Origin of the sequence: Nocardia wallacei (genome assembly GCF_014466955.1) — a bacterium.
GTDB lineage: Bacteria > Actinomycetota > Actinomycetes > Mycobacteriales > Mycobacteriaceae > Nocardia > Nocardia wallacei.
Map to the genome: position 1 here is coordinate 3168189 of NZ_AP023396.1, position 56076 is coordinate 3224264.

Annotated in this window: 56 protein-coding genes and 1 pseudogene (1 of these 57 cut by a window edge); 43 read left to right on the forward strand and 14 right to left on the reverse strand. The window is 70.6% G+C overall.

Annotation, left to right across the window (positions count from 1 at the left end; translation table 11 throughout):
- On the reverse strand, nt 1–138 hold the start of the coding sequence (locus NWFMUON74_RS14465; RefSeq protein WP_187688309.1) for a nucleoside/nucleotide kinase family protein. Its footprint begins 471 nt before the window's first position; only the first 138 of its 609 coding nucleotides appear in the window; it begins with the start codon at nt 136–138; the stop codon falls past the left edge of the window.
- A 119-nt stretch (nt 139–257) separates the two neighbouring features.
- On the opposite strand from NWFMUON74_RS14465, the gene NWFMUON74_RS14470 reads away from it, so the two are divergent.
- The gene (locus tag NWFMUON74_RS14470) at nt 258–1079 is read left to right on the forward strand and encodes an acyl-CoA thioesterase (protein ID WP_187688310.1); all 822 of its coding nucleotides are present in this window, start codon (nt 258–260) and stop codon (nt 1077–1079) included.
- 99 nt (nt 1080–1178) lie between these two features.
- Nucleotides 1179–1826 carry a response regulator gene (locus NWFMUON74_RS14475; RefSeq protein WP_187688311.1) on the forward strand — a complete coding sequence of 216 codons (648 nt, stop codon included), beginning with the start codon at nt 1179–1181 and terminating at the stop codon, nt 1824–1826.
- Here NWFMUON74_RS14475 and NWFMUON74_RS14480 read toward each other — a convergent pair whose 3' ends face one another.
- Nucleotides 1827–2795, reverse strand: a complete 969-nt coding sequence (locus tag NWFMUON74_RS14480; RefSeq protein ID WP_187688312.1) for an Acg family FMN-binding oxidoreductase — start codon at nt 2793–2795, stop codon at nt 1827–1829.
- A gap of 114 nt (nt 2796–2909) precedes the next feature.
- Nucleotides 2910–3605 (reverse strand): GAP family protein, encoded by a 696-nt coding sequence (locus NWFMUON74_RS14485; RefSeq protein ID WP_232111019.1) that lies wholly within the window; start codon nt 3603–3605, stop codon nt 2910–2912.
- 110 nt (nt 3606–3715) lie between these two features.
- Between NWFMUON74_RS14485 and NWFMUON74_RS14490 the strand changes: the two genes are divergently transcribed.
- On the forward strand, nt 3716–4906 hold the full coding sequence (locus tag NWFMUON74_RS14490) for a sensor histidine kinase (protein ID WP_232111020.1): 1191 nt from the start codon (nt 3716–3718) through the stop codon (nt 4904–4906).
- On the forward strand, nt 4903–5547 hold the full coding sequence (locus NWFMUON74_RS14495) for a response regulator (RefSeq protein WP_187688314.1): 645 nt from the start codon (nt 4903–4905) through the stop codon (nt 5545–5547). Before NWFMUON74_RS14490 ends, NWFMUON74_RS14495 begins: the two co-directional genes overlap by 4 nt.
- On the opposite strand, the gene NWFMUON74_RS14500 is transcribed toward NWFMUON74_RS14495, so the two are convergent.
- Nucleotides 5544–7331 carry an APC family permease gene (locus NWFMUON74_RS14500; protein ID WP_425343086.1) on the reverse strand — a complete coding sequence of 596 codons (1788 nt, stop codon included), beginning with the start codon at nt 7329–7331 and terminating at the stop codon, nt 5544–5546. The two genes, NWFMUON74_RS14495 and NWFMUON74_RS14500, sit on opposite strands and share 4 nt — an antisense overlap.
- 130 nt (nt 7332–7461) lie before the next feature.
- On the opposite strand from NWFMUON74_RS14500, the gene pdxT reads away from it, so the two are divergent.
- Entirely contained in the window at nt 7462–8076 is a 615-nt protein-coding gene (gene pdxT, locus NWFMUON74_RS14505; RefSeq protein ID WP_187688315.1) for a pyridoxal 5'-phosphate synthase glutaminase subunit PdxT, read from the forward strand.
- 112 nt (nt 8077–8188) lie between these two features.
- Nucleotides 8189–8941 (forward strand): YebC/PmpR family DNA-binding transcriptional regulator, encoded by a 753-nt coding sequence (locus NWFMUON74_RS14510; RefSeq protein WP_187688316.1) that lies wholly within the window; start codon nt 8189–8191, stop codon nt 8939–8941.
- Nucleotides 8942–8996: 55 nt separating this feature from the next.
- Here NWFMUON74_RS14510 and NWFMUON74_RS14515 read toward each other — a convergent pair whose 3' ends face one another.
- Nucleotides 8997–9272, reverse strand: a complete 276-nt coding sequence (locus NWFMUON74_RS14515; RefSeq protein ID WP_187688317.1) for a YggT family protein — start codon at nt 9270–9272, stop codon at nt 8997–8999.
- Between the two features lie 224 nt (nt 9273–9496).
- Here NWFMUON74_RS14515 and NWFMUON74_RS14520 point away from each other — a divergent pair, with 224 nt between their 5' ends.
- The gene (locus tag NWFMUON74_RS14520) at nt 9497–9637 is read left to right on the forward strand and encodes a hypothetical protein (protein ID WP_187688318.1); all 141 of its coding nucleotides are present in this window, start codon (nt 9497–9499) and stop codon (nt 9635–9637) included.
- Between the two features lie 21 nt (nt 9638–9658).
- Here NWFMUON74_RS14520 and NWFMUON74_RS14525 read toward each other — a convergent pair whose 3' ends face one another.
- The gene (locus tag NWFMUON74_RS14525; RefSeq protein WP_187688319.1) at nt 9659–9973 is read right to left on the reverse strand and encodes a DMT family transporter; all 315 of its coding nucleotides are present in this window, start codon (nt 9971–9973) and stop codon (nt 9659–9661) included.
- Nucleotides 9974–10066: 93 nt separating this feature from the next.
- Here NWFMUON74_RS14525 and NWFMUON74_RS14530 point away from each other — a divergent pair, with 93 nt between their 5' ends.
- The 4 genes from NWFMUON74_RS14530 (at nt 10067) to ruvB (ending at nt 12948) form a co-directional block, all read left to right on the forward strand.
- Nucleotides 10067–10576, forward strand: a complete 510-nt coding sequence (locus tag NWFMUON74_RS14530) for an O-acetyl-ADP-ribose deacetylase (protein WP_187688320.1) — start codon at nt 10067–10069, stop codon at nt 10574–10576.
- Nucleotides 10577–10682: 106 nt separating this feature from the next.
- Nucleotides 10683–11252, forward strand: a complete 570-nt coding sequence (gene ruvC, locus NWFMUON74_RS14535) for a crossover junction endodeoxyribonuclease RuvC (protein ID WP_187689159.1) — start codon at nt 10683–10685, stop codon at nt 11250–11252.
- The gene (gene ruvA, locus NWFMUON74_RS14540) at nt 11249–11854 is read left to right on the forward strand and encodes a Holliday junction branch migration protein RuvA (RefSeq protein WP_187688321.1); all 606 of its coding nucleotides are present in this window, start codon (nt 11249–11251) and stop codon (nt 11852–11854) included. The genes ruvC and ruvA overlap by 4 nt, the downstream gene beginning before the upstream one ends.
- An 8-nt stretch (nt 11855–11862) precedes the next feature.
- Nucleotides 11863–12948, forward strand: a complete 1086-nt coding sequence (ruvB, locus tag NWFMUON74_RS14545) for a Holliday junction branch migration DNA helicase RuvB (protein ID WP_187688322.1) — start codon at nt 11863–11865, stop codon at nt 12946–12948.
- Nucleotides 12949–12954: 6 nt separating this feature from the next.
- Here the strand turns inward: ruvB and NWFMUON74_RS14550 are convergent, their stop codons facing one another.
- Nucleotides 12955–13917, reverse strand: a complete 963-nt coding sequence (locus NWFMUON74_RS14550; protein WP_187688323.1) for a DUF8017 domain-containing protein — start codon at nt 13915–13917, stop codon at nt 12955–12957.
- Between the two features lie 123 nt (nt 13918–14040).
- Entirely contained in the window at nt 14041–14706 is a 666-nt protein-coding gene (locus NWFMUON74_RS14555) for a TetR/AcrR family transcriptional regulator (protein WP_187688324.1), read from the reverse strand.
- A 38-nt stretch (nt 14707–14744) separates the two neighbouring features.
- Between NWFMUON74_RS14555 and NWFMUON74_RS14560 the strand changes: the two genes are divergently transcribed.
- The 6 genes from NWFMUON74_RS14560 (at nt 14745) to NWFMUON74_RS14585 (ending at nt 22347) form a co-directional block, all read left to right on the forward strand.
- A complete protein-coding gene (locus NWFMUON74_RS14560) occupies nt 14745–16238 on the forward strand; it encodes a flavin-containing monooxygenase (protein ID WP_187688325.1) in 1494 nt (497 codons plus the stop codon).
- Nucleotides 16239–16334: 96 nt separating this feature from the next.
- On the forward strand, nt 16335–16790 hold the full coding sequence (gene yajC / locus NWFMUON74_RS36870; protein ID WP_187688326.1) for a preprotein translocase subunit YajC: 456 nt from the start codon (nt 16335–16337) through the stop codon (nt 16788–16790).
- Between the two features lie 104 nt (nt 16791–16894).
- The gene (gene secD, locus NWFMUON74_RS14570; protein WP_187688327.1) at nt 16895–18688 is read left to right on the forward strand and encodes a protein translocase subunit SecD; all 1794 of its coding nucleotides are present in this window, start codon (nt 16895–16897) and stop codon (nt 18686–18688) included.
- A 2-nt stretch (nt 18689–18690) separates the two neighbouring features.
- Entirely contained in the window at nt 18691–19881 is a 1191-nt protein-coding gene (gene secF, locus NWFMUON74_RS14575; RefSeq protein WP_187688328.1) for a protein translocase subunit SecF, read from the forward strand.
- Between the two features lie 206 nt (nt 19882–20087).
- Nucleotides 20088–21740 carry an ABC transporter substrate-binding protein gene (locus NWFMUON74_RS14580; protein ID WP_187689160.1) on the forward strand — a complete coding sequence of 551 codons (1653 nt, stop codon included), beginning with the start codon at nt 20088–20090 and terminating at the stop codon, nt 21738–21740.
- Between the two features lie 34 nt (nt 21741–21774).
- On the forward strand, nt 21775–22347 hold the full coding sequence (locus NWFMUON74_RS14585) for an adenine phosphoribosyltransferase (RefSeq protein ID WP_187688329.1): 573 nt from the start codon (nt 21775–21777) through the stop codon (nt 22345–22347).
- Between the two features lie 12 nt (nt 22348–22359).
- Here NWFMUON74_RS14585 and NWFMUON74_RS14590 read toward each other — a convergent pair whose 3' ends face one another.
- Nucleotides 22360–22665 carry a hypothetical protein gene (locus NWFMUON74_RS14590; protein WP_187688330.1) on the reverse strand — a complete coding sequence of 102 codons (306 nt, stop codon included), beginning with the start codon at nt 22663–22665 and terminating at the stop codon, nt 22360–22362.
- A gap of 46 nt (nt 22666–22711) precedes the next feature.
- Here NWFMUON74_RS14590 and NWFMUON74_RS14595 point away from each other — a divergent pair, with 46 nt between their 5' ends.
- From NWFMUON74_RS14595 to NWFMUON74_RS14615, 5 genes are all read left to right on the forward strand, one after another.
- Nucleotides 22712–22963 carry a hypothetical protein gene (locus NWFMUON74_RS14595; protein ID WP_187688331.1) on the forward strand — a complete coding sequence of 84 codons (252 nt, stop codon included), beginning with the start codon at nt 22712–22714 and terminating at the stop codon, nt 22961–22963.
- Nucleotides 22964–23161: 198 nt separating this feature from the next.
- On the forward strand, nt 23162–24754 hold the full coding sequence (locus NWFMUON74_RS14600; RefSeq protein ID WP_187688332.1) for an ABC-F family ATP-binding cassette domain-containing protein: 1593 nt from the start codon (nt 23162–23164) through the stop codon (nt 24752–24754).
- A gap of 59 nt (nt 24755–24813) precedes the next feature.
- Entirely contained in the window at nt 24814–25269 is a 456-nt protein-coding gene (gene msrB / locus NWFMUON74_RS14605) for a peptide-methionine (R)-S-oxide reductase MsrB (RefSeq protein ID WP_187688333.1), read from the forward strand.
- The gene (msrA, locus tag NWFMUON74_RS14610) at nt 25266–25781 is read left to right on the forward strand and encodes a peptide-methionine (S)-S-oxide reductase MsrA (RefSeq protein WP_187688334.1); all 516 of its coding nucleotides are present in this window, start codon (nt 25266–25268) and stop codon (nt 25779–25781) included. Before msrB ends, msrA begins: the two co-directional genes overlap by 4 nt.
- A 75-nt stretch (nt 25782–25856) precedes the next feature.
- On the forward strand, nt 25857–26669 hold the full coding sequence (locus NWFMUON74_RS14615) for a DUF1460 domain-containing protein (RefSeq protein WP_187688335.1): 813 nt from the start codon (nt 25857–25859) through the stop codon (nt 26667–26669).
- Between the two features lie 4 nt (nt 26670–26673).
- Here the strand turns inward: NWFMUON74_RS14615 and NWFMUON74_RS14620 are convergent, their stop codons facing one another.
- Together NWFMUON74_RS14620 and NWFMUON74_RS14625 are read right to left on the reverse strand one after the other, a co-directional pair.
- Nucleotides 26674–27027 carry an MmcQ/YjbR family DNA-binding protein gene (locus NWFMUON74_RS14620; RefSeq protein ID WP_187688336.1) on the reverse strand — a complete coding sequence of 118 codons (354 nt, stop codon included), beginning with the start codon at nt 27025–27027 and terminating at the stop codon, nt 26674–26676.
- A gap of 41 nt (nt 27028–27068) precedes the next feature.
- Nucleotides 27069–27830 (reverse strand): metallophosphoesterase family protein, encoded by a 762-nt coding sequence (locus tag NWFMUON74_RS14625; RefSeq protein WP_187688337.1) that lies wholly within the window; start codon nt 27828–27830, stop codon nt 27069–27071.
- A gap of 385 nt (nt 27831–28215) precedes the next feature.
- Between NWFMUON74_RS14625 and NWFMUON74_RS14630 the strand changes: the two are divergent.
- Nucleotides 28216–30507 (forward strand): annotated as a pseudogene (locus NWFMUON74_RS14630) (RelA/SpoT family protein).
- A gap of 71 nt (nt 30508–30578) precedes the next feature.
- Nucleotides 30579–31322 carry an SDR family NAD(P)-dependent oxidoreductase gene (locus NWFMUON74_RS14635; RefSeq protein WP_187688338.1) on the forward strand — a complete coding sequence of 248 codons (744 nt, stop codon included), beginning with the start codon at nt 30579–30581 and terminating at the stop codon, nt 31320–31322.
- A 58-nt stretch (nt 31323–31380) separates the two neighbouring features.
- On the opposite strand, the gene NWFMUON74_RS14640 is transcribed toward NWFMUON74_RS14635, so the two are convergent.
- Entirely contained in the window at nt 31381–32265 is an 885-nt protein-coding gene (locus tag NWFMUON74_RS14640; protein ID WP_232111021.1) for a DMT family transporter, read from the reverse strand.
- Between the two features lie 502 nt (nt 32266–32767).
- Between NWFMUON74_RS14640 and NWFMUON74_RS14645 the strand changes: the two genes are divergently transcribed.
- The 17 genes from NWFMUON74_RS14645 to NWFMUON74_RS14725 all read left to right on the forward strand — a co-directional run bounded on the left by NWFMUON74_RS14645 (nt 32768) and on the right by NWFMUON74_RS14725 (nt 52113).
- Entirely contained in the window at nt 32768–34354 is a 1587-nt protein-coding gene (locus NWFMUON74_RS14645; RefSeq protein ID WP_187688340.1) for a cutinase family protein, read from the forward strand.
- 57 nt (nt 34355–34411) lie between these two features.
- The gene (locus tag NWFMUON74_RS14650; RefSeq protein ID WP_187688341.1) at nt 34412–35392 is read left to right on the forward strand and encodes a DUF8176 domain-containing protein; all 981 of its coding nucleotides are present in this window, start codon (nt 34412–34414) and stop codon (nt 35390–35392) included.
- A 15-nt stretch (nt 35393–35407) separates the two neighbouring features.
- On the forward strand, nt 35408–36286 hold the full coding sequence (locus tag NWFMUON74_RS14655; protein WP_187688342.1) for a MinD/ParA family ATP-binding protein: 879 nt from the start codon (nt 35408–35410) through the stop codon (nt 36284–36286).
- Nucleotides 36283–36969 (forward strand): hypothetical protein, encoded by a 687-nt coding sequence (locus NWFMUON74_RS14660; RefSeq protein WP_232111022.1) that lies wholly within the window; start codon nt 36283–36285, stop codon nt 36967–36969. The genes NWFMUON74_RS14655 and NWFMUON74_RS14660 overlap by 4 nt, the downstream gene beginning before the upstream one ends.
- Nucleotides 36966–37262 (forward strand): hypothetical protein, encoded by a 297-nt coding sequence (locus tag NWFMUON74_RS14665; RefSeq protein ID WP_024805544.1) that lies wholly within the window; start codon nt 36966–36968, stop codon nt 37260–37262. Before NWFMUON74_RS14660 ends, NWFMUON74_RS14665 begins: the two co-directional genes overlap by 4 nt.
- Nucleotides 37262–37522 (forward strand): hypothetical protein, encoded by a 261-nt coding sequence (locus tag NWFMUON74_RS14670; protein WP_187688343.1) that lies wholly within the window; start codon nt 37262–37264, stop codon nt 37520–37522. The genes NWFMUON74_RS14665 and NWFMUON74_RS14670 overlap by 1 nt, the downstream gene beginning before the upstream one ends.
- Before the next feature lie 13 nt (nt 37523–37535).
- Nucleotides 37536–38180, forward strand: coding sequence for a DUF8175 domain-containg protein (locus NWFMUON74_RS14675; RefSeq protein WP_187688344.1), 645 nt, complete (start codon nt 37536–37538; stop codon nt 38178–38180).
- Nucleotides 38181–38229: 49 nt separating this feature from the next.
- Entirely contained in the window at nt 38230–39072 is an 843-nt protein-coding gene (locus NWFMUON74_RS14680; protein WP_187688345.1) for a DUF8175 domain-containg protein, read from the forward strand.
- On the forward strand, nt 39066–39905 hold the full coding sequence (locus NWFMUON74_RS14685) for a DUF8175 domain-containg protein (protein WP_187688346.1): 840 nt from the start codon (nt 39066–39068) through the stop codon (nt 39903–39905). Before NWFMUON74_RS14680 ends, NWFMUON74_RS14685 begins: the two co-directional genes overlap by 7 nt.
- Nucleotides 39899–41368 carry a hypothetical protein gene (locus NWFMUON74_RS14690; RefSeq protein ID WP_187688347.1) on the forward strand — a complete coding sequence of 490 codons (1470 nt, stop codon included), beginning with the start codon at nt 39899–39901 and terminating at the stop codon, nt 41366–41368. Before NWFMUON74_RS14685 ends, NWFMUON74_RS14690 begins: the two co-directional genes overlap by 7 nt.
- Nucleotides 41365–42858, forward strand: coding sequence for an SCO6880 family protein (locus NWFMUON74_RS14695; RefSeq protein ID WP_187688348.1), 1494 nt, complete (start codon nt 41365–41367; stop codon nt 42856–42858). The genes NWFMUON74_RS14690 and NWFMUON74_RS14695 overlap by 4 nt, the downstream gene beginning before the upstream one ends.
- Nucleotides 42859–44391: 1533 nt before the next feature.
- Nucleotides 44392–46581 (forward strand): hypothetical protein, encoded by a 2190-nt coding sequence (locus NWFMUON74_RS14700; protein ID WP_232111023.1) that lies wholly within the window; start codon nt 44392–44394, stop codon nt 46579–46581.
- Between the two features lie 112 nt (nt 46582–46693).
- A complete protein-coding gene (locus NWFMUON74_RS14705) occupies nt 46694–46975 on the forward strand; it encodes a transposase (protein ID WP_232111024.1) in 282 nt (93 codons plus the stop codon).
- 535 nt (nt 46976–47510) lie between these two features.
- On the forward strand, nt 47511–49193 hold the full coding sequence (locus tag NWFMUON74_RS14710; RefSeq protein ID WP_187688350.1) for a peptidoglycan DD-metalloendopeptidase family protein: 1683 nt from the start codon (nt 47511–47513) through the stop codon (nt 49191–49193).
- A gap of 92 nt (nt 49194–49285) precedes the next feature.
- On the forward strand, nt 49286–49822 hold the full coding sequence (locus NWFMUON74_RS14715; protein WP_232111025.1) for a hypothetical protein: 537 nt from the start codon (nt 49286–49288) through the stop codon (nt 49820–49822).
- Nucleotides 49823–49861: 39 nt separating this feature from the next.
- On the forward strand, nt 49862–51721 hold the full coding sequence (locus tag NWFMUON74_RS14720) for a type IV secretory system conjugative DNA transfer family protein (protein WP_187688351.1): 1860 nt from the start codon (nt 49862–49864) through the stop codon (nt 51719–51721).
- A complete protein-coding gene (locus tag NWFMUON74_RS14725) occupies nt 51718–52113 on the forward strand; it encodes a DUF4913 domain-containing protein (RefSeq protein WP_232111026.1) in 396 nt (131 codons plus the stop codon). The genes NWFMUON74_RS14720 and NWFMUON74_RS14725 overlap by 4 nt, the downstream gene beginning before the upstream one ends.
- A gap of 11 nt (nt 52114–52124) precedes the next feature.
- Here the strand turns inward: NWFMUON74_RS14725 and NWFMUON74_RS14730 are convergent, their stop codons facing one another.
- Both NWFMUON74_RS14730 and NWFMUON74_RS14735 read right to left on the reverse strand, forming a co-directional pair.
- Nucleotides 52125–52679: a hypothetical protein gene (locus NWFMUON74_RS14730; protein ID WP_187688352.1), complete on the reverse strand. Its 555-nt coding sequence runs from the start codon at nt 52677–52679 to the stop codon at nt 52125–52127.
- 385 nt (nt 52680–53064) lie between these two features.
- Nucleotides 53065–53937 (reverse strand): peptidylprolyl isomerase, encoded by an 873-nt coding sequence (locus NWFMUON74_RS14735; RefSeq protein ID WP_187688353.1) that lies wholly within the window; start codon nt 53935–53937, stop codon nt 53065–53067.
- A gap of 124 nt (nt 53938–54061) precedes the next feature.
- On the opposite strand from NWFMUON74_RS14735, the gene hisS reads away from it, so the two are divergent.
- Together hisS and NWFMUON74_RS14745 are read left to right on the forward strand one after the other, a co-directional pair.
- A complete protein-coding gene (gene hisS / locus NWFMUON74_RS14740) occupies nt 54062–55339 on the forward strand; it encodes a histidine--tRNA ligase (RefSeq protein WP_187688354.1) in 1278 nt (425 codons plus the stop codon).
- Between the two features lie 46 nt (nt 55340–55385).
- Nucleotides 55386–56036, forward strand: coding sequence for a hypothetical protein (locus tag NWFMUON74_RS14745; protein WP_187688355.1), 651 nt, complete (start codon nt 55386–55388; stop codon nt 56034–56036).
- The last annotated feature ends 40 nt before the right edge of the window (nt 56037–56076 follow it).

Sequence of the window (56076 nt, forward strand, 5' to 3'; positions counted from 1 at the left end):
GACGGTGCGGGCGAAACCCACGGGGTCGGCCGCGTCGGCGCCGTCGACCGCGACCACGGCCGGTCGGGGCAGGGCGAGCGCGCGCTCGGTGACGAGGTCCGCCAGGGCGTCGGTGGTGATCGGGGCGAACGGGGGCACCCGACCATGATGCCCGCGCCGCGCCGCGCGAGACCCGGGTCACGGACCCGGTGAGCCGGGCGCCGGAAGATGTTCGCCATTGTTTAACCTGAGCAGGTTCATTCCCGGAAGGACGGTTGATGGCGACGATCGAAGAGGCCCTCGAGATCGAACGGCTCGAGCGGGACATCTTCCGTGGCGCGTCCACGAAGACCCAGCTGCCACGAACCTTCGGCGGGCAGGTCGCCGGACAGGCGCTGGTGTCGGCCGTGCGAACGGTGGACCCGTCGTACCAGGTGCACTCGCTGCACGGTTACTTCCTGCGGCCGGGCAACCCGCAGGAGCGCACGGTCTACCTCGTCGAGCGCATCCGCGACGGGCGGTCCTTCTGCACCCGCCGGGTGACCGGCGTGCAGAACGGCGAGGCCATCTTCACCATGTCGGCGTCGTTCCACATCGGCGACCAGGGGCCCGAGCATCAGGACGAGATGCCGGAAGTCCCACTGCCGCACGATCTTCCGGACGCCCGCACCTCGATGAGCCCGGAGGCGCTGTGGGCCATGCGGGAATGGGAGCACTGGGACATCCGCACCATCCCGCAGGAACAGGTGACCCGCAAGAACGGCCTGGTCGCGCAGCAGCAGGTGTGGTTCCGCTACCGGCACTCGCTGCCCGACGACCCGCTGTTCCACGTGTGCACGCTCGCCTACATGAGCGATATGACGCTGCTGGGATCGTCGAAGGTGATCCACCCCGACGAGCCGACCCAGAACGCGTCACTGGACCACGCCATGTGGTTCCTGCGCCCGTTCCGCGCCGACGACTGGCTGCTCTACGACCAGGCCTCGCCGTCGGCCGGCTTCGGCCGCGCGCTGACCGGCGGGCGGATCTTCAACCAGGAGGGTCAGCTCGTCGCGGCCGTCGTCCAGGAGGGCCTCATCCGCCACCTGCGCGAGGGCTGACCTCCGTTTGAGGCCCCCCGCCGTCGGGTAGCCGTTCGATAGCTGACGGGCTGGTCACTGCCCGCTGCGCGGTGCCACCGTCGAGGCGAGGAGGCTGCGATGGTCGATGTGTTCGTCGTCGACGACCACGAGGTCGTCCGGCGCGGACTGCGTGACCTCCTCGACGAGACCCCCGATCTGACGTTCGTCGGCGAGGCCGACACCTGCGCCGCGGCGCGCGCCCGCGTCCCGGCCGTCCATCCGGATGTCGTCGTCCTCGACTTCCGGCTGCCCGACGGCAACGGCGACGAGCTGTGCCGGGACCTGCTGACCGCGGTGCCCGGACTGCGCTGCCTGATGCTCACCGCGTTCGCCGACGAACCCTCGATGCTCGGCGCGATAGTCGCGGGCGCCGACGGCTATCTGGTCAAGGACGCGCGCGGCCCCGAACTCGTCGAAGCCATCCGGGAGATCGCCGCCGGACGGTCACTGCTGGATTCGCGCGCCACGGCCGCCGTGGTCGCGGCGCTGCGGACCCAGGCCGAGTGGCAGGACGGGCCCCTCGCCGAGCTGACCGAGCGCGAGCGGGCGGTGCTCGGGCTCCTGGGCCGCGGGCTCACCAACCGGCAGATCGCGCAGCGAATGTTCTTGTCGGAGAAGACGATCAAGAATTACGTGTCGCGGGTGCTGCGCAAGCTCGACGTGCGGGGCCGGACCGAGGCGGCGGTGCTGGCCGCCCGGATGGGGCTGATCCACACCCGGCAGTGATCAGCCGTCGAGCACGTCGCCGACGGTCCGGCGCGGCGTGGTCGGCAGCGGCGGGCTGTTGGCCGGCACCCAGCCGATCCGCACCATCGTCTGCGGGAACGCGCAATCGTGCAGGACGGCCTCGCGGATGTCGCGGCGCAGATCCGGCATGCCGAGCGGCTCGGTCTGGATGCAGGTGGACAACCCGAGGTCGGTCGCGGTGAGGAGCAGTTCGCTGGTCGCCTCCCCGGCGGACAGCTGGAAGCGCCGGTCGTCGCCCGCTGTGCAGACCACCAGCCACTCCGCCGCGTCGGTGCTCGCCGCGGCGTCGGCCAGGGCCGGATCGGCGAACGCCCGGCCCGGGAGTTCGTCGCCCGGGCGCGCCGGAGGCGTGTTGCGGGCCGGGACCCCGTCCGGGCTGCCGTGCCGTCCGCTCCAGGCCACGAGTTCGCGCAGGTATGCCGGATCCTCGGCGTGCCGATCGGCCGCGCACCGCATCGAACCCGCCAGCCGGGCGCGCAGCACGGGCGGCACATGGCGGACGGCGGCGCCGAATCGGTTGGCCCGGCTCGACACCGTCCGGATGTAGCCGTGCGGGACGTCGATCGAGGCGAAGCGCCGCCGGTCGCTCTGGCGCAGCAGGATCGCGGCGGTGAGTTCGATGTCGGCGTCGGTGGGCTGCCGGGGCGTCGTGGTGATCGTCGCGAGCAGGTCGGGGCGGTCCGGATCGGGGGTTCTGGTCACCGTCGCGGCCCAGCCCAGCCCGGCGAGCGCGACCCGCATGTGGTGCAGCGCCGCACCGCAGCTCACCACCAGCGCGCGCTGCACGGGATCGGTACAGGGCAGGTGCCGATCGGTATCGGCGTAGAGCTCCAGGCGATCGGCGGCGACCCGCCAGCGCCAGGGTTGGGTGTTGTGCACCGACGGCGCGCGCACCGCCATGCCGAGGGCGACTTCGAGGGTTTCGTCGTCCGGCAGCGCACTGGCCATGCTGGGCCGTCCTTCCAGATCGGATTGCCGACGTCACCGACCAGGTTGCCCGGATCCGCGGTGACAGGCAGTGGTAGGAAGGTCCCCGAAACCCGGGCCCCGGGTCCTTACCCGCTAGCCCCCGGTGAGGCCGCCGAGCGCGCCGCGGGCCAGCACGATACCCGCGATGGCCAGGGCCCAGCCGGTCGCGCTGTCGGCGTACCGGGACAGGAATCGGTCCAGCGTGGCGAGCATCGGCTCGATCGTGGTGTGCAGCAGGGTGCGCCCCGCGGTGAGCAGCAGCGCGGGGACGATCATGATCGCGCAGTACCCCGCCAGCAGCGCGACCGCGGAACCGGTTGGGACATCGCTGGATACGAGCAGCCCGATCGCGGCCAGGTACGGGACCATCGACACCGCCTCGAGCGCGCCCGCGGCGACCGCCAGCCCGGCCAGCCCGGCGGCCGAGGACTGGCGGCGCAGCGCGCGCGCCCGCCAGACCGCGGTGCGATCGGGTTCGCCGCGCGCCCTGCGTTTCTTGGAATCGAACCGCCACGAGACGGCGAACAGCGCGATGCCCAGCAGCAGTTGCGGCACCAGCAGTACCGGGCTGCGGGTCAGCGTGCCGAGCCGGTCGAGTCCCGCGCCCGCGACCGTCAGCAGGAGCAGGCCCAGCGCGAAGTAGAAGACCGCGATGGCGGCGAGGTAGCACAGCAGCCGCCGCGCGGGTGGGCGGTCGGGCGCCAGCAGCAGCCACACCGGGACGATCAGTGTGCCGATGCTGGTGCTGTCGACCAGAGCCAGGCCGACGAGAGCCGCGATCAGTGTCACGCCGGTCAGCCTCGCCCGGTGCCGATGGTTCCGGCGTCGGCTGTCGGACCGACCGGCCGTCATCACTTCGGCGGACCCGGCCCCGGCCGCGGCTGTGCTGTGATGGTGCGGTGAAGCAGTGGGGAGCCCTGTCGGCGAATACGCAGGACGCGCTGGTGGCGCTGTTCGCGTTCGCCGTCGGCGCCGTGCTGTACCTGTCGGGTCTGTACCCGCTCGGGGGTGCGAGCTCGACCCCGCTGTCCGCGCGGTTCGCGGTGCTGGCACTGCTGTGCGCGGCGACGCTACTGCGTCGGCGGGCGCCGGTGGTGGCGCTGCTGGCGGGACTGGTGCCGGTGGGTATCGATCTGGCGCTGGGCCCCACGGTGCCGGTGTGGATCGTGTACTCGGATCTGATCTACGCGGCGTGCCTGTATGCGAGCCACCGGGTTTCGCGGATCGTCACGGCGAGTTGCGTGGTGCTGACGGTCGTCTTCGCGCTCGTGGTCTTCGTGCTCACGGGGGACTGGCGGGCACCGGCGATCGTCGTCGCCGCGGCCTCGGTGTTCGTCGGCATGTCGATCTGGTGGGCGCTGGCGGTGCGCCACCACAAGGAGCTGGCCGCGGTCGAACGCACCCGGGCTCAGGCGCTGACGCTGGTCGCCGACCTGGACCGGCGGGCGGCCGTCGCCGACGAACGCCGCACCATGGCCCGCGACCTGCACGACGTGATCGCCGGGCATCTGTCGGCCATCGCGCTGCAATCCGAGGCCGCGCTCGGCGTGCTCGCCCGCGACGATCCCGATTCCGCCGTCGCGGGGATCCTCGGCTCGATCCGCGCCAACAGCGTCAGCGCGCTGCAGGAGATGCGGACCATGATCGGCCTGCTGCGCCGCGACGACGGCGGCGCGGACGGGGCGGCCGCACCGCGCGGACTGGCCCAGCTGGCCATCCTGGTCGACGCCGCCCGCGCCGCCGGAACCATTGTGCGCCTGCGGGATTCGGGTCTGCGGGCCGAGATTCCCAGCGCGGTGGACCAGGCCGCGTACCGCATCGTCCAGGAGGCGCTGACGAACGCCATGAAGCACGCACCCGGCCGGGAGGTCGATATCGCGGTGCGCGCCGACACGGACGCCGTGGCGCTGTCGGTGCGCAACCGGCTCCCCGCCGCGCCGTCACCGGACGTCGACCGCCCCCGCCGTGGTCTGTTCAACATGCGCGAACGCGCGGCGGCGCTCGGCGGAAGTTTCTCCGCCACCGCCGATTCCGACGACTGGGTGGTGACGGCCCGGCTGCCGATTCGCGAAAGACCGGAGGTGGCATGACGATTCGGGTGCTGATCGCCGACGACCACGGCGCGATCCGGGCCGGGCTGCGGATGATCCTGGACACCGCCGAGGACATCGAGGTGGTCGGCGAGGCCGCCGACGGCGACATCGCGGTCGCGCAGGCCAAAGCGCTGCGGCCCGACGTGGTGCTGATGGACGTGCGGATGCCCGGCGTGGACGGCATCACCGCCACCGCCCAGATCACCGCCGAGGGCCTGGCCGGGGTACTCATCCTCACCACCTTCGACCTGGACGAATACGTCTTCCGCGCGCTGCGCGCCGGGGCGTGCGGGTTCATCCTGAAATCGGTGTCGAGCCAGGCGCTGCTCGCGGCGGTGCGTTCCGTGGCGGCCGGCGACGGAGTCCTCGCGCCCGAGGTGACCCGCGCGGTCATCACCGCCTTCGCCACCACCGGCCCGCCCGCCGAGCCGAAACCGGACCTGCTCGCCGGCCTCACCGAGCGCGAACGCGAGGTGCTGGCCTGCCTGGGTGAGGGCCTGTCCAACGCCCAGATCGCCGCACGCCTCTACATCGGCGAGACCACCGTGAAGACCCACGTCTCCCGCGTGCTCACCAAACTCGGTGTGCAGTCCCGCGTGCAGGCGGCCATCCTCGCCCGCGAGGCCGCGCCGGGCTAGGTCGTCTGCACGCGCAGGTGGCAGACCACCGTGTCGGGCAGTCGGCGCAGGCGTCGTTCCAGTTCGTCGCTGCGATGGCTGGGGAGCACGCGGTCCCAGCCGGTGGGCGGGTCGACCTCGGCGATGAGCACCACCTTGCGGCGGCCGTCGAAGTTGTCGCGCACGAACCGGGCCACCGGATCGCCGACCGAGCAGGCGCCCGCATCGATGATCTCCAGCCGCACCTGCGGATGCCAGGCTGCCCACGCCTCGGTGAATGCCACGGTGTTCTCCCCGGGCAGGCACACGTGCACCGCCACCACCTCCCGGCCCAGCGACAGTGCCGCCGACAGCGCCTCGCGGCTGAGCTCGGACACCTCCGACACCGGCACCACGATCACCGCGCCGGTGGGCCGCGGCGCGGCGGGCGTGCCGCCCGCGCCGCGGCGATCGTCGATCCGGCGGTAGGTGCGGCGCACCCGCTCCATGCCGTACACCAGCAGCGGCAGCACCAGCACGATCAGCCAGGCCCCGGCCGTGAACTTCATCGCGGTGGTGACCAGCGCGGCGACGAAGGTCAGCAACGCGCCGAAACCGTTGAGCGCCATCCGCCATCCGCCGCCGCCGCGCCGCCGCCAGTGCACCACCATGCCCGCCTGAGCGATGGTGAACCCGACGAACACACCGATCGCGAACAGCGGAACCAGCGCGTTCATCTCGCCCGCGGCCGCGAGCAGCAGCACGCCCGCCGAAACGCCCAGGCCCAGCACGCCGTAACGGTACACCAGCCGCGGCGTGGCGACGGCGAAGCGGTGCGGCAGGCAGTTGTCGTCGGCGAGGATCTTGGTCAGCGTCGGCAGGCCGCCGAAGGAGGTGTTGGCGGCCAGCGCCAGCAGCGTCACCGTCGCGAATTGCACGATGTAGTAACCGATTCCGTGGCCGAGTGCGGCCTCGGTGAGCTGCGACAGCACCGTGCTGCCGTCGACCGGCCGCACATCGAACCGGCCGATCAGCGTCGCCAGGCCGAGCAGCATCACGCCCAGCAGCACGCCCAGGGCCACCTCCGCGCGCTGGGCCCGGCGCACCCGCGGCTCCTCGAAGCTCGGCACCGCGTTCGCGATCGCCTCCACTCCGGTCAGTGCCGCGCAGCCGCTGGAGAATGCCTTGAGCAGCAACAGGATTCCGATGGTACGGGTGTCGGCGGCGACCGCGGGGCCGGTCTCGGTGACCACGGGCGCCGAGCGCAGCAGCCCGGTCACGATCACCACCAGAATGCCCGCCACGAACATCACCGTCGGCGCCATGAACACCCGCGCGCTCTCGCGGATCCCGGCGAGATTCAACGCGGTGACCCCGGTCAGCACCGCCAGGCAGATCCACACCGTGTAGGGCAGCAGTGCGGGGAAGGCGGAGGTGAGTGCGGCGGTCCCGGCCGCGATCGACACCGCGACATTGAGCACGTAGTCCACGATCAGCGCCGCCGCGGCGACGAGTGCGGCCCGGCGACCGAGATGGCGACCGGCCACGGCGTAGGCGCCACCGCCGCCCGGGAAGGCGGCGATCACCTGCCGGTAGGACGCGATCAGCACGGCGAGCAATGCCACGATCGCCAGGGTCACCGGCAGTGTCAGGCCCAGACCGGCGCTGCCGGCCGCGGCCAGTACCAGCACGACGGCCTCCGGGCCGTAGGACACCGAGGCCATCGCGTCGAGGGAGAGCCCGGCGAGGCCGGTGGAGACGGTGAGCCCGCGCCGGGCCGCGGGGCGGCCGGTCGCGGGCGCGGGTGTCGGCAGAACTTCGATCACCCGGCGAGTGTTCCCTCGTACTGGTCGAGCGAACAGATCCACTTGCGGAACCTTGACGGCCGGGTGAGCGGGACCACACGGCGTTTCGGTCGCGAGCGGGCCCGCAGGGGTCGGCTCGTATGCTCGACTCGTGAGACCGACGATTGGTGTGCTGGCGTTGCAGGGCGATGTGCGGGAGCACTTCCATGCGCTGACGGCCTGTGGCGCCGAGCCGGTGAGCGTGCGGCGGGAGGCGGAGCTGGCCGCGGTGGACGGGCTCGTGCTGCCCGGCGGCGAATCGACCGCCATCAGCAAGTTGCTCGAGGTGTTCGGGCTGCTGGAACCGCTGCGGCAGCGGCTGCGCGACGGTATGCCCGCGTTCGGCTCCTGCGCCGGGATGATCCTGCTGGCTCGCGACGTGCTCGACACCCGGCCCGACGCACAGTCGCTGTCCGGCATCGATATGACGGTGCGGCGCAACGCTTTCGGCCGCCAGGTCGATTCGTTCGAAACCGACCTGGAATTCACCGGCCTCGACGGGGCGGTCCGTGCGGTGTTCATCCGGGCGCCGTGGGTCGAGCGGATAGGCGAGGGAGTGGAGGTGCTCGCGCGGGTACCGTCCGGTCCGGCGGAGGGGCGGATCGTCGCGGTGCGCCAGGGCGGCGTGCTGGCGACCTCATTTCACCCCGAGGTGACCGGGGATCTGCGGGTGCATCGGTTGTTCGTCGACTCCGTGCGGGAACGGGCGGCCGTGCGGCCCTCGTGACGGCCCGGCGCCGATCCCGCGCATCCGCCCGGCGGCGACCGCGGGGCCGACCAGTAGACTGCTCGAATTGTCCACCGGATCCCGAGCACACCGACCTTGAAGGAAGTAGGGAATGAGCGGCCACTCCAAATGGGCCACCACCAAGCACAAGAAAGCCGCCCTCGACGCCAAGCGGGGCAAGCTGTTCGCGAAGCTGATCAAGAACATCGAGGTGGCGGCCCGGACCGGCGGTGGCGACCCGGACGGCAATCCGACGCTGTACGACGCCATCCAGAAGGCGCGCAAGAACTCGGTCCCGCTGGACAACATCGAGCGGGCCCGCAAGCGCGGCGGCGGTGAGGAAGCCGGCGGCGCCGAGTGGCAGACCATCATGTACGAGGGGTACGGCCCCAACGGCGTCGCGGTGCTCATCGAGTGCCTCACCGACAACCGCAACCGCGCGGCCGGCGAGGTGCGGGTCGCGATGACCCGCAACGGCGGCAACATGGCCGACCCGGGTTCGGTGTCGTACCTGTTCAGCCGCAAGGGAATCGTCACGCTGGACAAGAACGGCCTGTCCGAGGACGACCTGCTGATGGCGGTGCTCGACGCCGGCGCCGAGGAGGTCAACGACCTCGGCGAGTCCTTCGAGATCATCAGTGAGCCGGGCGATCTGGTGGCGGTGCGCACCGCGCTGCAGCAGGCGGGGATCGACTACGACTCGGCGGAGTCCGGCTTCCAGCCCTCCACCACCGTCCCCGTCGACGCCGACGGCGCCCGCAAGGTCTTCAAGCTCGTCGACGCCCTCGAGGACAGCGACGACGTCCAGAACGTCTTCACCAACGTCGACGTCTCCGACGAGGTTCTCGCCCAACTCGACGACTGAGCACCGTGCCCGAGGCCGCCTTCCACTCCGGGAGGGCGGCCTTCGGTATCTCCGCCTACAGGCTGAAGGCGACCGAACGAAGGACGAGCACGGCGACGAACACCACCGTGAACGCCAGATCGAGCCCCACGCCGCCCAGCCGCACCGGCTTCAGCACCTTGCGCACCGGCGCGATCACCGGCTCGGTGGCGGCATGAGTGAATCGCCGAACCTTCCACACCCACTGCGGCCGGTTCCCGAGCAGCTCCGCCCAATCCACGATCAACCGCGCGATGAGCAGCAGCAGGAACACCGTCAGCACATACCCCAGTACAGTCCCGACCACGCTCATCCCGGACTCCTTCACGCCGACGTCGGCTCTCCACCAGTACCAACGCACCGGCCCGACGGAAAGTGCCGACACCGCGCAACGGATCGGACGATCGGGGGCGAGTTGGGTCGCCACGCCGCTGGGGTGATTGCAAAACGGTCGGTCGTTACGCAGGGTTGGGTATGTCCGTCGCTTGCCCGTCCTGCTCGTGGCCCGCACCGATGCTCGTGTCCTCGCATCGGACGGTGCGATATCTGCGGTGCGTGTGCGGTAAGTGGCTGGTGGCGCACGGGGGTGGGGTGAGCATGGTGACCGGGCGGGGGACCTGCACGTCGGCGCCCGCACTGCCCGAGCATCTGGAGCTGATTCCGTTACCCGAGGTCTGAGGCCGTGTGAGGTGGATCGCCTCAGTGGAACAGCTTCAGCCCCACCACACCCGCGATGATCAGCAGCAGGCACAGGATGCGGGTGAGCGAGGTCGACTCACCCAGCCAGATCATGCCGACCAGCGCGGTGCCGACCGCCCCGATCCCCACCCAGACCGCGTATCCGGTGCCGACCGGAATGTCGTGCAGCGCCACCCCCAGCCCGGCCATGCTCAGCGCCAGCGCCGTCGCGAAGATCACGGTGGGCAGCGGCTTGCTGAACCCGTCGGACCGTTCCAGCGCGACGGCCCAGGCGGTCTCCATGAACCCTGACAGGACGAGCAGAATCCAGGCCATATCCGATCACCGTAGGTGACCGGCGGGTCGGCGCCGCGGAGGCGGCCCGTGTCGCGGCGGCGCGGTCGAGCGCGGCGCGGCACACTCGACACCATGACCGAACTCGTGCTGGTCCGCGGCGACATCACCGAACAGGACGTGGACGCCGTGGTGAACGCCGCCAATTCGTCGCTGCTCGGCGGCGGCGGTGTCGACGGGGCGATCCACCGCAAGGGCGGCCCGGAGATCCTGGCCGAATGCCGGGACCTGCGCGCGTCGCGCTACGGCAAGGGTCTCCCGACGGGGCAGGCCGTCGCGACCACGGCCGGAGCGCTGCCCGCGCGCTGGGTGATCCACACGGTCGGGCCGAGATGGTCGGCCACCGAGGACCGGTCCGGGCTGCTGGCGTCCTGCTATCGCGAATCGCTGCGCGTGGCGGACGAACTGGGCGCGCGGACGGTCGCGTTCCCGGCGATCTCCACCGGCGTCTACGGCTGGCCGATCGACGACGGCGCCCGGATCGCGGTACAGACCGTCCGGGACACCGGCACGGCCGTCACGCAGATCCGGTTCGTGCTGTTCTCCGCGGATGCCTACACCGCCTTCGCCGAACGGCTGCCCTGACGAAATCGCGGTGAGACCTGAACGGACCCCGTGTCGGTGGGGCGGCGGCCGGGCGCGCTCCGTTAGACTTCGAACAACTGTTCGCGGATGTGGAGGGGTGCTTTTCGTGCGGGTGATGGGCGTCGACCCCGGGCTCACCCGGTGCGGTGTGAGCATCGTCGAGGGCGGACTCGGGCGGCAGGTGACGGCACTCGCCGTCGACGTCGTGCGCACCCCGCCCGAGATGGACCTCGCCCAGCGCCTGCTGCGGGTCGCCGACGCGGCCGAGCGGTGGATGGACACCCATCACCCGGGCGCGGTCGCGATCGAGCGGGTGTTCTCCCAGCACAACGTGCGCACCGCCATGGGCACCGCCCAGGCGGGCGGGGTGATCGCGCTCGCCGCGGCCCGCCGCGACATCCCGGTCCACTTCCACACCCCCAGCCAGGTGAAGGCCGCCGTCACCGGGAACGGGTCGGCGGACAAGGCTCAGGTGACGGCCATGGTCACGCGCATCCTAGGCTTGCGGACGGCGCCGAAACCGGCCGATGCCGCCGACGCGCTGGCGCTGGCGATCTGTCACTGCTGGCGGGCCCCGATGCTGGACCGGATGGCGAAGGCGCAGGCCCAGGCGGCGCAGGCGCAGCGCAAATACGCGGAAAAGCTTGCCCAGCAACGGAAGGCGGTAACGGGGTGATCGCGTCGGTGCGCGGTGAGGTGCTCGAGATCGGACTCGACCACGCGGTGCTGGAGGCCGCGGGCGTCGGCTACCGGCTCAACGCCACCCCCTCCACGCTGGCCGGACTCATCCGCGGGGAGGAGGCCCGGCTCTACACGGCGATGATCGTGCGCGAGGACTCCATGACGCTGTACGGCTTCGCCGACACCGAGGCCCGCGAGCTGTTCGGCCTGCTGCAGACCGTCACCGGCGTCGGCCCGCGGCTGGCCATGGCGGTGCTCGCCGTGCTCGAACCCGAGGCGCTGCGCAAGGCGCTGGCCGAGAGCAATGTCGCGGCGCTCACCCGCGTGCCCGGCATCGGCAAGCGCGGCGCCGAGCGCATGGTGGTCGAGTTGCGCGACAAGGTGAATCTCGTTCCGGTGCAATCGGGTCCGCCCGGCGCCGGGCCCGTGCCGGTGGTCACGCCGGTGCGCGAGCAGGTGGTGGAGGCCCTCACCGGCCTCGGCTTCCCGGCGAAGCAGGCCGAGCCCGCCGTCGACACCGTGCTCACCGACCAGCCCGGCCTGGACACCGCCAAGGCGTTGCGCGCCGCGCTCGGCCTGCTCGGTAAGAACAGGTAGGGCAGCCGATGACCGACCCGCACGACGAGTCCGAATCCCAGGTCACCCCCAGCTACCTGCGGTCCGACGGCGAGATCGAGGCGAGCCTGCGCCCGAAGTCGTTGGACGACTTCATCGGCCAGCCCCGGGTGCGCGAGCAGTTGGCTCTGGTGCTGCGCGGCGCCAAACAGCGCGGCGGCACACCCGATCACGTGCTGCTGTCCGGCCCGCCCGGTCTCGGCAAGACCAGCATGGCGATGATCATCGCCGCCGAACTGGGCTCCGCCCTGCGCATTACGTCCGGACCGGCGCTGGAACGCGCGGGCGACCTGGCCGCCATGCTGAGCAACCTGGTCGAGGGCGACGTGCTGTTCATCGACGAGATCCATCGTATGGCCCGGCCCGCCGAGGAGATGCTGTACCTGGCGATGGAGGACTTCCGGGTCGACGTGGTGGTCGGCAAGGGCCCCGGCGCGACCTCGATCCCGCTGGATATCGCGCCGTTCACGCTGGTCGGCGCCACCACGCGGTCCGGCGCGCTGACCGGCCCGCTGCGCGACCGTTTCGGTTTCACCGGTCACATGGACTTCTACGAGGCCGACGAGCTGCGCCTGATCCTGCTGCGTTCGGCCCGCATCCTGGACGTGCGGATCGACCCCGACGCGGCCGCCGAGATCGCGGGCCGCTCCCGGGGCACGCCACGCATCGCCAACCGGCTGCTGCGGCGCGTCCGCGACTACGCCGAGGTGCGCGAGGACGGCGTGATCACCCGCGCCGTCGCCCACGCCGCACTCGCCGTCTACGACGTCGACGACCTGGGCCTGGACCGCCTCGACCGGGCCGTGCTGGGCGCGCTGGTCCGCAGCTTCGGCGGTGGGCCCGTGGGTGTTTCGACCCTGGCCGTCGCGGTGGGCGAGGAGTCGGCCACCGTCGAGGAGGTCTGCGAACCGTTCCTGGTCCGCGCCGGCATGATCGCCCGCACCCCCCGCGGCCGCGTCGCCACCGCGGCCGCCTGGGAACACCTCGGCCTCGTCCCACCACCCGACCTTGTCTTCGGCTCCATCGAAGTCCGCGGCCGCGAACCCCACCCCACCCTCGACCTGTTCGACTCCTGACCCTGCTCAGAGTTTGCGGATGCTGGTGAAGATCTGCCGGGCCACGTCGGGGGTGATCTCGCCGGGGACGCCGCGGTCGGCGGCGATGGTCAGTACCAGCGTCGGGTTCTGGGGTCCGGGGAAAGCGAAGGTGTACACCGAGAATCGGGTGGTGGTGCAGGCGGGGTTGTCGGGATGCCAGCTGCCGGAGGTCTCGACCATCTGCCCGGCGACGCCGCTGCTCGTGGTGAGCGGGACGGGCGGGGTGGGCGTGGCGTCCGACGGCGCGTTGAAGCCGTAGTCGGCGGCCTTCCTGCCGACGTCGGTGGCGGCGGTCGCGGGATTCGGCTGATCGGAGCGGCTGACGAAGGTGATCGTCCGGTTCGACGACGGGCAATAGTCCTCACCGTCGACGGCGGTTCCGGTGCCGGATATCCGGTTGCCCCGGCCGTCCTCGAAACCGCGGATCATGCTCTCCTTGTCGATCTTCCATCCGGCGGGGACGTCGTAGGCGATGCCGCGGGCGGGCACCGCGACGCCCTGGAAGCCCGGGACGACGGCCGCCGTGGTCGCACCCGGCTGCGCCGCGGTGGGTGGCGCGGTGGTGAACGCCGTCGTGGGCGCGCTGCTCGCCGCGCTGGTCCGCACGGCGGAGGCGGTCGTGGTCCCGGCGGCGGAGTTCTCGCCGGAGCCCGACTTGTTCACGGCGACAACAACACCCACGGCCACCAGCACCAGCACCAGGCCGCCGAGCACGAGTCCGACGATGAGCCCGGTGTTGGAGCCCCGCGGCGGCGGGGTGCCGTACGGGTTGGGCGGCGGATACTGCCCGGGAAACGGCTGCTGCGCCTCCAGCGGCGGATACTCGTACGGCTGCGCCGCGGGCGGATACCCGTGCGGCTGCGGCGGCGCGTACGGCGGATGCCCGATCGGTGGTTGCTGCCCGGAGCCCTGTGCCGGTTGATTCCACCATTGCGGGTCTTCTGTCACGGTGTATTTCCTTCTGTCCCAAGCACGGCCACCACCACGAAGGCGCCCTGGTCTCGACCGCGGCACGCACACGCGTGGTTATCGTAGGCACCCGCGGGCGACCTCCCCGGGCGGGAGAACCCGTCAGTCCTTGCGGACGCCATCGATCAGCAGGCGGCGAATGGCCTGGGTCAGATCGGCGGCCGCGGCCGGGTCGGGATCGCGCAGGCCGTGCACCACGCCGGCGAGCATCATGCCCGTGACCGCCTTGGCCGTGTTCGCGGTGTCCAGATCGGCGCGCAGATAGCCCAGTTCGACGCCGTGCTCGAGGTAGCCGGCGGTGAGGGCGTCGGCGGTGTCCAGCAGTCCGTACAGGCGCTGGGTCAGCTCGCTGTCGATGCCGGTCGCCTGGAACAGCAGCAGCTGCGACACCCGGCGGTCCTCCAGGAAGATGCGGTTCAGGGCGGCGCCGATGCGCTCCACCTGTGCGCGGTACTCGTCCAGCGTGGTCGCCGCGTCGGGCGCGTTGTCGGTGCCCAGCGAGTCGATGATGCGGGCGGCCAGGTCGTCGATGACGTGGTCGATGATGTCGCGCTTGTTGGCGAAATAACGGTAGAAGGTGCCGTGCCCGATCCCCAGCTCCGTCGCGATGTCGGCGATACCCGTTGCGTGGTAACCCTTTTCGGCGAAACAGGCGAACGCGGTGTCGATGATCTCCTGCCGGAGCTCGGCCTTGCGACGCTCGAGATGTGTGGATGGCTTCGGCACGAACCCGATGATACGGTGTTCCGCAACGGAATGATGTGTCATTCTGTAATAGATACTTCTGGTAACAGGGGAGGTTCGACGTGGCACCTCGGTACGACGCAGTGGTCGTAGGGGCCGGATTCGGCGGGATGGGCGCGGGTATCGAGCTGGACCGGCTCGGCCTGGGCAATTTCGTGATTCTCGAGCGCGAGGACGATCTGGGCGGCACCTGGCATGTGAACCGGTATCCGGGCCTGGCCGTGGACATCGCCTCGGTCACGTACTCGTACTCGTTCGAGCCGAACCCGTTCTGGTCGCGGCTGTTCGCGCCGGGCGCCGAGCTGAAGAAGTACGCCGAGCACGTCGCCGACAAATACGACCTGCGCCGCCGGATGCGGTTCGGCCGGGCCGTCGGCGGCGCCCGCTGGGACGAGGAGCAGCAGCACTGGGTCGTGTCGGTCGACGGCGGCGAGACGTTGACCGCGCGCTATCTGCTGGCCGCCACCGGGTTCCTCTCCCAGCCCTACACGCCGCCGTTCCCCGGCATCGATACCTTCGCGGGCAAGATCCTGCACACCACCGCGTGGGAGGAGGACGTCGACCTCACCGGCCGCAGGGCCGCGATCATCGGCACCGGCGCGACCGCGGTGCAGCTGGTGCCGGAGGCGGCGAAGCGGGTCGCGGAGCTGACGGTCTTCCAGCGCACCCCGATCTGGGTGGTGCCCAAGGTCGACACGCCCATCCCGAAGCCGGTGCAGCAGCTGTTCGCCAAGGCGCCGCTCACGCAGAAGGCCGCGCGCCTGGTGAACACCAGCGCGCTGGAACTGCTCATGGTGGCCGGAGTGCTGCACTACCGGCAGGCCAAACTCGGCAACAAGGCCGCGGCGCTACTGGCCAAGGCGCATCTGCGGGCGCAGGTCCGCGATCCGCAGACCCGCCGCAAGCTCACGCCGGACTACGACTTCGGCTGTAAGCGGCCCACCTTCTCCAACACCTACTTCAAGACCTTCAACGAACCGCACGTGCGGCTGGAGACCAACTCCATCGATCACGTCGAGCCCGACGGCATCGTCACCGCCGACGGGCACAAGACCGAGATCGACACCCTGATCCTGGCCACCGGATTCAACCTGTGGGACGTCAACTTCCCGGCCATCGAGATCATCGGCCGCGACGGGGTGAACCTCGGAAAGTTCTGGCGCGACAACAGGTTCCAGGCGTACGAGGGCATCACCGTGCCCAAGTTCCCGAACTTCCTCAGCCTCAACAGCCCGTACTCCTACAGCGGCCTGTCCTACTTCACCACCATCGAGGCGCAGATGAAGCACATGGGCCGGTTGTTCGGTGAGCTGTTCCGGCGCGGTGAGCAGGTGTTCGAGGTGACCGAGCAGGCCAACGCGCGTTTCCTGGACTACGTCACGAACAAGCTGGGCTCGTCGGTGTTCTACGGCGGGCAGTGCGCGACCGCCCGCAGCTACTACTTCAATCAGCACGGCGAGGCTGCGCTGCTGCGGCCCAACAGCACCCTGACCACCCACCGGGAAGCCGTCAGCTTCCCACTGGACGACTACACCTACGGGGAGCGGGCGGCATAGTCCGCGGCGGTGCGGGTGTGGCGGTATCGCGGCGGACTGGCAGACTGTGTGGGTAAATACCCATCCCAACCCACAGACTAGGGACCGACTACGACGATGGAACTGCTGTTTCCGCTGCTGCTGGTAGCCCTGCTCGTGCCGATGTTCCTCGGTGTCCGCCGCCAGAAGCGGGAGGCGGAGAAGGTCGCTTCCATGCAGGAGGCGCTGAAGATCGGCGACCGCGTCACCACCACGTCGGGTTTGTACGGCACCGTGGTCGACGCCGACGAGACGACCGTCGACCTGGAGATCGCCGAGGACGTCGTCACCACCTGGCTGCGCGCCGCGATTCGCGACGTGCGCACCGACGAAGCCGACCCCGCCGATGCCACCACGGAGGCGGCCGAGACCTCCGCCGCGTCGGACGACGTCGTGGCCGAGGCGGCCTCCGACCGGCCCGCTACCGAGAAGCCCGCTGCCGAGAACCCCGCCGCCGACAAGCCGGCCGAGAACACCCGGCCCGCGGCGGAGGAATCGGCGGAGGACACCGCCACCCGGCTCGGCAAGGACTGAACGCAGCCCGCCCATCGCACCGCGCCCGATTCGCGGTGCGATGGCGTCGGCGCGTGCCCGTGCGTTCCGCTCGCCCACTCGACACCGCCTAGGAGAAAAGTACTGTGCCACCTTCCAAGGGAACGGGGCATCCGCTGCGCTTGCTCGGCGTCTATGCCGCGCTCTTGGCCGTGATCTACGCGCTGGTGTTCTTCACCGGTGACAAGTCACCGGAGCCCAAGCTGGGCATCGACCTGCAGGGCGGCACTCGGGTGACGCTCTCCGCGCGCACGCCCGACGGTAAGAAGCCGAGCCAGGACAGCCTCGAACAGGCCCAGCAGATCATCGAGTCCCGGGTCAACGGGCTCGGCGTGGCAGGTTCGGAGGTCGTCATCGACGGTGACACCCTGGTGATCACCGTGCCGGGTGAGAACGGTGATCAGGCCAAGTCGCTGGCCACCACCGCGAAGCTGTATGTCCGGCCGATGCTCAACGAGGTTCCGGTACAGGCCGCCGCGCCGGGTCAGCCCGATCAGCCCGGTCAGCCCGGACCGACGCCGTCGGGTGCCGCCGTCCCGCCGGGAGAATCCGCGTCCCCGGAGACGCCCACCTCGCCCGCCGAACCCGCGCCGACCTCACCGAGCGAACCCGCGCCCGGCGCGGGGGAATCCGCGCCGACTCCGCAGAACCGGGTCTTCCCCGCGCAGGCGCCGACTCCGGAGCCCAGCCCGACCCCGGCTCCGTCGACGACTCCCGCTGCGCCGCAGGGTAATCCGAACGATCCGGCGGCGCCGCAGCAGGTGCAGCAGCAGATCGCGCAGGCGCGCGAGCTGCGGCAGAGTGACGATCAGCAGACCCAGCAGCTGGCCGTGGCGACCCTCGCCGCCGGCGGCTGCGGCGCGGCCGACCCGCTGGCCGGTAACGACGACCCGGCCAAACCGCTGGTCACCTGCTCCACCGATGGCAAGTTCGTCTACCTGCTCGGCCCGAGCGCCCTCGACGGTCAGCAGATCTCCGACGCGACCTCCGGCTACAACCAGCAGCAGTCGCAGTGGGAGGTGAACGTGAAGTTCACCTCCGCCGGTGGCAAGACCTGGGGCCAACTCACCGACCAGTACTACCAGCAACGGCTGGCGTTCACCCTGGACTCGAAGGTGATCAGCGCCCCCGTGGTCCAGGCCGCGGGCCAGTACAGCGGCGATACCCGGATCTCCGGCAACTTCAACTCGCAGACCAGCAAGGACCTGGCCAATCAGCTGAAGTACGGTTCGCTGCCGCTGTCGTTCGCCACCTCCGAGGCCCAGACGGTCTCGGCGACGCTGGGCCTGTCCTCGCTGAAGGCGGGTCTGATCGCGGGCGCGGTCGGTCTGGTGGCGGTGCTGCTGTACTGCCTGCTCTACTACCGGATGCTCGGCTTCCTGGCCGGATTCTCGCTGATCGCTTCCGGTGTCGCGGTGTACGGCATCATCGTGCTGCTGGGCCGGTGGATCAATTTCACGCTGGATCTCGCCGGTATCGCCGGTCTGATCATCGGTATCGGTATGACCGCGGACTCGTTCGTGGTGTTCTTCGAACGAATAAAGGACGAGATGCGCGAGGGCCGCAGTTTCCGCTCGGCCGTGCCGCGCGGCTGGGCGCGCGCCCAGCGCACCAACCTGTCCGGTAAGACGGTCAGCCTGATCGCCTCGGCCGTGCTGTACATCCTGGCCGCCGGGCAGGTGAAGGGCTTCGCGTTCACCCTCGGCCTGACCACCGTGCTCGACGTCATCGTCCTGTATCTGGTCACCGCGCCGCTGATGATGATGGCCTCGCACTCGCCGTTCTGGGCGAAACCCGCGGTCAACGGCCTGGGCGCCGTGCAGCAACTCGCTCGTGAACGCAAGGCCGCCGCGGGCGTGCTTGCCGGAAAGGAGGCGTGAGCATGAGCAACCATTCCGTTCTCGACGCGGAACCCGTCGGCGAGCCTGCCGCCGGTACGCCGAAACACGGCTTCTTCGAACGCCTCTACACCGGCACCGGCGGGTTCCGGATCGTCGGCCGCCGCCGGTTCTACTACGCGCTGAGCCTGGCGCTCGTGCTGATCGCGCTGCTCAGCATCGCCGTGCGCGGCTTCACCCTGGGCATCGATTTCGCCGGCGGCACCCGCATCCAGATGCCCGCGGGTGCCGACGTCAGCACCACACAGGTCGAGGATGCCTACAACCGGGCGCTCGGCCACGACCCGGTGACCGTGCAGAAGGTCGGCTCCGGCGCGGCAGCCTCGTTCGAGATCCGTTCGGACACACTGGAACCCGTCCAGCAGGAGCAGGTGCAGGACGCGCTGTTCAACACCTTCCACCCGAAGGACTCCAGCGGCGCGGTCAGCCGCAACGCGATCAGCATCGCCGAGATCAGCGAGACGTGGGGCGGGCAGATCACCCGCAAGGCGCTGATCGCGCTGGTGGTGTTCGTCGTGCTGACGATGATCTACATCGCGATTCGATTCGAGCGCGACATGTCGATCGCGGCGATCGCCTCGCTGTTCTTCAACCTGATCGTCACGGCGGGCATCTATTCGATCGTCGGCTTCGAGGTCACACCGGCCGCGGTGATCGGCCTGCTCACCATCCTCGGCTACGTGCTCTACGACAATGTCGTGGTGTTCGACAAGGTGGAGGAAAATACCCGCGGTGTCCTGCATCTGACCCGGCGGACCTACGGCGAGCAGGCCAACCTGGCCGCCAACCAGACCCTGATGCGTTCCATCAACACCACCGTGATCGGCATCCTGCCGATCGTCGGCATGCTGGTGATCGCCGTGTGGCTGCTGGGTGTCGGCACCTTGAAGGACTTGGCGCTGGTGCAGCTGGTCGGCATGATCGTCGGGGCCTACTCGTCCATCTTCTTCGCGGTGCCGCTGCTGGTGTCGATCAAGGAGCGGTTCGGCCCGGTGGCCGCGCACACCAGGAAGGTGCTCGCCAAGCGTTCGGCCGTCGGCCGTGAGCGCATCGGCGAGGCTGCGGCGCAGCGCGCCGGCGCGGCCAGCGGTGTGACCCGGCCGCGCCAGACCGGTTCCGGCGCACCGAGACCCGGCGCCCGGCCGAGCGGGAAGCGGCACAAGAGAAGGCACTGAGCGTGCGGCGGGGGTGGCCGGGCCGCCTCCGCGACAGCTCGAGCAACGACGAAGGTCCGGCGCAGTCCGTGGTCGACTACTGCCGGAATCATGGGTCCGGAGGAGGCAGTTTGCGTAACCACGAAGCGTCCGGTGGGCGTCGCGCGTCGCGGCGGATCGGGCTGCGCGCGGCCGGAGTGCTGGTGGTGGGCGCGCTGGCCGGCGGCATGCTCGCGGGCTGCGGCAGCAAGAACCAGGTGCCCTCCATCGGGTACGCGGTCGACGCGGTCCCGGTCAGCTACAACGGCGGCAGCACGCTCGGGGCGAGTAGCGGCGCGGCGGGCGTGTTCTCGCGCGTGCTCACCGGTTTCTTCTACACCGGTCCGGACGGGCAGCCGGTCGCCGACACCGATTTCGGCACCGCCAAGGAGGTGCCGGGGGAGACCCAGACGATCCAGTACCGGCTCAACCCGGACGGGACCTACTCCGACGGCGTGGCCACCTCGTGCGACGACCTGGTGCTGGAATGGGCGGCACGCAGCGGCCGGTTCACCAAACCCGGTCCGGGCGGGGTGGTTCCGATGTTCGACGCGGCCACCACGGCCGGCTACTCCGACATCGAGCGGGTGGAATGCCAGCCGGGGTCGAAGGACGCGACCGTCGTGTTCCGCCCGAACCGGCACTTCCTGGCCTGGCGGACGCTGTTCAACGCCGGGGATCTGATGCCCGCGCACGTGGCCGCCAAGGCCGCCGGGGTCTCGAACGTGGTCGCGGCGGTGCAGGCCGGGGACCCGGCGGCACTGGACCGGCTGGCCCAGTTCTGGAACACCGGCTGGCAGCTCACGCCGGGCAAGCTCGACACCGACCTGCTGCCCTCCTCGGGGCCCTACCGCGTCGACTCCTACAGCGACAGCGACGGTCTGGTGCTGGTGAAGAACGAGAAGTGGTGGGGCAATCAGGCCCGCACGCCGCGCATCGTGGTGTGGCCGAAGAACACCGATCTGGCGACGAAGGTGTCCGATCGGGAGGTCGGTGTCGTCGATATCGGCGCCGGGTCGGTGAAAGACCTGAATCTGGACGGTTTCTCGGTCGAGCAGGTGCCCGGCCGCGGCGCCGAGCAGCTGGTGCTGTCGACGGCGGGGATGTTCGGCAGCGCCGCGGCGCGGCGGGCGTTCGCGCTGTGCGTGCCGCGTCAGGCCCTGTTCGACAAGTTCGGCCACCCCGGGTTCGACAACGAGTCCGGCCTGGGTTCCGGTCCGCTCGATTCCCGTACGGTGCAGGCGGATTCGGTGTACTACCCGGCGATCACCCGGCCCGCGGAGAAGTACCGCACCGGGGATCCGGCGGCGGCGCAGCAGGCGCTGGCGGCGGCCGGAGTGCCCAATCCGACCGTTCGCGTGGGCTATCGTGCGCCGGACGACCGCCGCGCGCAGACCGTCGCGGCGATCGCCGAGGCGTGCCGCGCTGCCGGTGTCACCGTCATCGACGCGGGCACACCGGATTTCGTGCCGTCGCAGCTCGCCGAGGGCAAGGTGGACGCCGTGCTGGGCAGCACCGCCGCGGCGCCGGGCCCGGCCGGTTCGCTGCCGGGTATCGAGGCGACCGCCGCGCTGCGCACCGGCGAGGGCCTGAATTTCGGGCGTTTCCGCAACGGGCGATACGATGCGATCACCGATCAGCTTGCGGCCGATGACAATTCGGCCACGGTGCTGGGTCTCGACAGCGAGGCGGAGAGCCTGCTGTGGAACGAGATGCCGTCGATCCCGCTGTTCAACACGCCGCGCACCATCGCGTTCGGTGACGGCATGGAGGACGGGATCGTCAATCCCGCCAAGGCGGGTGCGGGTTGGAATATGGATCGCTGGGTGTTGTCGCGCTGAGCGCCGCGGGCGCGAGATGAGGGAGTGGGTGCAGATGAGTAAACATGGAATGGTGGAGACGGAGGAGACCGCGGGTGAGCGGCTGGCGCGGGCGGCGGAGGCGGTGCAGCGGCTGACCCGCTGGCACGACGACTTCCCCACGCCGGGTGTGCGGTTCGCCGATCTGACGCCGGTGTTCGCCGACGCCGACGGATTCCACGCGGTCATCGACTGCCTGGGTTCGTGCGCCACCGACGTCGATCTGGTGGCCGGTGTGGATGCCCGGGGTTTCCTGCTCGGCGCGGGCGTCGCGGCCGCGCTGGGGACCGGCGTGGTGGCGGTGCGCAAGGCGGGCAAGCTGCCGCCGCCGGTGCTGTCGCGGGAGTACACCCTCGAATACGGTTCGGCCGCACTGGAAATCCCCGCGGACGGGATCGATCTGACCGGTCGCCGGGTGCTGCTGCTCGACGACGTGCTCGCCACCGGTGGCACCCTGGCCGCGAGCGCGGAACTGTTCGCCTCGGCGGGCGCCGAGGTGGTGGCCGCGGCCGTGGTGCTGGAGTTGAGCTTCCTCGGCGGACGGGAACGCCAGGGTGACTATCCCCTGACCAGCATCGTGCGGCTGTAGTCCGACGGTGATCTAGAACCGCGCGAGCAGCCGGGCGATGATGCCCGTGACCACCAGCCAGAACACGGCCGCCAAGCCGTAGTTGATGATGACGTCCAGCTTGAAGGTGCCGGTGTTGAACAGGCCCGGGAAGAACAGTGCCAGCGGTTCGGCCAGCCCCTTGACGAAGCTGAAGAACTTGTTGGTCTGGTTGGCCTCGAAGACCAGCAGCAGGATGTAGACGGCCTCGATGAGTGCGAAGAGGCCGCCGATCGCGCTGACGATCGCCGCAGCGGTACCGGAGCCGTGAGCAGTGCGATAAGTTCTGTATCTGTACATGTTCTGGGCATAACCGGTCTCGCGAAGGTCGAAACAGACAGGCCCCTTGACCATTTCGGATGCGCGGACATTCAGCGCCCTGCCCGGGCTCGGCATCGGCATCGCCGGGTCGCGGTTGCCGGCCGTGCGCGGAGCACACGTCGGGGGAGTGGCGGACGACCCTGGTCGACCTGCTCGTGGACGAGTCGGGTGCGCGCTGTCCGGTGGCCCCGCCCGGCCCCACCCGGTGGGTGCGCACATCCGCGTGGCGGGCGGCGGCGAGTTGCGGCCGGGCTTTCCGGTGTTCCGGATCCGCTGAGTCGCAACGTGTTCCGGGCAGCAGCGCGGCGCGGTGTGACGGGAGTCGCGGAAAAGTTCCTTGCGCGCGTTCGGCCCGCCCGGCTACCGTGTAGTGGTCTTGTTCCCGACGATCGGAGTGTGCATTGCTCTGCTGAGGTAGCCCCGAGCGGCCCGCGTTTCGCGTGCCGTATCCCATGCCACCTCCCAGGAGCCGCACATGTCTCTGACCGTTTCTGTTTCCGATCTCACTTTCGCCTGGCCGGACGGCACCCCCGTTTTCGACGGTCTCGATGCCGTGCTCGGTCCCGGGCACATCGGCCTGGTGGGCGCGAACGGCGCCGGGAAGTCCACGCTGCTGCGCCTGATCGCCGGTGAGTTGCGCCCGGCGCGGGGTTCGATCACCGTGCCGGGTCGGCTGGGGTACCTCCGGCAGGATCTCGGCCTCGCCGCCGGCCAACGGGTGGACGCCGTGCTCGGCATCGCCGAAGTGCGAGAAGCCTTGCACCGCATCGAATCCGGTGCGGGCGCGGAGGCCGACTTCGATATCGTCGGTACCCGGTGGGACGTCGAGGAGCACGCGATCGCGCTGCTGGGGCGGCTCGGCCTGCACTATCTGGCCGATGCGGTGACACAACTCGACCGGCGGCTGGACACCCTGTCCGGGGGTGAGACCGTGCTGCTGGGCCTGGTGTCGGAACTACTGCGCGAGCCCGACGTGCTGATCCTCGACGAGCCCACCAACAACCTGGATTCGGCGGCGCGGCAACGACTCTACGAGGTGGTGAGCCAGTTCTCCGGCACGGTGCTCACCGTCAGCCACGATCGCGGCCTGCTCGAGCGTGTCGGCACCGTCGCCGAGCTGCGACAGGGCGGAATCCGGTTGTTCGGCGGCAATTTCGACGCCTACGCCGAGATCATCGAGGCCGAGCAGCAGGCCGCGCGCGCGGCCGTCCGTGACGCCCGCAGCGATGTGCGCAAGCAGTCGCGCGAACTGGTGGAGGCGCGCATCAAACTGGACCGCCGCAAGCGGTACGGGCAGAAGATGTGGGACTCCAAGCGCGAGCCGAAGATCATCATGGCCGAACGCAAACGGCAGGCCCAGGTCTCGGCGGGCAAATTGCGCAACACCCATCTGGCGAAGGTGGAGGAGGCGAAGGAACAGCTCGAGCAGGCGCAGGAACTGCTGCGCGACGACCGGGAGATCCGGATCGATCTGCCCGGCACCCGGCTGTATCCCGGTCAGGACGTCATCGAGCTCGACGCGGTCACCCTCGCGAACGGCCCGGTGGTGTCGCTGAAAGTGTCCGGGCCCGAACGCATCGCGCTCACCGGGCGCAACGGCGCGGGCAAGACCACGCTGCTGCGCCGCATCGTCGCCGAGCCGCCGAAGGTGCCCTGGCGGCTGCTGCCGCAGCGCCTCGACGTCTTCGACGAGCGGCGGTCGCTGGTCGACAATGTCGCGACCGCGGCGCCGCACGCCACCGCCGAACAGATCCGCGCCCAGCTGGCGCGCTTCCTGTTCCGCGGCACGGACGCCGATGTGCTCGCCGGAGCGCTGTCCGGAGGTGAGCGGCTGCGCGCGGCCCTGGCCATGCTGCTGCTGAGCGACCCGGCGCCGAAGCTGCTGCTGCTCGACGAGCCCACCAACAACCTCGACCTCCCCAGCCTGCGCCACCTCACCGAGGCCCTCGCCGGATTCGAGGGCGCCCTCGTCGTCGTCAGCCACGATCCCCGTTTCCTCGACGAGATCGGGGTGACCCGCCGGCTCGAACTCACCGACGCGGGGTTGGCGGACGCCGAGCCGGGGTAGCGAGCGGGATTTTCCGCGTGCGGCCGGGTGTTGCACGGTAGGCGATACGAGGAGGTCATGTGGCACAGGAGTACAACCGGAATCCCGCGGCCGTCGCCGCGCTCTCGCCCGAGCAGTACCACGTCACCCAGGAGGACGGCACCGAGCGGCCGTTCACCGGCGCGTACTGGGACAACCACGAGGCGGGGATCTACGTCGACGTGGTGTCGGGCGAGCCGTTGTTCGCCTCGGTCGACAAGTTCGACAGCGGTTCGGGGTGGCCGAGCTTTACCAAGCCGATAGATGGTGGGAGTGTGGTCGAGAAGCGGGACCTCAGCCATCTGATGATCCGCACCGAGGTGCGGTCCGCGCACGGCGACAGCCACCTGGGGCATGTGTTCACCGACGGGCCCCGCGAGGCCGGCGGGCTGCGGTACTGCATCAATTCGGCGGCACTGCGGTTCATCCGCCTCGAGGATCTCGAGGCGGAAGGGTACGGGCAGTACAAAGCCCTGTTCACGAAGGAGGACGCGTGACCGATACGCAGCGGGCGATTCTGGCCGGTGGCTGTTTCTGGGGCATGCAGGAGCTGATCCGCAAGCAGCCGGGCGTGCTGTCGACGCGCGTCGGGTACACCGGCGGGCGCAACGAACGCCCCACCTATCGCAATCATCCGGGGCACGCCGAGGCCGTGGAGATCGTCTACGATCCGGCGCGCACCGACTATCGGGCGCTGCTGGAGTTCTTCTTCCAGATCCACGACCCGACCACGAAGGACCGCCAGGGCAACGACATCGGCAGCAGCTACCGGTCGGCGATCTTCTATCTCGACGACGAGCAGAAGCGGGTCGCGCTGGAAACCATCGTCGATGTCGAGGACTCGGGCCTGTGGCCGGGCAAGGTCGTCACCGAGGTGACCCCGGCGAGCGAGTTCTGGGAGGCCGAACCCGAGCACCAGGATTATCTGCAGCGGTATCCGGACGGCTACACCTGCCATTTCCCGCGGCCGGGCTGGAAGCTGCCGAAGCGGCAGGCCACCGCACAGTAATCGCGAGGTAGCCTCGATGCGGTCGGCCCGGATCGTCGCGGGTCGCACCGCTCGCCGACTGGTCCGGAGGTGTCCGTGCGTCTCGTCGCTCGCGTAGTGCTCGTCGTCTGTGCGCTGGTCGGTGGCGTCGTGGCGACGGTCCCGGTGGCGGCCGCCGCCCCCGCCGGACCGGTGAGCATGGATGATTTCACCGCGCGCCGGATCGATGAACTGCTGGCATCGAAGGCCGCCGCCGGAGCGCTCGGCAAGGGTGATCTGGTCGAGGTGCTGTCGCGGCAGTTCCTCGGCACGCCCTACGCGGCCGGCACGCTGATCGGCTCGGCCGCCGAGCCCGAACAGCTGGTCGCCGACTTCCGGCGGGTCGACTGCTTCACCTATCTCGACTACGTCGAGGCGCTGAGCCGTTCGGCGGACCGGGACCAGTTCCTGTCGAATCTGGCCGACACCCGATATGCCGGGGGCACAGTCGATTTCGCGCACCGCAAGCACTTCTTCAGCGACTGGTCGCACACACCGCGCATCGCCGCCGACGACATCACCGCGACGCTGAGCCCGGCGGCGGTAACCGTCACCAAGAGCCTGAACGCGAAAGCCGATGGCGGCACGTATCTGCCGGGTCTGCCGGTGGTCGATCGCGACATCACCTATCTGCCCGCGGGGACCGTGGACGACGGTGTCGTGGGCGGGCTGCGCACCGGCGACTACGTCGGCGCCTACGCCGATCAGCCGGGACTCGACGTGACCCACGTCGGCATCTTCGTCCTGACCCCCGAGGGGCCGGTCTTCCGCAACGCCTCCTCGCTGGCCGCGAACGAGAAGGTCGTCGACACGCCCTTCGCCGACTACGTGCGGACCACGCCCGGCGTCGTCGTGCTGCGGCCGCGCTAACCGCTCAATCCAACTGGGCGAGCAGCTTTTTCGGGGCGACCATGCGGTACGCGTCGCGCACGATGCCGTCGATCTCCGACCAGTCGAGATCCACGTCCAGCCGGACACCGAGCCAGCCGCGATGGCCGACATAGGGCGGGACGAAGAAGCGGTCGGGCTCGGCATCGACCAGGTCGGCCTGCGCCCCGAGCGGCGCGGGGCACCAGATCGCCGGGCCCGGCTCGTCGTAGGCCGCGACGGTGTACATGGCGAACTGCTTCTTCTCGCGCACGAAGAATGCCGGGCACCCGTGGCTGAGCCGTTCGCTGCTCTCCGGCAGCGCCAGGCAGATCCGCCGAAGCCGCGGTAACGGGTCCATGGCGGCAGTGTAGGCCGGTGCACCGACAAATCCGGCCCCCGTCAACCCACCTCGTACACCCGGTAGGGCGCCCGGATCACCGGGTAGGACACATTGCGGACCGGAACGCCGCCGGGCGTCTCACCGTATTCGACGCCACCGTGCGCGTGCCCGTGCAGCACCAGGTCCGCGCGACCGGCATCGGCCGCGGCGCCGAGTTCGGCACACCCGAGCCCCGGCAGGATGCGCACCGGTTCACCGGCCAGCGTGGCGCGGACGGGGGAGAAGTGCATGAGCGCGATCCGCACATCGGTGTCCAGGCAGTCCAGGGCCGCACGCAGCCGCAGCGCGTCGGCGGGCCCGCGACGGTAGCGCTCCCGATGCTCGGCGCTGCCCGAATCCGGGTCGCCGGTGTGACCGGGGAATCCGCCGCTGCCGCCCATCACACCGGCGACGCCCACCCGCACCTCGCCGAACTCGAAGACCGTGGCCGTCCCGTCGAGCACGCGCACCCCGGTGGCGGCGAGCGCGGCCGCGATCCGGTAGCCCTGGCGGCGATCGTGATCGTGATTGCCCAGGACGGCGGCCATCGGCACGGGCACCCCGGCGAGTTCGGCGCACAGCAGTTCGGCCTCCTCCGGCGTGCCGCCGTCGGTGAGATCGCCCGCGAGCAGCAGCAGATCGGCGTGCTCGCCCGATTCGCGCAGCGCCGGACCGAACCGCCCGCGCGCCGACTCGCGCATGTGCAGGTCGGCGACCGCAGCGATGCGGATCCGTTTCCGGCCGTGCCCCCTCCCGCCTGCGGCGGTATCCCCTCCGTGCATGCCGCCCATCCGGCCACAGGTGGGAACGGCTGTCAATTGCTTATAGGGTGGCGGCTGTTCGTGCGGTGGCCGCGGTCGCGGGTATCAGCCATGATCCAGCGAACCCGGTGGCCGGGCGCGGGGCGGGGGTGGGTCGCGGTCCGCTTCGTCCGGACCGGACCGCGCATCTTCGGCGGAACCGGCACGTGTCGGACGAGCGGATTAAAGTTGGTGGTCTGAGCGGTTGGACGGTCGGATAGTGTGATCCGATCGAGCCAGGAGAGGTGGTGGCATGACTCAGCATCTGGAGAAGGCGAATGCCGAGCAATCGAGCGCGGGCGCCGATGCCACCCCGGTCCCGGCCGTGCCCCAGCCGAATCCGGCTCAGGTCCCCACGCCGCGCAATATGCCGATGCGCCAGCCCGGTACGCCCGCCGCCGTACCCACCTCCGCCTCGCGCCGGGTGCGCGCCCGCCTCGCCCGGCGGATGACCGGTCAGCGCGGCATCGCCGCGGTCAAGCCGGTGCTCGAGCCGCTCGCCACGGTGCACCGCGAGCTGTATCCGAAGGCCAATCTGCAACTGCTGCAACGCGCCTTCGACGTCGCCGACGACAAGCACTCCCACCAGTTCCGCAAATCCGGCGACCCGTACATCACCCATCCGCTCGCGGTCGCCAACATCCTCGCCGAGCTGGGCATGGACACCACCACGCTGGTCGCCGCCCTGCTGCACGACACGGTCGAGGACACGGGCTACTCGCTGGAGGAGCTGACCCGCGATTTCGGGTCCGAGGTCGCCCACCTGGTCGACGGCGTCACCAAACTGGACAAGGTCAACCTGGGCGCCGCCGCCGAGGCCGAGACCATCCGCAAGATGATCATCGCGATGGCCCGCGACCCGCGCGTGCTGGTGATCAAGGTCGCCGACCGGCTGCACAACATGCGCACCATGCGCTTCCTGCCGCCGGAGAAGCAGGCCAAGAAGGCCCGCGAGACGCTGGAAGTCATTGCGCCGCTTGCCCATCGGCTCGGCATGGCGACGGTGAAGTGGGAGCTGGAGGATCTGGCCTTCGCGATCCTGCACCCGAAGAAGTACGACGAGATCGTGCGCCTGGTCGCCGACCGCGCGCCCTCGCGCGACACCTACCTGGCCAAGGTGCGGGCGGAGATCGTCAACACCCTCGCCGCCAGCCGCATCAACGCCATCGTGGAGGGCCGCCCCAAGCACTACTGGTCGATCTACCAGAAGATGATCGTCAAGGGTAAGGACTTCGACGACATCCACGACCTGGTCGGCATCCGCATCCTGTGCGACGAGGTCCGCGACTGCTACGCCGCCGTCGGCGTCGTGCACTCGCTGTGGCAGCCGATGGCCGGGCGGTTCAAGGATTACATCGCCCAGCCCCGCTACGGCGTCTACCAGTCGCTGCACACCACGGTGGTCGGCCCGGACGGCAAGCCGCTGGAGGTGCAGATCCGCACCCAGGACATGCACCGCACGGCCGAGTTCGGCATCGCCGCGCACTGGCGCTACAAGGAGACCAGGGGCAAGCACTCCGGTGACTCGACCGAGGTCGACGATATGGCGTGGATGCGGCAACTGCTGGACTGGCAGCGGGAGGCCGCCGACCCCGCGGAGTTCCTGGAGTCGCTGCGCTTCGACCTGAAATCACCGGAGATCTTCGTGTTCACCCCGAAGGGCGATGTGATCACGTTGCCGCAGAAGTCGACCCCGGTCGATTTCGCCTACGCCGTGCACACCGAGGTGGGCCACCGCTGCATCGGCGCCCGGGTCAACGGGCGGCTGGTCGCGCTGGAACGGCAGCTGGAGAACGGCGAGGTCGTCGAGATCTTCACCTCCAAGGCGCAGAACGCCGGACCCAGCCGCGACTGGCAGAACTTCGTGGTGTCCCCGCGCGCCAAGGCCAAGATCCGGCAGTAGTTCGCCAAGGAGCGCCGCGAGGAGGCCCTCGAGGCCGGTAAGGAACAGATCTCCAAGGAGGTCCGCCGGTCCGGGCTGCCGCTGCAGCGGCTGATGAGCGCCGACGCCATGAGCGCGCTCGCGCACGAACTGCACTACACCGATATCTCGGCGCTGTACGCGGCGGTCGGGGAGAACCAGGTCTCCGCCCACACCGTGGTGCAGCGGCTGATGGCCCAGCTCGGCGGCGTCGGCGATGTCGAGAACGAACTCGCCGAACGGTCGACGCCGTCCACCCTGCCCGCGCGCCAGCGCGTGAGCGGCGACGCCGGTGTGGAGATTCCGGGCGCCCCGGGCACGGTCGCCAAGCTCGCCAAGTGCTGCACCCCCGTGCCGGGCGACGAGATCATGGGCTTCGTGACCCGCGGCGGTTCGGTGAGCGTGCACCGCACCGACTGCACCAACGCCGATTCGCTGCAGGCCCAGGCCGAGCGCATCATCGAGGTGAAGTGGGCGCCGTCGCCGTCGTCGGTATTCCTGGTCGCCATCCAGATCGAGGCCCTCGACCGCACCCGGCTGCTCTCCGACGTCACCAAGGTGCTGGCCGACGAGAAGGTCAACATCCTGTCCGCCTCGGTGATGACCTCCGGTGACCGCGTCGCCATCAGCAAGTTCACCTTCGAGATGGGCGACCCGAAACACCTGGGCCACCTGCTCAACGTGGTCCGCAACGTGGAGGGCGTGTACGACGTCTACCGGGTGACCTCGGCGGCCTGAACCGCTTCGCGCCCAGCGGCTTTCGCCACCGAGCTTGACCTGGAGTGTGCTCCGTTACCTACGGTGGCCGCATGACTGGACAAGCTGCACTGATCGGCCGGACCGCCCTGGTGACGGGTGCGTCGCGGGGGATCGGACGGGGAATCGCGGTGGCGCTGGCCGGAGCCGGGGCGGCGGTCGCCGTCAACTATCGCAGCCGCGCGGACGAGGCGGCGGCCACGGTGGCCGAGATCGAACGCGCCGGCGGCACGGCCGTCGCGGTGCGGGCGGACGTGGCGAAACGGGCCGAGGTCGAGGCGCTGACCGAGCGGGTGGAGTCGGCACTCGGCCCGATCGATGTGCTGATCAACAATGCCGGTATCGCCACCATCCGCGGACTCGACGACCTCACCGAGGACGACTTCGACGCGACCCTCGCGACGAATCTGAAATCGGCGTTCCTGTGCATCCAGGCCGTGATTGCGGGGATGCGGCGGCGCGGCTGGGGACGGATCGTCAACATCTCCTCCGTCGCGGCGCGCGGCGCGGGCGGCGTCGGCGTGCACTACAACGCGTCGAAGGCGGGCCTGGAGGGGCTGACTCGCGGGTACGCCGCCCGGCTGGCATCCGAGGGCATCACCGTGAACGCGGTCGCGCCGGGCCTGATCGACACCGAGATGGCCGCGCCGCTGAAGGCGTCCGGCGTCGCGGACCGCCTGCCCGTCGGCCGCATCGGCACTCCGGAGGAGATCGGTCAGGCGGTGCTTCTGGTGACCGGCAACGCCTTTCTCACCGGCCAGACCATCGCCGTGAACGGCGGTGGCAGCTTCCTGTAAGGCATCGGGCGGTGCCGTGCCCGCACCGTGCCCGCCCGCGGCTGGGCGGGGTGGGGTCCTAATGTCCGCGTTCGGTGCCGGCGGGCGGAATCGGCAGCGCCGGAAGCGCTTGGGCACGGGACAATCGGACCGCCTCCACGGCCATCACGACGACCGACAGCAGCACGAACGCCGATCCGACCGGTCCGCTGCGCAGCCGCTCGTCCAGCACCGTCATCCCGATGAACGCGGCCCCCAGCGGTTCGGCGACGGTGAACGCCGGTAGCGATGCCGACAGCGGACCGGCCTGGTAACCGCGCTGCTGCAGGTACAGGCCGACCAACCCGCTCGCGACCAGGGCATAGGGCTGCCAGGAGGTGAGCACCGCCCCGACGCCGTGTGCGAACAATTCGGTGACGTGTCCGGTGAGCGCGGCGGCGAGACCGAACAGCAACCCGGCGGCGGCGCCCAGCAACAGCGCCCGCACCGCCGGGACGCGTGCGATGAGCCCCAGCCCGACCGCGACGGCGATCACCGCCAGCAGCGTCCCCAGCGGAACCGCCCACCGATGCCAGGGCGCGTCCGTGACGCCCTCGGTGGGATTGCCGACGATCAGGAACACCGCGAGCGCCACCGACAGCGCGAGCGCCTGCGCCCACATCAGCGCGCTCACCCGGCGGCCGCTGTAGTGCGCGGCCAGCGGCAGCGCGAAGACCAGCGCGCTCACCAGGATCGGCTGCACCACCAGCACCGAACCCAGCGCCAGCGCCGCGACCTGGAAGGCGAAACCGCCCGCGTCCCCGACGATGCCCGCCCACCACCGCGGGCTGCGGACCAGCCGCGCCAGCAGCGCCTCTCCCTCGGGCACCGCGGCCGCGGCCCGCTGCTGCGCCACCGCCGACACCGCGAACAACACCGCGCCGACGAACGCGCACACCACCGCCGCCACCGGAAGATCCGCCACCGTCCCAAGTCTGCCCGCTCGTCCTCGCCGTACCGTTGCGTGCGGGGGCGTGTCGCTCGACGCGTTCGGCCGAAGCCGGGACCACTCCCGTGGCAAACTCTCGGCATCGTCCGTCCGATCGCCGAGCCGAACGTCGCACCCCCGCGGAGGGCGCCGAGATCGCTTCGCCGCCTGCGGGATTCCCATTGCTGGTGACCGTCGTATTGCTACAGATCACGAAACATGGTGGCGGCTACTAGAATTCTTCCGGTCGGTTTGCGGTCCGGCCGTGAATTCTTCCATAAGCCTCTTCGCAATGTGCAGGATGCACTGCGCTGTTCGCTGGATTCTGTTACGGTCTATTGGGTTTCGGGGCTCGCGCGGCAAGGGCGGCAACTCGAACGCGTGACGATCGTCCGGTGGCGGTCGGTCACCACGGGTCGCTGCGCACTCGGCCCTCCGAACTGATGCATACAGCTGGTAAAGGGGTCAGGTCTTGCTGGCCACGCGCACAACCTGGAGCATGCCGGCCGCGGTCGCGCTCGCCGTCGCCGTGGTGACGTCGATCGGGGCAGCGCCCGCGCCCGCGCAGCCGCCCGGCCCCACCACCGACATCGCGATCGAAACCTGTCCCACCTTGTACGCGTTGGGAATTCAGGGCACCGGCGAGTCCTCTCCCGACGCGGCCCCCACCACCGACACGGGCATGCTGTCCACGGTATTCCTGCCCATGATGGCCCGCGCGGCCGACCGCGGCCTGGTCGAACGCGCCTACGTCCCCTACGAATCCGGCTTCGGCGGCGCGGTTCCCGGTGGCGTGGCGCCGTACTCGGAATCGCTGGCCGGAGGGTTGTCCCGGCTGCGGGAGATGGCCCGCCGGATCGCCCAGCGCTGCGCGCAGACCAGGTTCGCCGTCGTGGGCTATTCCCAAGGCGCGCATGTGGCTTCGCTGTTCGCCCAGGAGGTGGGCGCGGGCCGCGGCGTGCTGTCGCCCGCACAGGTCGCGGCCGTGGCGCTGTTCGCCGACCCGACCCGCAGCCCGGGCGCCCCGCTGTTCCCGGGCGCGCCCGGCAAGGACACCCCCGATGCCGCGCCCGGCACCACGGGTGCGCAGGTGACCGCGTTGCGGGTGCTGCCCCAGGAGCCGGCCACCGGCGGCGGCATCGGCCCGGAGCGCGACCGGGCCGCCGACTTCGGGGCGCTCACCGGCCGCGTCGCGAGCTTCTGCGCCGCGGGCGACCTGGCCTGCGACGCGCCCGCCGGGGCGCCCATCCTGCGGGCGGTCACGAATATCGCGGGCCAGTCGAGGCTGTCCGGCGGCGACCCGATCGCGGCCCTGGTATCGATCTCGCAGGCGCTGGCGTTCACCTCGATCAAGACCGCCGGCACGGTGGTGACCTCCGACCTGCGGGGCGGCGCGCCCGCCTCGCTGTCCTACGAGCCGCGGCAATCCATCTCGCAGCGCATCGCCGAGGCCTCCGATCCGCGCAGCCGCATCGCGCTCGCCGACCCGATGCGCGCGATGTTCCGGATGGGCGCGATCGGACTGAACGCGGTCGGCACGGTGGTCCGGTCGGTGCTCGACCCCGCCGCCATCGGCGAATTGGCGCGGGCCGCGTTGAGCAATCCGCCGGTCGCGCTGGTCCTGCTCGCCACGAAACTGACCGGCGCCGTCACCCAGCTGGTGCCGCCGACCACGGTGTCCCGGCTGGTCACCGAGGCATACGACGCGGTCGTGCAGAACATCACCGACAACAGGGAACTGCTGGACGCCGCGACCTGGGTCAGATACTGGGACACCGTCCAGCGGCACGGCGCCTACGCCACCGCGGCGGTCGACGCGAGCGGTGACGCCCCCGTCCGGTTCGTCGCCGACTGGTTCGCCGCCGCGGCACGGGATCTGGCCGGGTCGAACGGTGTTCCGCAACCCCCGAAAGGTACTTCGAACAGCGCGATTACCGGAATCTTGCGGCCGCCGCCCGGCGCGTCGAGTACGCCGAATTCGTCGGGTACGGGACAATTTCCGTTTGGGACAGGCCCTGGCGGCGTGCCGACGGCCTCGACCACCGCTGGTACCGCTGACAACAACTACCCGTTCTCCACGAACTGATCGCCGAGAGGGTCCGACGATGCTGCACGACGTGCCTGGCTCCGCGGGGATGGGGGAATGTTGAAGTCGTACAAAGATCTGGCGCGCTGGTACCCGGCGCTCGACCCGCCCGCCGCGGCGGCCCGCCCGCCGGTGCGGGAACGGCCGTCGTTCACCGACGAGAGCGCGGGCGGCGGCGCGGCCCGCTACCCGCACTACATTCGCGAGACCGAACCCGAACCGTTCGCCATCGCCTTCGGCGACGAACCGGCCACCAGTCCCAGCGAATTCACCGGCGGCTGGACCGACTGGGTGGGCGATCACGCCCCCGGCCCCGACGACGACTACCCGGAGCGCCCCGGCGCGGTGGTGCGGTTCCCCTGGGACGACGAGGCCGACGATGCGGCCGCCGACGAGCCGCGACGAGCGCCGGCGGACGCCGAGCCGCTCGGCCGGATCGGCCGCGACGGCCCGGGAGCGGCGGCCTCACCGTACCGGCCGGGCACGCTGCGCGCCCGGCCGAGCCCCTGGCGGGTCGCGATCGTCCTGACGGTAGCCGTGCTTTTGCTGGCAGTCGCCGGAGCCTGCGCGCTGTACCTGCTGCACTTCCGCGGCGGCGCAACGCATTCCAACGGCCCGGCCGCGCCCGCGGTGCGCCTCACCTCGGTCACCGCCGACGGCGCGGCCACCGGATTCTGCCCCACCGAACGTGCCGCACAGGTGATCCGCGGCGCCGAACCGGGCGGGACCGCCTCCGGTCCGGACGCGATCATGTGGTTCCAGCACTCGTACTACGTCGAGCGCTCCGCCGAGCGCGCCCGCGAGGTGGTGGCCCCCGGCGCCGCGATCTCGCCCGCGTCGGTGATCCAGCGCGGCATCGACTCGGTGCCGGCCGGGACCCTGCACTGCGTGCGCGTGCTGACCGTCGCCGAAGACAGGTACACCGTGGAGGTCACCGAACGCCGGCCCGGCCGCGTGCCGAAGACCTATGACAAACAGACGGTCACCACCGCGGTGATCGGCGGCCGCACCCTGATCACGAGCATCGCGGCCGGGTAAGAGGAGAGCTGACGGATGGGACAGGACTGGAGCCGGTGGCTCGACGAGGCGCCCGAGGCGGGCGACCCGGCGAGCCGTCAACCGCGTGCCAAGGCTCCGGTGGTGCGGTTGCGAAAAGGGCGACGCGAGGACGGCGGCGACGGGGCCACCCCGCCGCGTTCGGTGCTCGTGGTGGGCGGCTGCGGTGGCGCCGGAACCACCACGACCGCACTCGGAATCGCGGGCGAACTCGCCGTGGCGGGTGCGCCGACCGTCGCCGTGGATGCCACGGCGGCCGGTAGTGATCTGGCGTTGCGCGGCGCCGACGAGCACCTCAGCCCGATCAGCCTGCAGCAATGGCTCTACGGCCGCGGCGACGACGAACCGGCGCCGCTGAAGGAATGCCTGTCCCACGCCAGCTCCGGAATCGGCCTGCTGTGGCGCGATTCGGCCCCGCTGCGCCGCCGTGCCACCTACCTGACCGTCGCCCGCGCGATCGCGGACGCCGGATACACCTCGGTCTACGACGGCGGCAGCCCGATCGCCGCCCGCCAGCTGCGCCCGCTGCTCGAGGACGCGGATGTGGCTCTGGTACTGGCCATTCCGGCCCGCGTGGACGCCGCCAACCGGCTGCGCGTCACCCTGGAATGGCTCGACGACGAGTTCGGCGGCCCGGCCGAGGGACAGGGCGGCGGCATCGTCGGCGACACCACGATCGTGGTCTCGCATCAGCTGCCCGGCAACGAACCCACGATCGCCGAACATTTGCGGGAGCATCTGACCGGGTGGGTCCGCGACATCCGCGAGATCCCGTACGACCCACAGCTGGCGCGCGGGGAACTGGTGCGGCACAACGTCCTCGGCACGGACACACGCAGGGCTTATCGCACGCTCGTGGCGGGGGTGGCATCATGACCGCGGCCATGAAGGAACATCGCAACTCCCCCGAACCCGGCGCGCTCGCGGCCGGGGCGGACAGCCCGGCGGGTACGGCGGGCGTCGTCGCCCCGCCGGAGTCCCGTCGCGCCCCCGTGTGGGAGCGCCCCGTGCCCGGCGCCGGGCGTGCCCCGCTGGTGTGGTTGCTCGGCGTGCACGGCGGCGCGGGCGCCAGCACCCTCGCGCACGTGCTCGCCCCCGCGGCGGATTCGCACCGGCGCTGGCCGGGTGTGCTCGAACGCGAGTCACCGTTCGTGGTGCTGGTCGCCCGCGAGACGATCGCCGGGCTGGCTCGCGCCCACGACCTGCTGCGCCAGCACCGCGCCGGGCTGGCCGGGCCGAGCGAGGTGCTCGGCCTGATCACCGTGGCCGCCCGTCCGGGCCGCATGCCCGCGGAGATCCGGCGTTATCGCGATGTGGTCGGCTCCCTGGCCGGCCGGGTGTGGCAGGTGCCGTGGCACGAGGAGTGGACGCTCGTCGAGCCCGATCAGCTGCCGGTGTGGTCACCGTCGGATCCGCCTCCGCAGCAGAAGAAGCGCAAGCTCGACCCGTTGCAGGAAGTCCCCCACGACGTCGACGAGCTCGGCGCGAGCATCGTCGATCTGATACGCGAAAAAGTAACCAGCAGTTCGCACTTGGAAGAAGAAGAGGACGCTCGATGAGTACCATCCTGGCGGCCGTGCACGAGACGTACGGCGTTGTGCTCGCACAGGTCGGAAATCCGACGCCCGAGGCGCCCCCGGCCTCGGAGAAATTGCTCAAATTGGTGCGGTACTTCACGTGGTTCGTACTGCTGTCCGGAATCCTCGGAATCACCTACGCGGGAGGCAAATTCGCATGGGAGAAGTGGACGGGTGGCGGCCTGGAGTCGCCGAAGATGGTGGCGGGCGCCATGATCGGAGGCATCATCGCGACGAGCGCCGGAACCATCATGAACGCGGTCATCGGTAGCTGATGTCGCCCGCGACCGTGCTTGCCTACAAACAGATGCCGGCCGATGTGGTCGAGCCCGTCATGCAGTTGATCAACTGGCTGCTGTGGGTCGTGCTGCTGTTCTGCCTGGCCTGGATGATCGTCTCGGCCGGGCGGCTGTGGTCGGCGATGCGCGACGACATGGCCGTGAACGACGCCTCCCACGGCATCGTGATGAGCCTCATCGGCGCGGTCGTGGCGAGTTCGGCGAGCGCGATCGCGCTGACGCTACTACCGACGTGAACGGTGGGGTCCCATGACATCGGCCGAGATCGACGCACCCGTGCACCCCGTGCGCATCCGCCGGGCCGCCGCGGGCGTGCTCGGCGCCGCCGTGCTGGCGGCCGCCGGATGCGGCGGCAGCGGCGGCGCGTCGCATCCGGATCCGCAGCGCCCGCCCAGCGGCGTGCGCTGGCAGCCGTACCAGGGCGTCGCCCTGCCGGTGACCGATCAGGGCCCCCGAGACGACCGTGACGGCGCCGCAACGGGTTTCGACCGTTCCCCGGCGGGCGCGGTCGTCGCGGCCATCACGCATTCCGTGCGGCTGGCGGTCGCGACCGACAGCCAGTGGCCGACGGTGGTCGCGCGGGAAGTCGTGCCCGGCCCCGCCCGCGACGAGTGGGCGGTGAACCGCGTCCGGTTGTCGATCACCGGGCCCGCGGCGGCACAGTACGCGCCTCGGGTGCTCGGCTATCGCATCACCGCTTACACCGAGGACAGCTCGAACGTGGATGTATACACCGAATACTCCGACGGCTCGCGCGCGGTGAACCACACCACCGTCGAATGGTTCGGAGCGGACTGGAGGTTACGACTGCCCGATCCGGACGCCGACACGCGCCCGGTCGACGACATCGACCGCGTACCCACCGACATCGTCACCCTGGAGGCCCCGACATGAGAGTGCGCAACGAGCGCGGGCGGCTCCCAGACGACGGCCGGGGGGAGCCATGAGCGAGAAGAGCGCCACCCGGGCCTATGCCGGGGAGGACCGCGGCATGTCCTTCGGCGTCATCGCCTCCGCCGCGGTGCTCGCCCTGATCGTGGTCGTCGGCGTGTTCATGTATGTCGGGCGGGACGATTCGGGCGGCGACAAGCCCGCCGACTCGCTGCCGTCGCCCGCCGCGGGCACCGGGGCGACCGGTTTCGCCGCGCCCGAGGTCGATCTGTTCGGCCGCCGGGTCGATATCCCGAACAACCCCGCGGGCCAACCGCTCGCGCAGGACCCGTCGCAGGAGAAGAGCCCCACCGACGACGACTGGCTGACCGCCGCGCCCACCGGCACCACCGACCCGCGCGGCTGGCAGCGCGTCTACGGCGCGTCGGTCCCGTTCTCCACGAGCGACGGTCCCGCTCGCATCGATGAGAACGGCCTGGCCGTCGGTTACTCGCACACCCCGCAGGGCGCGGCGCTGGCGGCGGCGCAGATCACCTACCGCCTCAACGCCCGTCCCGCCGACCGCGCCCTCTACACCACGCAGGTGCGGGCGAGCGATCAGCAACTGGCCGCCTACGACAAGGCGCTCGATGCCGGGAAGCTGCCGAAACAGCAGCCCAAGCGGATCACCCAGTACCTGGTGGCGCCGGACGCGTTCCGGGTCGAGAACTACGCCGACGATATGGCCATCGTGCGGCTGGCCGCGCGCGGCCCGGTGAACGACGGCAAGCAGCTGTGGGCCGCGGTGCGGCTGGTGCTGGTCTGGGACGCGGGGGACTGGCGGCTCAAGCCGACCGAGTCCAAGGGCTCGCCGACCGAGTACATCGACTCGATCGCGGGGTGGACGACATGGTGAGCGGTCCGAACGGCGGAATCTCGTTGCGTCTGCTGGGTTTCGCGGCGGTGCTGACCGTCACGCTGGCGGTGGCGGCGACCGTGGTGACGATGCGGCGCGACGGCGCGGCCACGGCGTCTGGCAGCGGCCCGAGTCCGGTGGTGAGCGCGAGCACGGTCGCCGCGCCCGCCCCGGCGGGGTTCGGCGCGCCGGATGCCGACATGTTCGGCCGCCGCGTCGATATCCCCGACGACCCCGCGGGACAAGCGCTTCCACAGGATCCGGCCGCGCAGGTGCGGCCCGACGATCCGCGGTGGCAGACGGTAGCGCCGAATCCGGTTCAGGGCGAAGGGATCTGGCAGCGCGTGTTCGGCGGTCCGGTGGTGCGGTTCTCCGGCTCCGACGGCCCGAGCCGGGTCGAGGGCCGGGCGGCGCTGGGATACGCCCGCACGCCACAGGGCGCGGCACTGGCCGCCGAACAGCACTTCTGGCGCACCAACGCCAATCCCGCCGACCGCGACCTGCTGCTGCGGCTGGTGGCGGTGTCACCGGACTACCTGGCCGAATACGATCGGCTGGTCGCCGCGGGCAAGGTCTCCGACCGCCTGCCCGAGAAACTGACGCCGTTGTTATACGCCTCTGACGCGTTCCGCATCGATAGTTGGGATCCCGACCACGCGGTGGTCGACATCGCGAGAAAGGCAAGAGAAGTCATCGATGGCCAACCGACATGGGTGGGCATGCGTCTTGCGGTCGTCTGGCGCGACGGCGATTGGAAGTTGACGGCTGTGGACGGGCAACAACTGGTCCGGATCGATTCACTGCGAAGCATCGAGGGGTGGACCACATGGTGAGGCGACTCGTCACGATCCTCGCGGTCGTGTTCACCGTCATGATCGCGACACCGACGGTGGCGTACGGACAGACCTACGGGTTCGACCAGACCTGCAACGAGATCCACGACGATCTCGACGGTCTCGGCCTGCCCGGGGTATCTCTCGGCGACGCCGCGTCGGCCGCGTGCAAGGCCGGCAACGCCGCGACGCATCCGGCCGACGCGGCCGGGGCGGTGCGCGACAAGGCGTGGGACTCCACCTTCGGCAAGGTGGTCGACTCGCTGATGAACGGGCTCGGGCAGGCGCTGATCCTGGCGCTGACCTTCTGGATGAAGGTGCCCAACGAGCGGATCAGCGACGGCGGTCAGCTGTTCCAGAAAATCAACGACTACACCTATCAGGCGCAGATACTGCTGCTCATAGTGTCGGTGATCCTGTCGGGCGCCAGATTGGCGGAAGCGCGCAGAGGCGCCGCGCTGAACGAGGCGGGCGAGTCGTTCAGAATGTTCGCCCGGGTGGTGTTCAGTTCCTGGATGCTGGGCGCGGTGATCGTGGCCGGCACGCAGGCTTCGGATCGCTTCGCCGCCTGGGTGATTCAGGACGCCACCGACGGCAACGCCAAGAACATCGCCGAGTTCATGGTGAAAACCGCCAAGCTGCAAGCGTTCTCGCCGGGTCTGGTGCTGATCATCGCGGTGGTCGGGCTGCTGGGCGCGCTCGCGCAGATCGTGCTGGCCATCGTGCGGCAGGGTCTGCTGGTGGTGGCCGCGGGCATGCTGCCGCTGGCGGCCGCGGCCTCGGGCACCGGCATGGGCAAGCAGTCCTATCCGAAGCTGCTGAGCTGGATCATCGCGTTCATGCTGTGGAAACCGGTGGCCGCGATCGTCTACATGATCGCGTTCATCGCCGTGGGCAACACCGACGAACTGACCTCGACCGCCGGGCTGCCCGACGCCGAACAGGCGCAGCGCATGCTGGTCGCCATCGTGCTGCTGTGCAGCGTGGCGTTCGTGCTGCCCGCGCTGATGCGCCTGGTCGCCCCGACCGTGGCGATGATCGGCACCGGCGGTTCGGGTCTGGGCGCGACCGGCGGCGTGCTGCTGGGCGCGGCGGCCCTCGGCGCGGTGGGCACCAAGGCGGTCGGGGTGCGCACCACCGCCTCGGCGGGCGCACCCGGCTACGTCGGCCGCGGCGGACGGCCGCCCGGCGGGACCGGCCCGCGTGGTGGTGGTCCCGGCGGTGGCCCGCGCCCCGCGCCGCCGCGCCGCGGCGGTGGCGGCGGAGGCGGTGCGGTCGCGGCGGGTCCGCGCGGCTCGGGTGCGGCGCAGCCGGGTGGCGCCGCGCGGGTGATGAACCGGATCTCAACCGCACGTGCCGCGACCGGCGGCCTGAACCGGGCCGAGGCGGCCATGGGCGACGTCGCCGGTGACCGCTGGGCCAACCGCTCACCCGACCTCGGCAGGAGCACCATCCCGCGATGACGACGACCGAGACCTCCTACGAGCGGCGCTCGTACGGTTTGTGGCAGAAGCCCCGCAGCGCAGGTCTTTTCGGACTGCGCTGGGGGGAGACGGTGCTCGGCTTCGCGGTCGTCATCACGGCGCTGCTCACGGCGCTGGTGGCGGGACCGAAGCCGGCGTTCTTCGTGGCCGGCATCGGCGCGGTCGTGATGGTTCCACTGGTCTGGCGGACGGGCGGCCGCTCCGGATACGAGACGGGATTGATGATGTTCCATTGGTTGCGCGGTCGCGGCAGGGGCGAGCACGTCTACCGCGGCGGCCGGTTCTCCCGCGTCCCCGGCGGGGTGGCGCGGCTGCCCGGGCTGATGGCGCCGTCGAAGTTGTACGAGGGCATCGACGCGGGCGGCTACAGCTTCGGCATGATCCACCTGCCCCAGTTCGCCCAGTACACGGTCGTGCTGCGGGCCTGGCCGCAGGGCCACGAGGCGGTGGACCAGCCGGTGATCGACCGCTGGGTGGCGGCGTGGGGCACATTCCTGGCGTCGCTGGGGCAGACCTCGGACATCATCGCCGTCGTGCCGGTCATCGACACCGTGCCGGAGACCGGAAACCGTTTGCTGACAGAGGTTTCCACCATCACCCGCCCGGAGGCGCCGGAGCTGGCCCAGCAGGTGATGTTCGAGCTGGCGACCGAACTGCCGCAGGAGCGAGTGCAATTGCTGCCGCGGGTGGCGATCACGTTCAAGGCCACCACCGCCGAGCGCCGCAAGAATCCGGCGGAGGAGGCGGTCGAGATCGGCCGTCGGCTGCCCGGCATCTGCGCGGCGCTGGCCGAGGCGGGCGTGCGGGCGCAGCCGATGTCGGCCGACGAGGTGATCGCGTTCATCCGGCGCAGTTACGATCCGGCCTCGCAGGCGGATCTGGAGGTGTCGGTCGGCGAGCCGGGCGGCCACGGCCTGGATTGGGCCGACGCGGGCCCGATCTCGCACGAGGAGCGCTGGGACCACTTCCTGCACGACGGCGGCCGCTCGGTCACGTGGGAGATGGACACCGCTCCCGAGGGCGCGGTGGACGAGCGGGTGCTGCAACGCCTGCTCGCGCCGAATCCGGAGGTGCCGCGCAAGCGCATCGCGATCGTGTACCGGCCGCACTCGGCGGCCGACGCCGCGGAGATCGTCGACGACGACTACAAGAACGCCCTGGTGGCGCAGCAGAGTGAGCGCGGCGTGGTGTCGGCCTCGGCGACCTTGCGCGTGGGCGCCACCCAGCAGGCCCGGGAGGAGCAGGCCCGGGGTCACGGTGTGACCCGCTTCGGGGCGTTGGTGACCATCACCGAGCCCTTGCGCGGCGATCTGCCGCGTATCGAAGCCATCACCCGCGACCTGTCCACGCAGGCGCGGTTGAAGATCCGGCGGTGTTACCGCTATCAGGCGGCGGCCTTCGCGGCCTCCCTCGGCTGCGGTGTCATCCTGCCGGAGCACGCGACCATTCCGAAAGCATTGGCGGGCTGAGTGCGCGCGGCGAGCGAACCGAGCACACCGGGCGCGGAGGAGTGAGCGTTCATGGCAGGTGAGCACGAGCCACCGGTCCGGTCCCGCGGCGAGCCGCCGCGGTACCGCGAGCGGGTGGTGGACCCGGAGAATCCGGTACCCGTGCGTCGCGGCACCCGCCGCGGCCGCGACGGCGAGTGGGAGCTCGAGGCGTACACGCCCGGCGATCCCGGCTCGGCCGACTGGCCTGCCGACTGGGACGAGGTTCCGCTGCGTCCCATCCGCAGGCGCGCGCCCGGGGAACCCGGCGCATCGCACGCCGGGCGCGAGACGCCCGAATCCCGCACCGCCCGTGCGGAAATCCGCGATCCGGGCGCCTCCGGCGACCGCTCGGCCGCGACCCGGCGGCACAGAGACGACCCGGACACGTCCTCCCGCCGCCCCCGCACGGCGCCGCGCGAGGTGGAGCGATCCGGCGCGGACGAGATCGAATCCCGTACCGCCCGAGGCAAATCCCGCACCGCCATCGAGCGTGACCGTCCGGTCGAAGACCAGGAGGCCAGGCGCGCGGAAGCCCGCGGTTCCCAGCGCGGCCGCGAGCCCCGCTCCACCCGTGCGCAAACCCACGGCCCCGCCACCGAATCCGCTTCCGCGCGTGCGGTTTCGAACGGCACCCGCCGCCACGACGCCGTGCCCGCCACCGGCCGAGTACCCGCCCCCGAGAGAGAGGTTCCCGGCACCGAGTCGGCAACCCGCGCGAGCGAACCCCACCCACCCGTCGAGGAAGCTCGCCACCCCGGCCACGGTGGCGCCGACTCATCGAAAACCACTCCCGGCCAACGCGACAACGCGCACGGGAGCGACCCCACGAACTCCGACCCGAACCACCCCGCCAGCAGCAACGGCACCGAACCCACGCGGCCGCATCCCGGTCACGGCGCGGCTGACAGTGCCATCGAGCACGAAGGTGCGCACCCGGACCATGGTGCGACCGCCCCCGACACCGGATCCGCGGAGCCGGAACTCGATCGTGGTGTGGACGGTCGCGGTACCGAGTCCGAAGAGTCTCGCCCGGAGCGTGGTGGGGCCGGTCGCGGCGCCGGGTCCGGGAGGTCCGGAGCCGAGCGTGGTGTGGACGGTCGAGGTACCGAGTCCGCGGGGTCTCGCCCGGAGCGTGGTGGGGCCGGTCGCAGTGCCAAGTCCGGGAGGTCCGGAGCCGAGCGTGGTGTGGACGGTGGCGGTGTCGGGTCCGTGCGGTCCGAGGTTCGGGGCAGTAGGTCGGCGGAAAGTGCCGACGGGTCCCGGGCCGGGCGGGCAGAATCACAGCGACTGAATATGGCGTCCGGTGCATCCGGTTCGGAGCGTGCGGGTGCGCGCGGCGCGGACGGCACCGGCGCGGAAGCGGGGCGCGCGGGGCGGCGCGCCGCGGACTACGACGGTACGGATGGATTCGTAGCGGCTCCCGAGGAGGTTCCGGCGGGTGACGCACCCGGAACCGCGCGCCCGCGCGGTGAACTTCGTTCGGGTGCCGGTGAATTACCGGGGAGTGCGGTTATGGACAACGACGAAACCGGATACCAGCTCGATGTCGGCCCGCCGCCGTTCACGGACGTACCGGCCGACGTACCTTCCGGCAACGGCGGCCCGCGGCGCAAGCCGAACGGCGCACCCGGCGCCGATCCTCGTTCCGGCAGCGGGCCTTCGCGGCGCGACGAGCGCCCGCGCGGCGAATCCGCGAATCGCGCGCCGTCCAGCGACCGGCGCGGCGGCCGCCGCGAGCCGCTGTCCGGCGAGACCGCCGCCCGCCCGGCACAGCGCCGCGCACCGGACGAGCCGACCGTGCGCCACCGCGTCCGCGGCGGCGAGCGCGGCGACACTGGACGCACCGACCGCTCGCGCGCCTCGGACCGACCGCTGCGCGAACCCGTCGCGCCACACCCCATGCGCGCCCCCGTCCCGCCGCGCTTCGCCGGACCCCGGCCCGCCCCCACCGGCGCCGACCCGCGTCCTCCCCGCGGATCGTCCCGGAAAGGCAAGAACGCCAGGGCGAAGAAGCAGGGCCCGCCCCTGCTCGACGACTCCACCAGGGCCAGATACGAGGCCATCGCCCGCGAGCGCGGCGGCCTGCGCGCGGCCTGGGCAGCCTTCCGCATCCGCACCGACGACCTGCGCCGCGCCAACGCGATGGCCCGCTACGAGGCCATCGTCGAAGACGGTTTCGAACGCGACGCCCAGCCGCTGACCGATCGCGGTTACCTCGGTCCCGGCGGCGGCCGCATGAGCGTCGTCGGGCGCCCGGTCGAGTACCGCGCCACCACCGCACAGGTGGCCGGGCTGTGGCCGTGGTCGGTCGGCGCGGGCGCCCCGCTGATCGGCACCCCGCTCGGCTCCCACCTGCACACCGGCGCGCCGGTCTGCTTCGACCCGATGAACTGGTTCATGCGCGGCAGCTTCATCACCGCGCCGAGCCTGTTCGTGCTGGGCCTCAACGGTTTCGGTAAGTCCTCGCTGGTGCGCCGCATTGTGCTGGGCGGCGTCGCGCAGGGCATCACGCCGTTGATCCTCGCCGATGTCAAACCCGACTACCGCAAGATGGTGGAGATGGTCGGCGGCCAGGTCATCGACCTCGGCTACGGCCACGGCGTGCTGAACCCGCTGGCCGCCGGTGTACTCGGCTCGATCGTGCCCCGGCTCGCGGACGTCCCGGCGCTGCAACTGCAAGTGACACAGGAACTCCGGGCCCGGCAGGTCACACTGGTCGCCGGTCTGGTGGAGTTGGTCCGCGGCGCGCGGGTGCGCGACTACGAGGAGACTCTGATCTCCACCGCACTGCGGATCCTGTACCGCGAGGGCAGCGGCTACACCCCGGACAACCCGCCCATCATGGAGAACCTGGCCGACGTGATCACCGCGGGCGGCCAGGAGCTGATGCTCGACGCCGGCGCGGAGAGCAGCGAGGAGTACCACGAGGCGACCAAGGGCCTGCGCCGCTCGCTGCGCGCGCTCACCCAGGGCCCGTTCGGCGCGGTGTTCAACGGCCAGACCACCACGCCGATCGATACCTCCGCGGTGGCCGTCTGCATCGACGTGTCGCATATCCCGCAGGGGGACAAGAAGCTCAAGGCCGCCGTCATGCTGTCGTGCTGGGCCGACGGCTTCGCCTCCGTCGAGGCGGCGCACGTGCTCGCCGACGCCAAGCTCGGCCCGCAGCGTTACTTCCAGGTCGTGATGGACGAGTTGTGGCAGGTCCTCGGTCTCGGTGATTTCATGGTCGACCGCGTCGACGAGCTGACCCGCCTGCAGCGCGGCCTGGCCACCTCGCTGATCATGATCAGCCACACCATCAAGGACCTGCAGTCGCTCGGGTCGGAGGCGGCCATCGCCAAGGCGCTCGGCTTCCTGGAACGCGCGCGCGCCAAGATCTTCGGCGCGCTGCCGCCGGAGGAGATCAAGCGCCTGGACTCGACGGTGCCGTTCACCGCCGCCGAGGAGGAGATGGTGACGGGTTGGTCGGCGCCGCAGGCACTGACGGGTGAGGCTCTCAAACCCGGGCAGGCCCGCCCGCCCGCGCCGGGCACCGGCAAGTTCCTGCTGAAGATCGGCGAGGATCGCCGCCCGGGCATTCCGTTCCACATGGAATTCACCGCGTCGGAGCGGGAGAGCGGCATCCACGAGACCAATCAGCGCTTCAGCGAGTTCACCGAATCCACGGCGCGCACCGGGGACGAGGGGAGCGCCGCGTGAGGCCGGGTGCGGTCGCCGTCGCGGCAGGGCCGCCGCCGCACCACTATTCGCTCAGTCGGCTGCCGAGCATCGGGAGGTTCATCGGATGATGCCGCACAGGTCCTATCGAAGAGTGTCGCCGGAGGTGCGCCGGGCCGCGGTCGAGCAGGTCAACGCGCTGATAGGGAAGCTACGCAGCGAGTCGGAGGCCTGCCGCGTGGTGGCCGAGCAGATCGGGGTGCACACCAACTCGGTGCGTAACTGGGTCCGCGCGGCCGAGGGCCCGGGCCTCGAGCGCATGGACGCCTCCGCCCTGCGCCGCAAGGTGGCTCTGCTGCAACAGCAATTGGCCGCCGCCGCCGAGATGAACCGCACCCTGGTCGAAACCCTCAACGACGCCCGACGCGGCACATGACCGCTCCCACCCTCCACCCGGCCACACCCACCGCTGCTTCCCGCCCCCAGTCCGCGCGGCGTGACCGTGCGCGCAATGCGGCCGAGCTGGAATTCGCCGGGCGGCGTGACAGTGCGTTGGGTACGGCCGAGCTGGAAATCGTCCGGCGGTGCGACAGTGCGCCGGGTACGGTTGCGCTGGGGATCGCTGGGGGGCGTGCATGCGCGCAGGGCAGGGCACGGCTGGAAATCGCTGGGCATGGATGTGCGCTGAGTACGGCGGCAGTGGAAACCGCTGGGCGGTGGGAAAGTGCGCGGGGTGTGGCGGCATCGGAAATAACCGGGCGGCGTAGGCGTGCGCTGGGCGCGGGGGCACGGGAGCCCGCTGTGTGGCGTCGGTGGGTGGTAGGGCCGGAAACGCCTGGGCGGCTGAATGGTTCGGCGGTGCGATGGGTTGTGTCTCGGGGGTGTGGTGTACGGGAGACGGGGAGGGTTGCTGTGTGGTCGTTTGAGCGGTTCGTGCCGGGGGGGCGCGGAGGCGATGCCGCGGGGGTGCGGTGAGCGCGAAGACCCTGGTATGGACGGGCTTCGGGAGTGTGATCGCACTGGTCACGCTGATCCTCGTGGTGCTGGTGCCCGCGTCGGAGAACGCGTGCGACACCACCACCGTCCCGTCGTCGGCGGGCGGCTACCCGCCGGGTGATCCCCGGGCACTGGCTTCCTCCGCCTCGGTCGCCACGACGGGAACGGCATCGCGCCCGCAGACCCCGGGCGTGACGAACGCGCCTGCGGCCATGACGAAGTCGACCGCGACCGGCACCCCGTCCCTGGCCGCGGGCAATGCCCCGATCCGGCGGACCTGGCCGTTGCCCGGCGGCTCGTTCTACGTCTCGGACACCTTCGGCGCCCGCGGCGGCGCCCACCTCGGCGTCGACCTGGCGGCCGCGGACGGCACACCCATCTACTCCGTCGCCGACGGCGTGGTGGTGGCGGCGGGCCCGGCCTCCGGCTTCGGCAACTGGATCGTCATCGACTCCATCGACGTCAACGGCCGCCCGTTCTCGGCGGTGTACGGGCACGAATGGGACAGCGGAGTGAAGGTGCGCGTCGGCCAGACCGTGCGCGCCGGTGACGAGATCGGCGCGGTGGGCTCGGCGGGCGAATCCTCGGGCCCGCACCTGCATTTCGAGATCGTGCCGGGCGGGCGCTTCGCGGGTGGCCGCCAGATCGACCCGCTGCCCTGGCTGGACGGCGCGCCCACCCCGAATGCCGGTGGGGCGTGGCCGTATTCGTCGGATCCGCGGTGCCTGCGCGGCTTCGGCACCGCCGGTGGCGCGCTGGCCGACGGCAAGGTGCCGCCCGAACTCGAAATCTGGTATCGCCGTGCGGGTTCGCTGTGCCCGGAGATCACGCCGTCGATCCTGGCCGCCCAGGGCCGCCAGGAATCCGGGTTCCGGCGCGGCCTCACCTCACCGGCCGGTGCGCAGGGCCTGGCGCAGTTCCTGCCCACCACGGCCCGCGCGACCGACCCCGACGACGGTCAGCCGTATCTGCTCGACGCCGACGGCAACGGCTCGGCCAGCCTGTGGGACGACGGCGACGCGATCATCGCCCAGGGCCGCTACATGTGCTCGATCGCGCATCAGGTGGAGCGCTGGATCGGCGAGGGCAAGGTGCGAGGCGATGTCGTCCCGCTCAGCCTGGCCGCCTACAACGCCGGTGAGGGCGCGGTTCTCGCGTCCGGCGGCATGCCCAACCAGTACGCCGCGCACTTCTCCGAAACCCAGCCCTACGTGGCCAATATCCTCGCCATGGAGGCGCAGTACCGCGCACCGGGCGCGATGGGCCGGTATCAGCCCGAGGGCCGCGGCAGCGGCACCGATGTCGTCGAGGCCGCCGAGCAGTGGCTCGGCACCCCGTACGTGTGGGGCGGCGGCGGTCCGGCCGGACCCACCGGCGGCGGCCTGGACGGTCCCGGCCTCACCGCGGCCGCCGTCTTCGCGGCCTCGTCCGGTCAGGTGTCGCTGCCGCGCACCGCCGAACAGCAGTGGGAGATGGGCGCGGAAGTGCCTGGGAGCAAAGCGCAACCGGGGGACCTGGTGTTCTCCCGGTTCGGTCCGCGCGGCCCGGCGGAGGTCGGCGTCTACACCGGCAACGGCACGATGATCCAGGCCGCCAGCCCTTCCGGCGTGCGCGAGGTACCGGTGCCCGGCGACGGTCGGCTGCGGAGGATGCTGTGAGAACCGCGCACAGGCGAAACGGACACGCCGGGACCGGATCCGCGACGCTGTTGCCGAACCACCGGCCCCGCCGGATAACCTGGAAGAACACGGTGAAATACGCGAACTTGGTGGTGGTGCTGGTGGCAGGTGTCGCGATGCTGACCGCCGCGTGCGGCGGGGAGGGGTCGGAATCGGCCGGGCGCTCACCCACGTCCACCGTCCGGCAGCTCGAAGCGGTCCCGGCGCCGGATCCCACCACCCCCGACGGCGTGGCGGTGGCCGCGCTGCGGGAGATCTACACCTGGCACCCGGCCGCCGAGGACCAGGGCGCGTCGCTCGCGCGGGCGCGGAAATGGCTCGGCCCCAGCCTGATCCGGACGTTGGACACCCCACCCGGCGCCGAGACGCCGAAACCGACGCTGCGCTGGGTGGATTGGGGCCGGGCGGGCGCCACGGTGGAGGCGTTCACCTTCGCCTCGGGCGAGCAGGCCCCCACCACCGGCGATCCCGGCCACCAGCAGTTCAAGATCGGAATCGAACAGACCGTCGTCTATCCCGACGGCCGGCGGGAGCCCTTGCCGCCGGCGACGGTCATCGCGACGGTCGCGCGCACCCCCGACGGCTGGCGGCTCGACGGATTCCGCTGAGCGTCACCTACGAATACGGTCTCACCCCAGGAGGCGGAGATGGCGAAGAAGGTACGGGACCCGGCCGATCCGGGTCCGGACGTATCCCTGTATCTGATCTACATCGGTTTCGCGATAGTCGGAATCGTGTGGCTCGCACTGCATCTCGGCAACCACATGTCGGTGACCAAACAGGACATCCCGATCAATCCGATCGCGATCGTGGCGGGTCTGGCGCGCGGCAAGTTCGAGTGGCCGCGCGCCTCCACGGTGATCCTGCTGTTCGTGGTCCTCGCTATCGTGGCCGCGGTGGTGGTGCGCCGCCGGCTGAAGAAGAACAAGGGCAAGGGCCGACTGCCGGTCGACGACAAAGCCCAGTACATGGGCAGCGGCGGCGCCATCGCGGCGCTCACCGCCGCCGGCGCGCGGGAGAAGGCCGAGCAACTCGGTGTGCGCCTGGGCTACGATGACGCTCCCGGCGTGCCGATCGGCATCTCCGTCGCCGACGGCGTCCCGCTCTACGGCTCCTACGAGGATCTCCACCTGGACATCTGGGGCCCCCGCCAGGGCAAGACCACCTCGCGGGTGATCCCGGCCATCCTCGACGCGATCGGCCCGGTGCTGGCCACCTCGAACAAACGCGACGTGGTGGACGCGACGCGAGATGTGCGGGAGGCCAAGGGATCTCGTACCTTCGTGTTCGACCCGCAGGGCGTGGCGGGCGAGCCGCCGACCTGGTACTGGGATCCGTTGCGGTGGGTGAACGCGCCGCACGCGGGCTGCGAGATGCGGGCCTCCCGCCTGGCCGGTCACTTCGCCGACGGCGACGACGGATCCGACCAGGGGCCGGACAACTACTTCGATCCCGAGGCCGAGGACCTGCTCGCGGGCCTGTTCCTGGCGGCTTCGGTGTCGCGGCGGTCGATCATCGACGTCTGGGAATGGGTCACCGACCCGAACAACGGTGAGCCCGTGGAGATCCTGCGCAGCGCGGCGAGCCAGTACGGCGCCGAGGCCTACGGCCTGAACTTCACCGCGTCCGGCCTGGCGCAGCAGTACAACGCCGACCCGCGCACCAAGAGCAGCATCTTCGGTACCGCCAAGAAGATGGTCCGCTGCCTGAAACTGTCGAATGTGCTGCCGTGGGTCACCCAGGGCGCGGGCGACACCCGTTACGAACTGGACGAATTGGAGTTCCTCGACGGCAACTGGACCCTCTACTGCCTGTCGCTGGAGGGCCGCGGCTCGGCCGGTCCGCTGGTGAGCGCGCTGACCGAAGCGGTGATCGAGCGCGCGATGGACAAGGCGGCGCGGTCGCGGGGCGGCCGCTTGCCGATCCCGTTGCTGGCGGTCCTGGACGAGGCCGCGAACATCGTGCGCTGGAAGGATCTGCCCAAGCAGTACAGCCACTTCGGTTCCCGCGGCATCGTGGTGATGACGGTGCTGCAGTCGTGGGCGCAGGGCGTCCGGTGCTGGGGTCCGTCCGGTATGGAGGCGTTGTGGGCCGCCGCGAATATCAAGGTGCTGGGTAGCGGTATCGACGACATCGGGTTCCTGACCGCCCGCTCGGAAGCGATCGGCGACTACGACTCGATCTCCGCCTCGGTGTCGGAATCCAAAGGCGGCAAGAGCTATTCGAAGTCGCTGGGCTCCTCGCGCACCCTGAACGTGAACGCACTGGTGACATTGCCCCGGGGGCGTGCGGTGGTCTTCTCCTCGGGCGCCCCGGCGACGCTGGTGCGCACGGTTCCGTGGTGGGACGGCGACTACGCCGACGCGGTGCGGCGCTCGATCGACCGCCACGACCCGCAGCGGCAGCAGACCACATTCACCGATCTGGTGGAGGAGCGCAACACCTACGACGCGCCGCCGACGCCGCCCGAGACCTACGGACAGCCCGAGGAGGTTCGCCCGCTGTGAGCGATCAGCAACACGACCTGATCTACGCCGACGTCGTCGAGTTCGTGGAGAATTACCTGAGCTTGATCTATCGCCGCCAGGTCACCGATCTCACCGACACCGTGTGGTGCCCGGAGTGGTGGAAGCACGCGGAGGCCGTGGTCCGGCTGCAGGCGCTGTGGCGGGCCTGGGAGCATCTGCGCCAGGATGAGACCACCGGAATGAGCGTCTGGTTTCTCGATCACGCGGATCCGCACATGAACAAATTGCTGGATCCGCGGGGGCCGTTCAAATTCTGCAGCGTGCGCCACGGGCACAAGGAAATGCTCAACCCGCTGCCGCTGAAGTCACCGCAGCACGGCATGTTCGGCGACCCGACCATCGATCCGGCCGCGGACAACTTCCGCTCCTGAGGCGGAGCGGCTCACTCCCGCACGCGCACGCGGCCGCGCTCTTCGATCTCCCGTGCACGGGTGACCTTCGGCGACTCACCCGGCCGGGCGCGGACCGCGGCCTGCGGCGGGTGGGCCTGGCTGACCTCCATGAGCATGCGGACCGCCGCCAGCTCCGGCGCGACGCCGACGCGCTGCAGGTGGGCGGCCAGCGCCTGCCTGCGTTCGATCGAGTCGTACCGTTCCAGCTCGCGCACCTTGCTGCGCGCCGCCTGCGCGGAGCTGCGGTTGGTGCTGAGGCGTTCGGCGGCGCGGTCCTTTTCCAGGGATACACCCCGTTCCAGCCGGGGCCGTTCCAGCATTCGGACCAATTCCAGGTTGCGCGGGTCCTTCGACTTGGCCTCGCGTGCGTCCCGGAGCATGCGCTCGCGGGCCTCCTTGACCCGCTCCTGGGTCATCTTCACGCGGGCCTCGGCCTCGCGCTGGCCACGTTCGCGGGTGCGCAGTGCGACCAGGGTCGCCAGCTGCAACATTTGCCTCATCAAAGCCGCTGTTTCGCGACCGATGTCGTCGAGTTCCTCGGCCATGCCTGCTCCCCGATGCTGCAGTGATCACTATGGATGATTGTGGTGCTTCGTCAGGGACAACGCCGGCCGAACGGTGGTTCGCGCGACGATGCCCCGCCTGCAAACGCGGACACCGAAAGTACTTCCCGGCACAAACCGCCCGGTAGGACGGGTACTACACCGCTTCGTACTTCGTTCTTCGAGGTTACCAGCGAAAACGCAGGGCAGCCTTACCAGGAACGAGTATCGAAAGCATATATCGCACAATTCCGGCGAGGTAGTCGAAGCGCCGGACGATCTTCGATATGAGGTTTTCCTGACCGGAAGCGGTGCGGCCGCGCGCCGGGCCCGGCATCGACCGATGCCGGGCCCGAAGTCGCAGCGGCCCTGCGCAATCGGACGCGGTTCAGGCGACCGTCACCGATTCGAAGGTGACCGGCAGGTTCGGCTTGCCGCCGCCCGGCCGCGGTTCCATCGAGCCGTCGTCACCGGCCGCGGCGATCTTGTCGAGGGTCTGCAGGCCGGCCTCGTCGATGGTGCCGAAGATGGTGTACCCGGGCGCCAGCTGGCTGTCGCCGTAGACGAGGAAGAACTGGCTGCCGTTGGTGCCCGGCCCGCCGTTGGCCATCGCGACCACGCCGCGCTCGTACCGCACCGGCGACGGATTGATCGCCAGCTCCTGCTGGTCGAACTGGTCGGTGGGGTACTCGTTGTCGAACACGTACCCCGGGCCGCCCTTGCCCTCGCCGGTCGGGTCGCCGCACTGCAGCATCTTCAGGCCCTTCGTGCTGAGCCGGTGGCAGGGCGTGCCGTTGTAGTAACCCTGGTTGACCAGGCTCACGAAACTGTTGACGGTGCACGGCGATTCGCCGGCGTTCAGCGTGATGCCGATCGGGCCCTGATTGGTCTGCACGGCGACGGTGTGCTTCTCGGTCGAGGAGACGTCGGCCTCCTTGGGCTTCTGCACCGGTTTCGCGGCGGGCGCGCCGCTGTCGCGGTAGGCGCAGCCGACCGTCGCCGGCTTGGCCTGCGGCTCGGGCGGCGGCGGGGCCTGCGGGGTCTCCGACTGCGAGGTGTCGGGACCAGCCGCGGCGGCCTGCTCGTCGTCGCCGCGGGTCAGGTAGTAGATCCCGATTCCGGCCGCGACCACCACGACCACGCCGAGCGCTGATCCGGCGATCGCGAGCCGTTTACGCTTGCGGGCCCGCTCGGCCTGCCGGGCCAGTCGTCGCTCCAGCTTCCGCTTGGCCGCCTGTCGCCGCTGTTCGTTGCTCGGCACTACCCAGTTCCTCCCGTTGCGGTCTGCTTACGGCCTAAGAGTGTGCCATCAGTACCTGAGAGGCGTGTCGGCCGCAACGGGTCGGTTGGACTATCCGCCGGGCCGTGGGGGAGACTGGACGATCGTGACCAAGACCAGCAGCTTCACCGCCCCGAAGGGTTTCCCGGATTACCTGCCGCCGGCTTCCGCGCAGTTCATCGCCGTGCGGGACGCGCTGGTGCGCGCCGCGCGGCTGGCCGGGTACGGGCATGTGGAGCTGCCGATCTTCGAGGAGACCGGGCTGTTCGTCCGGGGTGTCGGCGAGTCGACCGACGTGGTCAGCAAGGAGATGTGGACCTTCCCGGACCGCAAGAACCGCAGTATGACGCTGCGTCCCGAGGGCACGGCCTCGGTGATCCGCGCGGTGATCGAGCACGGCCTGGACCGCGGCGCGCTGCCGGTCAAGCTGTGCTACGCGGGCCCGTTCTTCCGGTACGAGAACGTGCAGGCGGGGCGGTACCGGCAGTTGCAGCAGGTCGGTGTCGAGGCCATCGGCGTGGACGATCCGGCGCTGGACGCCGAGGTGATCGCCGTCGCCGACGCCGGGTTCCGGTCGCTGGGGCTGGAGGGGTTCCGGCTCGAGATCACCTCGCTCGGGGACGACACCTGCCGCCCGCAGTACCGGGAACTGTTGCAGCAGTTCCTGTTCGGGCTGCCGCTGGACGAGGAGACGCGGCGGCGCGCGGAGATCAATCCGCTGCGGGTGCTCGACGACAAGCGGCCGGAGGTGCGGGAGCTGACCGCCGGCGCGCCGCTGATGATCGATCACCTGTCCGCGTCGGCGAAGGCCCACTTCGAGCAGGTGCTCGGGCACCTGGACGCGCTCGGTGTGTCCTACGTCGTGAACCCGCGGATGGTGCGCGGCCTGGACTACTACACCAAGACGACCTTCGAGTTCGTGCACGACGGGCTGGGCGCGCAGTCCGGCATCGGCGGCGGCGGCCGCTACGACGGGCTGATGGCGGAGCTGGGCGGGCAGCCGTTGTCGGGCATCGGGTTCGGGCTCGGTGTGGACCGGGCCATCCTGGCGCTGGCCGCGGAGGGCAAGGCCGCGGCCGACCCGGCTCAGGTCGACGTGTTCGGGGTGCCGCTCGGCGAGGCCGCCAAGAGCCGCCTGGTCGAACTGGCCGGCCGGTTGCGGGCCGCGGGTATCCGGGTGGACCTGGCCTACGGTGGGCGCGGGGTCAAGGGCGCGATGAAGGCCGCCGACCGGTCGGGCGCGAAATACGCTCTGGTACTGGGTGATCGAGATCTGGCCGAGGGTGAGATCGGCCTGAAGGATCTGTCCACCGGCGACCAGCAGCAGATCCCGCTCGACGACGCGGTGCCGGCCGTCGTCGCCGCCCTGGCGGTGGATCGGTAGTACCGTCACGGGATACGGCCCGCCCGTATTGGACGAATGTGAACCCGTGACCGAACCCTCGAAACCCGAACGGCCGCAACCGGTCGGCCTGGATCTGATCGCCCCGGAGCTGTACGCGCCGATGCTGCGGCGGCTGACGGTGATCGCGACCGTCGTCGGCGTGGTCGTCGCGCTGCTGCTGGCGCTGCTGGTGAGCTGGCCGGTCGCGGTGCTGGCCGGGGTGATGCTCGGCGCGCCCACCGCGGTCTACGCCGTGTCGGTGCAGCGTCGGCGAATGTGGCTGGCGGGCACCGTGATCGAGGCGCGGACCCTGTTCGGGCGGCATCGGCTCGACATCGCCGCCGCCGGCGGGGTGGAGATCCTGGTCTATCCGGGGCGGCTGAGCCGAATCGCGTTGCGTGTCACCGCGGGTCGCGCCCGGCAGGTCGTCCCGCTGGCCATGTACGCCGACGGCGGCAGCGGGCGCGAACTGCACATTCTGGGACTGCGCACACTCGCCGACGCCCTGACCGCCAGCACCCTCGCCGCGGCGCTGGCGGTCTCGGATCTGCTGGTGGCTCAGCTGCGAGCCGAGGCGCGCGACGCCGCGCTGGGGGAGCGGCCGCTGTATCGCGCCGTGCAACTGGTTCGTGCCAAGGACATCGCGCAGCCGGTGGTGCTCAGCGACAGCGAGATCGCCGCGCTGGAGCGAGGGTGACTGTCTGGTTGCTACGCACCGATTCACCAGTGGATCAACC

Bases quoted from the DNA above. Each gene is read 5' to 3' on its own strand.
- NWFMUON74_RS14470 (WP_187688310.1), top strand. From the start codon at position 258: ATGGCGACGATCGAAGAGGCCCTCGAGATCGAACGGCTCGAGCGGGAC.
- NWFMUON74_RS14475 (WP_187688311.1), top strand. From the start codon at position 1,179: ATGGTCGATGTGTTCGTCGTCGACGACCACGAGGTCGTCCGGCGCGGA.
- NWFMUON74_RS14480 (WP_187688312.1), bottom strand. From the start codon at position 2,795: ATGGCCAGTGCGCTGCCGGACGACGAAACCCTCGAAGTCGCCCTCGGC.
- NWFMUON74_RS14495 (WP_187688314.1), top strand. From the start codon at position 4,903: ATGACGATTCGGGTGCTGATCGCCGACGACCACGGCGCGATCCGGGCC.
- NWFMUON74_RS14510 (WP_187688316.1), top strand. From the start codon at position 8,189: ATGAGCGGCCACTCCAAATGGGCCACCACCAAGCACAAGAAAGCCGCC.
- NWFMUON74_RS14515 (WP_187688317.1), bottom strand. From the start codon at position 9,272: ATGAGCGTGGTCGGGACTGTACTGGGGTATGTGCTGACGGTGTTCCTG.
- NWFMUON74_RS14525 (WP_187688319.1), bottom strand. From the start codon at position 9,973: ATGGCCTGGATTCTGCTCGTCCTGTCAGGGTTCATGGAGACCGCCTGG.
- NWFMUON74_RS14530 (WP_187688320.1), top strand. From the start codon at position 10,067: ATGACCGAACTCGTGCTGGTCCGCGGCGACATCACCGAACAGGACGTG.
- ruvB (WP_187688322.1), top strand. From the start codon at position 11,863: ATGACCGACCCGCACGACGAGTCCGAATCCCAGGTCACCCCCAGCTAC.
- NWFMUON74_RS14555 (WP_187688324.1), bottom strand. From the start codon at position 14,706: ATGACACATCATTCCGTTGCGGAACACCGTATCATCGGGTTCGTGCCG.
- yajC (WP_187688326.1), top strand. From the start codon at position 16,335: ATGGAACTGCTGTTTCCGCTGCTGCTGGTAGCCCTGCTCGTGCCGATG.
- secF (WP_187688328.1), top strand. From the start codon at position 18,691: ATGAGCAACCATTCCGTTCTCGACGCGGAACCCGTCGGCGAGCCTGCC.
- NWFMUON74_RS14580 (WP_187689160.1), top strand. From the start codon at position 20,088: ATGCTCGCGGGCTGCGGCAGCAAGAACCAGGTGCCCTCCATCGGGTAC.
- NWFMUON74_RS14585 (WP_187688329.1), top strand. From the start codon at position 21,775: ATGAGTAAACATGGAATGGTGGAGACGGAGGAGACCGCGGGTGAGCGG.
- NWFMUON74_RS14590 (WP_187688330.1), bottom strand. From the start codon at position 22,665: ATGTACAGATACAGAACTTATCGCACTGCTCACGGCTCCGGTACCGCT.
- NWFMUON74_RS14600 (WP_187688332.1), top strand. From the start codon at position 23,162: ATGTCTCTGACCGTTTCTGTTTCCGATCTCACTTTCGCCTGGCCGGAC.
- NWFMUON74_RS14620 (WP_187688336.1), bottom strand. From the start codon at position 27,027: ATGGACCCGTTACCGCGGCTTCGGCGGATCTGCCTGGCGCTGCCGGAG.
- NWFMUON74_RS14625 (WP_187688337.1), bottom strand. From the start codon at position 27,830: ATGCACGGAGGGGATACCGCCGCAGGCGGGAGGGGGCACGGCCGGAAA.
- NWFMUON74_RS14635 (WP_187688338.1), top strand. From the start codon at position 30,579: ATGACTGGACAAGCTGCACTGATCGGCCGGACCGCCCTGGTGACGGGT.
- NWFMUON74_RS14645 (WP_187688340.1), top strand. From the start codon at position 32,768: ATGCCGGCCGCGGTCGCGCTCGCCGTCGCCGTGGTGACGTCGATCGGG.
- NWFMUON74_RS14650 (WP_187688341.1), top strand. From the start codon at position 34,412: ATGTTGAAGTCGTACAAAGATCTGGCGCGCTGGTACCCGGCGCTCGAC.
- NWFMUON74_RS14655 (WP_187688342.1), top strand. From the start codon at position 35,408: ATGGGACAGGACTGGAGCCGGTGGCTCGACGAGGCGCCCGAGGCGGGC.
- NWFMUON74_RS14660 (WP_232111022.1), top strand. From the start codon at position 36,283: ATGACCGCGGCCATGAAGGAACATCGCAACTCCCCCGAACCCGGCGCG.
- NWFMUON74_RS14665 (WP_024805544.1), top strand. From the start codon at position 36,966: ATGAGTACCATCCTGGCGGCCGTGCACGAGACGTACGGCGTTGTGCTC.
- NWFMUON74_RS14670 (WP_187688343.1), top strand. From the start codon at position 37,262: ATGTCGCCCGCGACCGTGCTTGCCTACAAACAGATGCCGGCCGATGTG.
- NWFMUON74_RS14675 (WP_187688344.1), top strand. From the start codon at position 37,536: ATGACATCGGCCGAGATCGACGCACCCGTGCACCCCGTGCGCATCCGC.
- NWFMUON74_RS14680 (WP_187688345.1), top strand. From the start codon at position 38,230: ATGAGCGAGAAGAGCGCCACCCGGGCCTATGCCGGGGAGGACCGCGGC.
- NWFMUON74_RS14685 (WP_187688346.1), top strand. From the start codon at position 39,066: ATGGTGAGCGGTCCGAACGGCGGAATCTCGTTGCGTCTGCTGGGTTTC.
- NWFMUON74_RS14690 (WP_187688347.1), top strand. From the start codon at position 39,899: ATGGTGAGGCGACTCGTCACGATCCTCGCGGTCGTGTTCACCGTCATG.
- NWFMUON74_RS14695 (WP_187688348.1), top strand. From the start codon at position 41,365: ATGACGACGACCGAGACCTCCTACGAGCGGCGCTCGTACGGTTTGTGG.
- NWFMUON74_RS14700 (WP_232111023.1), top strand. From the start codon at position 44,392: ATGGACAACGACGAAACCGGATACCAGCTCGATGTCGGCCCGCCGCCG.
- NWFMUON74_RS14720 (WP_187688351.1), top strand. From the start codon at position 49,862: ATGGCGAAGAAGGTACGGGACCCGGCCGATCCGGGTCCGGACGTATCC.
- NWFMUON74_RS14730 (WP_187688352.1), bottom strand. From the start codon at position 52,679: ATGGCCGAGGAACTCGACGACATCGGTCGCGAAACAGCGGCTTTGATG.